The organism is Vreelandella sp. ssv (assembly GCF_059448525.1).
In genome coordinates this window covers 3,052,731-3,109,084 of sequence record NZ_CM182545.1, presented here as the reverse complement: position 1 = coordinate 3,109,084, position 56,354 = coordinate 3,052,731, and the positions used below count along the sequence as shown (strand labels likewise).

52 protein-coding genes, 1 tRNA gene and 1 pseudogene (2 of these 54 cut by a window edge) are annotated in these 56,354 nt (G+C 53.7%); 27 read left to right on the top strand and 27 right to left on the bottom strand.

Features of this window, described 5'->3' with window-relative positions:
• From AC5TBW_RS14155 to AC5TBW_RS14145, 3 genes are all read right to left on the bottom strand, one after another.
• Positions 1-184: the beginning of an OsmC family protein gene (locus tag AC5TBW_RS14155; RefSeq protein ID WP_495509177.1), read on the bottom strand. The gene continues 236 nt to the left of window position 1, outside the view; the window shows 184 of its 420 coding nt (coding positions 1-184); its start codon is at positions 182-184; its stop codon lies off the left edge, out of view.
• Positions 185-319: 135 nt separating this feature from the next.
• On the bottom strand, positions 320-985 hold the full coding sequence (gene murU, locus AC5TBW_RS14150) for an N-acetylmuramate alpha-1-phosphate uridylyltransferase MurU (RefSeq protein WP_495509176.1): 666 nt from the start codon (positions 983-985) through the stop codon (positions 320-322).
• Complete coding sequence (locus AC5TBW_RS14145) at positions 982-1,992, bottom strand: aminoglycoside phosphotransferase family protein (protein WP_495509175.1); 1,011 nt, start codon at positions 1,990-1,992, stop codon at positions 982-984. Before AC5TBW_RS14145 ends, murU begins: the two co-directional genes overlap by 4 nt.
• A 70-nt stretch (positions 1,993-2,062) precedes the next feature.
• Here AC5TBW_RS14145 and AC5TBW_RS14140 point away from each other — a divergent pair, with 70 nt between their 5' ends.
• The 5 genes from AC5TBW_RS14140 to apaG all read left to right on the top strand — a co-directional run bounded on the left by AC5TBW_RS14140 (position 2,063) and on the right by apaG (position 7,945).
• Positions 2,063-4,513 (top strand): LPS-assembly protein LptD, encoded by a 2,451-nt coding sequence (locus AC5TBW_RS14140; protein WP_495509174.1) that lies wholly within the window; start codon positions 2,063-2,065, stop codon positions 4,511-4,513.
• Between the two features lie 39 nt (positions 4,514-4,552).
• Entirely contained in the window at positions 4,553-5,578 is a 1,026-nt protein-coding gene (locus AC5TBW_RS14135; RefSeq protein WP_495509173.1) for a peptidylprolyl isomerase, read from the top strand.
• On the top strand, positions 5,578-6,648 hold the full coding sequence (gene pdxA, locus AC5TBW_RS14130; protein ID WP_495509172.1) for a 4-hydroxythreonine-4-phosphate dehydrogenase PdxA: 1,071 nt from the start codon (positions 5,578-5,580) through the stop codon (positions 6,646-6,648). Before AC5TBW_RS14135 ends, pdxA begins: the two co-directional genes overlap by 1 nt.
• A 95-nt stretch (positions 6,649-6,743) precedes the next feature.
• A complete protein-coding gene (gene rsmA, locus AC5TBW_RS14125) occupies positions 6,744-7,571 on the top strand; it encodes a 16S rRNA (adenine(1518)-N(6)/adenine(1519)-N(6))-dimethyltransferase RsmA (RefSeq protein ID WP_495509171.1) in 828 nt (275 codons plus the stop codon).
• Positions 7,568-7,945: a Co2+/Mg2+ efflux facilitator ApaG/CorD gene (gene apaG / locus AC5TBW_RS14120; protein WP_495509170.1), complete on the top strand. Its 378-nt coding sequence runs from the start codon at positions 7,568-7,570 to the stop codon at positions 7,943-7,945. Before rsmA ends, apaG begins: the two co-directional genes overlap by 4 nt.
• On the opposite strand, the gene AC5TBW_RS14115 is transcribed toward apaG, so the two are convergent.
• Together AC5TBW_RS14115 and AC5TBW_RS14110 are read right to left on the bottom strand one after the other, a co-directional pair.
• A complete protein-coding gene (locus AC5TBW_RS14115) occupies positions 7,942-9,390 on the bottom strand; it encodes an FAD-dependent oxidoreductase (protein WP_495509169.1) in 1,449 nt (482 codons plus the stop codon). The two genes, apaG and AC5TBW_RS14115, sit on opposite strands and share 4 nt — an antisense overlap.
• A complete protein-coding gene (locus tag AC5TBW_RS14110) occupies positions 9,390-9,566 on the bottom strand; it encodes a hypothetical protein (protein WP_495509168.1) in 177 nt (58 codons plus the stop codon). Before AC5TBW_RS14110 ends, AC5TBW_RS14115 begins: the two co-directional genes overlap by 1 nt.
• 220 nt (positions 9,567-9,786) lie before the next feature.
• Here AC5TBW_RS14110 and AC5TBW_RS14105 point away from each other — a divergent pair, with 220 nt between their 5' ends.
• Together AC5TBW_RS14105 and AC5TBW_RS14100 are read left to right on the top strand one after the other, a co-directional pair.
• Positions 9,787-10,605 carry a symmetrical bis(5'-nucleosyl)-tetraphosphatase gene (locus tag AC5TBW_RS14105; RefSeq protein ID WP_495509167.1) on the top strand — a complete coding sequence of 273 codons (819 nt, stop codon included), beginning with the start codon at positions 9,787-9,789 and terminating at the stop codon, positions 10,603-10,605.
• Between the two features lie 19 nt (positions 10,606-10,624).
• Entirely contained in the window at positions 10,625-11,776 is a 1,152-nt protein-coding gene (locus AC5TBW_RS14100; RefSeq protein WP_495509166.1) for a tRNA nucleotidyltransferase/poly(A) polymerase-related protein, read from the top strand.
• Between the two features lie 4 nt (positions 11,777-11,780).
• Here the strand turns inward: AC5TBW_RS14100 and folK are convergent, their stop codons facing one another.
• Together folK and folB are read right to left on the bottom strand one after the other, a co-directional pair.
• Positions 11,781-12,329: a 2-amino-4-hydroxy-6-hydroxymethyldihydropteridine diphosphokinase gene (folK, locus tag AC5TBW_RS14095; RefSeq protein WP_495509165.1), complete on the bottom strand. Its 549-nt coding sequence runs from the start codon at positions 12,327-12,329 to the stop codon at positions 11,781-11,783.
• Positions 12,326-12,706, bottom strand: coding sequence for a dihydroneopterin aldolase (gene folB / locus AC5TBW_RS14090; protein ID WP_495509164.1), 381 nt, complete (start codon positions 12,704-12,706; stop codon positions 12,326-12,328). Before folB ends, folK begins: the two co-directional genes overlap by 4 nt.
• Before the next feature lie 103 nt (positions 12,707-12,809).
• On the opposite strand from folB, the gene plsY reads away from it, so the two are divergent.
• A complete protein-coding gene (gene plsY / locus AC5TBW_RS14085) occupies positions 12,810-13,382 on the top strand; it encodes a glycerol-3-phosphate 1-O-acyltransferase PlsY (RefSeq protein WP_495509163.1) in 573 nt (190 codons plus the stop codon).
• 23 nt (positions 13,383-13,405) lie between these two features.
• Here plsY and tsaD read toward each other — a convergent pair whose 3' ends face one another.
• On the bottom strand, positions 13,406-14,461 hold the full coding sequence (gene tsaD, locus AC5TBW_RS14080; RefSeq protein WP_495509162.1) for a tRNA (adenosine(37)-N6)-threonylcarbamoyltransferase complex transferase subunit TsaD: 1,056 nt from the start codon (positions 14,459-14,461) through the stop codon (positions 13,406-13,408).
• 225 nt (positions 14,462-14,686) lie between these two features.
• On the opposite strand from tsaD, the gene rpsU reads away from it, so the two are divergent.
• From rpsU to rpoD, 3 genes are all read left to right on the top strand, one after another.
• Positions 14,687-14,902 (top strand): 30S ribosomal protein S21, encoded by a 216-nt coding sequence (rpsU, locus tag AC5TBW_RS14075; RefSeq protein WP_008956349.1) that lies wholly within the window; start codon positions 14,687-14,689, stop codon positions 14,900-14,902.
• 265 nt (positions 14,903-15,167) lie between these two features.
• On the top strand, positions 15,168-17,018 hold the full coding sequence (dnaG, locus tag AC5TBW_RS14070; protein WP_495509161.1) for a DNA primase: 1,851 nt from the start codon (positions 15,168-15,170) through the stop codon (positions 17,016-17,018).
• A 224-nt stretch (positions 17,019-17,242) separates the two neighbouring features.
• Positions 17,243-19,090, top strand: coding sequence for an RNA polymerase sigma factor RpoD (rpoD, locus tag AC5TBW_RS14065; RefSeq protein ID WP_495509160.1), 1,848 nt, complete (start codon positions 17,243-17,245; stop codon positions 19,088-19,090).
• Between the two features lie 110 nt (positions 19,091-19,200).
• Here the strand turns inward: rpoD and AC5TBW_RS14060 are convergent, their stop codons facing one another.
• The gene (locus AC5TBW_RS14060; protein WP_495509159.1) at positions 19,201-19,848 is read right to left on the bottom strand and encodes a hypothetical protein; all 648 of its coding nucleotides are present in this window, start codon (positions 19,846-19,848) and stop codon (positions 19,201-19,203) included.
• 188 nt (positions 19,849-20,036) lie between these two features.
• Here AC5TBW_RS14060 and AC5TBW_RS14055 point away from each other — a divergent pair, with 188 nt between their 5' ends.
• Positions 20,037-21,404: an L-serine ammonia-lyase gene (locus AC5TBW_RS14055; RefSeq protein WP_495509158.1), complete on the top strand. Its 1,368-nt coding sequence runs from the start codon at positions 20,037-20,039 to the stop codon at positions 21,402-21,404.
• Between the two features lie 42 nt (positions 21,405-21,446).
• Here AC5TBW_RS14055 and AC5TBW_RS14050 read toward each other — a convergent pair whose 3' ends face one another.
• The gene (locus tag AC5TBW_RS14050; RefSeq protein ID WP_495509157.1) at positions 21,447-22,343 is read right to left on the bottom strand and encodes a LysR family transcriptional regulator; all 897 of its coding nucleotides are present in this window, start codon (positions 22,341-22,343) and stop codon (positions 21,447-21,449) included.
• Positions 22,344-22,472: 129 nt separating this feature from the next.
• Here AC5TBW_RS14050 and AC5TBW_RS14045 point away from each other — a divergent pair, with 129 nt between their 5' ends.
• From AC5TBW_RS14045 to mtgA, 4 genes are all read left to right on the top strand, one after another.
• The gene (locus AC5TBW_RS14045; protein ID WP_495509156.1) at positions 22,473-23,456 is read left to right on the top strand and encodes an MBL fold metallo-hydrolase; all 984 of its coding nucleotides are present in this window, start codon (positions 22,473-22,475) and stop codon (positions 23,454-23,456) included.
• Positions 23,457-23,500: 44 nt separating this feature from the next.
• Complete coding sequence (locus AC5TBW_RS14040) at positions 23,501-24,610, top strand: S-(hydroxymethyl)glutathione dehydrogenase/class III alcohol dehydrogenase (RefSeq protein ID WP_495509155.1); 1,110 nt, start codon at positions 23,501-23,503, stop codon at positions 24,608-24,610.
• Between the two features lie 84 nt (positions 24,611-24,694).
• Positions 24,695-25,549, top strand: coding sequence for an S-formylglutathione hydrolase (fghA, locus tag AC5TBW_RS14035; RefSeq protein ID WP_495509154.1), 855 nt, complete (start codon positions 24,695-24,697; stop codon positions 25,547-25,549).
• Between the two features lie 10 nt (positions 25,550-25,559).
• A complete protein-coding gene (gene mtgA, locus AC5TBW_RS14030; protein WP_495509153.1) occupies positions 25,560-26,276 on the top strand; it encodes a monofunctional biosynthetic peptidoglycan transglycosylase in 717 nt (238 codons plus the stop codon).
• Between the two features lie 56 nt (positions 26,277-26,332).
• On the opposite strand, the gene AC5TBW_RS14025 is transcribed toward mtgA, so the two are convergent.
• Together AC5TBW_RS14025 and AC5TBW_RS14020 are read right to left on the bottom strand one after the other, a co-directional pair.
• A complete protein-coding gene (locus tag AC5TBW_RS14025; protein WP_495509152.1) occupies positions 26,333-27,100 on the bottom strand; it encodes an EAL domain-containing protein in 768 nt (255 codons plus the stop codon).
• 48 nt (positions 27,101-27,148) lie between these two features.
• Positions 27,149-28,087 (bottom strand): DMT family transporter, encoded by a 939-nt coding sequence (locus tag AC5TBW_RS14020; RefSeq protein ID WP_495509151.1) that lies wholly within the window; start codon positions 28,085-28,087, stop codon positions 27,149-27,151.
• Positions 28,088-28,232: 145 nt separating this feature from the next.
• Between AC5TBW_RS14020 and AC5TBW_RS14015 the strand changes: the two genes are divergently transcribed.
• From AC5TBW_RS14015 to AC5TBW_RS14005, 3 genes are all read left to right on the top strand, one after another.
• Positions 28,233-28,625, top strand: coding sequence for a DUF4168 domain-containing protein (locus tag AC5TBW_RS14015; protein ID WP_495509150.1), 393 nt, complete (start codon positions 28,233-28,235; stop codon positions 28,623-28,625).
• 293 nt (positions 28,626-28,918) lie between these two features.
• Positions 28,919-30,829, top strand: a complete 1,911-nt coding sequence (locus AC5TBW_RS14010; RefSeq protein WP_495509149.1) for a DUF294 nucleotidyltransferase-like domain-containing protein — start codon at positions 28,919-28,921, stop codon at positions 30,827-30,829.
• A gap of 1 nt (position 30,830) precedes the next feature.
• Positions 30,831-31,556, top strand: coding sequence for a 3'-5' exonuclease (locus AC5TBW_RS14005; protein ID WP_495509148.1), 726 nt, complete (start codon positions 30,831-30,833; stop codon positions 31,554-31,556).
• 61 nt (positions 31,557-31,617) lie between these two features.
• Here AC5TBW_RS14005 and AC5TBW_RS14000 read toward each other — a convergent pair whose 3' ends face one another.
• The 4 genes from AC5TBW_RS14000 to AC5TBW_RS13985 form a co-directional block, all read right to left on the bottom strand.
• Complete coding sequence (locus tag AC5TBW_RS14000) at positions 31,618-33,258, bottom strand: BCCT family transporter (RefSeq protein WP_495509147.1); 1,641 nt, start codon at positions 33,256-33,258, stop codon at positions 31,618-31,620.
• A 233-nt stretch (positions 33,259-33,491) separates the two neighbouring features.
• Positions 33,492-34,367: a glycine betaine ABC transporter substrate-binding protein gene (locus AC5TBW_RS13995; protein ID WP_495509146.1), complete on the bottom strand. Its 876-nt coding sequence runs from the start codon at positions 34,365-34,367 to the stop codon at positions 33,492-33,494.
• A 120-nt stretch (positions 34,368-34,487) separates the two neighbouring features.
• Positions 34,488-35,318, bottom strand: a complete 831-nt coding sequence (locus tag AC5TBW_RS13990; protein ID WP_495509145.1) for an ABC transporter permease — start codon at positions 35,316-35,318, stop codon at positions 34,488-34,490.
• The gene (locus AC5TBW_RS13985; RefSeq protein WP_495509144.1) at positions 35,318-36,520 is read right to left on the bottom strand and encodes a quaternary amine ABC transporter ATP-binding protein; all 1,203 of its coding nucleotides are present in this window, start codon (positions 36,518-36,520) and stop codon (positions 35,318-35,320) included. The genes AC5TBW_RS13990 and AC5TBW_RS13985 overlap by 1 nt, the downstream gene beginning before the upstream one ends.
• Positions 36,521-36,909: 389 nt before the next feature.
• On the opposite strand from AC5TBW_RS13985, the gene AC5TBW_RS13980 reads away from it, so the two are divergent.
• The gene (locus tag AC5TBW_RS13980; RefSeq protein WP_495509143.1) at positions 36,910-37,365 is read left to right on the top strand and encodes a hypothetical protein; all 456 of its coding nucleotides are present in this window, start codon (positions 36,910-36,912) and stop codon (positions 37,363-37,365) included.
• Positions 37,366-37,555: 190 nt separating this feature from the next.
• Here AC5TBW_RS13980 and AC5TBW_RS13975 read toward each other — a convergent pair whose 3' ends face one another.
• From AC5TBW_RS13975 to AC5TBW_RS13960, 4 genes are all read right to left on the bottom strand, one after another.
• Positions 37,556-38,956: a sigma-54-dependent transcriptional regulator gene (locus tag AC5TBW_RS13975; protein ID WP_495509142.1), complete on the bottom strand. Its 1,401-nt coding sequence runs from the start codon at positions 38,954-38,956 to the stop codon at positions 37,556-37,558.
• 11 nt (positions 38,957-38,967) lie between these two features.
• Positions 38,968-40,413: a sensor histidine kinase gene (locus tag AC5TBW_RS13970; RefSeq protein ID WP_495509141.1), complete on the bottom strand. Its 1,446-nt coding sequence runs from the start codon at positions 40,411-40,413 to the stop codon at positions 38,968-38,970.
• 53 nt (positions 40,414-40,466) lie between these two features.
• A complete protein-coding gene (locus AC5TBW_RS13965) occupies positions 40,467-41,651 on the bottom strand; it encodes a PQQ-dependent sugar dehydrogenase (protein ID WP_495509140.1) in 1,185 nt (394 codons plus the stop codon).
• A gap of 118 nt (positions 41,652-41,769) precedes the next feature.
• Positions 41,770-42,645, bottom strand: coding sequence for an AEC family transporter (locus AC5TBW_RS13960; protein ID WP_495509139.1), 876 nt, complete (start codon positions 42,643-42,645; stop codon positions 41,770-41,772).
• Positions 42,646-42,811: 166 nt separating this feature from the next.
• Here AC5TBW_RS13960 and AC5TBW_RS13955 point away from each other — a divergent pair.
• Positions 42,812-43,171 (top strand): annotated as a pseudogene (locus AC5TBW_RS13955) (ATP-binding cassette domain-containing protein); the annotation flags it as partial.
• Positions 43,172-43,205: 34 nt separating this feature from the next.
• Positions 43,206-45,014, top strand: a complete 1,809-nt coding sequence (locus AC5TBW_RS13950) for an ABC transporter ATP-binding protein (protein ID WP_495509138.1) — start codon at positions 43,206-43,208, stop codon at positions 45,012-45,014.
• Between the two features lie 33 nt (positions 45,015-45,047).
• Here AC5TBW_RS13950 and AC5TBW_RS13945 read toward each other — a convergent pair whose 3' ends face one another.
• Positions 45,048-45,638, bottom strand: a complete 591-nt coding sequence (locus tag AC5TBW_RS13945; protein ID WP_495509137.1) for a hypothetical protein — start codon at positions 45,636-45,638, stop codon at positions 45,048-45,050.
• Between the two features lie 112 nt (positions 45,639-45,750).
• On the opposite strand from AC5TBW_RS13945, the gene AC5TBW_RS13940 reads away from it, so the two are divergent.
• Both AC5TBW_RS13940 and AC5TBW_RS13935 read left to right on the top strand, forming a co-directional pair.
• Positions 45,751-45,827: transfer RNA gene (locus AC5TBW_RS13940), tRNA-Ile, on the top strand.
• Positions 45,828-46,236: 409 nt separating this feature from the next.
• Positions 46,237-48,300 carry a TonB-dependent siderophore receptor gene (locus tag AC5TBW_RS13935; protein WP_495509136.1) on the top strand — a complete coding sequence of 688 codons (2,064 nt, stop codon included), beginning with the start codon at positions 46,237-46,239 and terminating at the stop codon, positions 48,298-48,300.
• Between the two features lie 118 nt (positions 48,301-48,418).
• Here the strand turns inward: AC5TBW_RS13935 and AC5TBW_RS13930 are convergent, their stop codons facing one another.
• Genes AC5TBW_RS13930 through AC5TBW_RS13910 form a run of 5 tightly spaced genes read right to left on the bottom strand, consistent with a single transcriptional unit; the run spans position 48,419 to position 53,319 of the window.
• The gene (locus tag AC5TBW_RS13930; RefSeq protein ID WP_495509135.1) at positions 48,419-49,645 is read right to left on the bottom strand and encodes a metal-dependent hydrolase family protein; all 1,227 of its coding nucleotides are present in this window, start codon (positions 49,643-49,645) and stop codon (positions 48,419-48,421) included.
• A gap of 36 nt (positions 49,646-49,681) precedes the next feature.
• Entirely contained in the window at positions 49,682-50,989 is a 1,308-nt protein-coding gene (locus AC5TBW_RS13925; RefSeq protein ID WP_495509134.1) for a TRAP transporter large permease, read from the bottom strand.
• A gap of 10 nt (positions 50,990-50,999) precedes the next feature.
• Positions 51,000-51,500 carry a TRAP transporter small permease subunit gene (locus AC5TBW_RS13920; RefSeq protein ID WP_495509133.1) on the bottom strand — a complete coding sequence of 167 codons (501 nt, stop codon included), beginning with the start codon at positions 51,498-51,500 and terminating at the stop codon, positions 51,000-51,002.
• Positions 51,497-52,126 carry a TetR/AcrR family transcriptional regulator gene (locus tag AC5TBW_RS13915; protein WP_495509132.1) on the bottom strand — a complete coding sequence of 210 codons (630 nt, stop codon included), beginning with the start codon at positions 52,124-52,126 and terminating at the stop codon, positions 51,497-51,499. The genes AC5TBW_RS13920 and AC5TBW_RS13915 overlap by 4 nt, the downstream gene beginning before the upstream one ends.
• Before the next feature lie 56 nt (positions 52,127-52,182).
• Positions 52,183-53,319 carry a C4-dicarboxylate TRAP transporter substrate-binding protein gene (locus AC5TBW_RS13910; protein ID WP_495509131.1) on the bottom strand — a complete coding sequence of 379 codons (1,137 nt, stop codon included), beginning with the start codon at positions 53,317-53,319 and terminating at the stop codon, positions 52,183-52,185.
• Positions 53,320-53,493: 174 nt separating this feature from the next.
• Between AC5TBW_RS13910 and AC5TBW_RS13905 the strand changes: the two genes are divergently transcribed.
• A complete protein-coding gene (locus AC5TBW_RS13905; RefSeq protein ID WP_495509130.1) occupies positions 53,494-54,216 on the top strand; it encodes an AzlC family ABC transporter permease in 723 nt (240 codons plus the stop codon).
• Positions 54,213-54,524 (top strand): AzlD family protein, encoded by a 312-nt coding sequence (locus tag AC5TBW_RS13900; protein ID WP_280104277.1) that lies wholly within the window; start codon positions 54,213-54,215, stop codon positions 54,522-54,524. The genes AC5TBW_RS13905 and AC5TBW_RS13900 overlap by 4 nt, the downstream gene beginning before the upstream one ends.
• 121 nt (positions 54,525-54,645) lie before the next feature.
• Here the strand turns inward: AC5TBW_RS13900 and AC5TBW_RS13895 are convergent, their stop codons facing one another.
• A complete protein-coding gene (locus AC5TBW_RS13895) occupies positions 54,646-55,485 on the bottom strand; it encodes an ABC transporter ATP-binding protein (protein ID WP_495509129.1) in 840 nt (279 codons plus the stop codon).
• 251 nt (positions 55,486-55,736) lie between these two features.
• On the opposite strand from AC5TBW_RS13895, the gene AC5TBW_RS13890 reads away from it, so the two are divergent.
• On the top strand, positions 55,737-56,354 hold the 5' portion of the coding sequence (locus AC5TBW_RS13890) for a TonB-dependent receptor (RefSeq protein WP_495509128.1). 1,530 nt of this gene lie beyond the right edge of the window; 618 of the gene's 2,148 nt are visible here — the first part of the coding sequence; it begins with the start codon at positions 55,737-55,739; the stop codon falls past the right edge of the window.

Sequence of the window (56,354 nt, the reverse complement as noted above, 5' to 3'; positions counted from 1 at the left end):
TATCAAGAATATTCAAGATATCAAATGCAGTGCAGCTGCCCATGCCCATTAGCAGCATTTCCATTGGGCGGGGGCCCGTGTTCCGGCCACCGTGGTCGGGCGGCCCGTCGATTACAACGCTGTGCCCGCTACCGGATTCCGCCACAAATTGACGGCCTTCTGTCCATTTTACCCGTGCTTTCACGCTGCTCTCCTCATCTAGGCGACGAAAGGTAAGTCGCGCAGCATAACATTTCTTGGCTTGCGCGCCTCTCTTCCCCGTTGCTCTTATCTTCCCCGATTCTCGTAACGCACGCGTTGCTATATCTGAATATCTGGATCAGCCTCTTTGTCGTAACTGACTTTCTAGCTCAGCAAGTCGTTCCGGGGTGCCTACATCGACCCAATGCCCAGTGTAATGTTCACCGCTTACCCGCTGGTCATCCATGGCGGCTCTCAGAAGCGGCGCCAGGGCAAAGGCACCTGGAAGCTGCCCGGCTAGCAGCGCGGGGTGAATAATGCCAATGCCCGCGTAAGTGAATCGCTGGGTATCGGTTTGATTAACACGCCCGTCAGTGAGTCCAAAGTCTCCGCTTGGGTGATGGGTTGGATTGTCCACCAGCATCAGGTGAGCTAAGTCCTTACCTTGCAGTGCATGCTGGTCGGGGAGGGTGTCGCACCAGACGTCGCCGTTGATAAGTAGAAACGGATCTTCACCAAGCAACGACAACGCTTGGTGAATGCCCCCGCCCGTTTCCAAAGGCTCAGTTTCTCGGCTCCAGTGAATGCGCAGCCCGTAGTGATCGCCGTTGCCAAGGGCCTCGATAATCTGCTCGGCACGGTAGCTGACATTGATGACAACTTCATGAACCCCAGCCTCGTTAAGCCGCTCCAAGTGATGGACGATAAGTGGTTTACCCGCTACCGGTAGTAGCGGCTTAGGGCAGTGGTCGGTGAGTGGGCGCATACGCTTACCGAGCCCCGCGGCCAGAATCATTGCTTTCATCGGGGGGTGTCCGTTAGCCGCTTCATAATGGCTGGCCGCAGGGTGAGCTTGACCCACTCTGCGAACTCCGCCTGTTCAGTGAGCACCGAAAGGCTATCTTCCAGATGATCCAAAAAGTGCGGCAATCGCTCAAGGTAGCCATTTTTTTGATCACGCAGCGTTAAACGGCAGAATATTCCCAGTACCTTTAGCGAGCGCTGGGCGGCCATGGCGTGGCATTGAGCCAGGAAGGTGGCTGAGTCCACGCGGCTGGAAAGTCTGCCGTCGCGGCGGGCCTGATCATAAAATTGACCTACGAAGTTAGCAAACTGTTCGCTATCAAACCGGCAGTAGCGGCCGCGTAACAGTGATATAACGTCATAGCTGAGCGGCCCCGCCACCGCGTCTTGGAAGTCGATCATAAACAAACGCTGGTCGTGCACCATTAGATTCATGGCATCAAAATCACGATGCACGCTGACAACCGGCTGCGCTAAGGCTTGTTGAATAAGACTTTCGCGTAGGGCGCGCCAGCTTTCCGGCAGTGGTAATGCTAACCACGCGTTAAGGCACCAGTCGGGGAAAAGATCGAGCTCTCGGCCAAGCAGGGCCGAATCATAAGCGGGCAAGGCGTCAGGGCTAGCGCGGTTTTGTAGCTCGGCAATTAGCGTGAGTGCCTGCGCATGATAAGCCTGTGTGGTAGCGTCGTCAGTGAATAAGCTCTGTAGTGGCGTGCTGCCCAGATCATCGAGCAGCAGGAAGCCATCCGTCAAGTTGGCGGCATGTACCCTGGGCACCGGCAGTCCGGCGCTGAGCCATCGCTGGGCGATGGTCACAAAAGGTTGTGAGTCCTCTTGTTCTGGAGGGGCATCCATAACCACTTGGGTGGTACCGTTGGGTAGCGTTAAACGGAAATAGCGTCGAAAACTCGCATCTCCTACAGCAGATGAAAGTGAAATATCGGCCTCAGAAAGGCCATTTTGTTGGGCAGCCCACGTGGTGAGGGCGTTAATCCGATAAGAGGACATGCAAGCTCCTTGCTGGTCGGGCATCATGCGGACTGTATAATACCGATTCTGGATGCCAAGGATAACGAACATGGGCAAGCGATTTTCGCGCACGTTGCCGGTTGCGCATACGCTGATGGGCAGTTTGCTTGCTGGCGCCTCGTTTACGGCGGTGGCTCAAGGTCAAAGCATGTCTGCGGAAGCGTTGGATTGGCAGGCCTGGGGTAAGCAAGAAGCGTCTAACCAATTGTGCCGGGGGCGCTATGTCATGCCCAGCTACCGCTTGCCAGCGGAAGATAACCCGGAAACTCTCTCCCTTGAGGCCAGTAACGTTGATTACGCCGCTAATGGTGAAGCGTTGCTGCGCGGTGACGTAGTGCTACGCCGTGGCAATGAGGAAGTGGAAGCGGAGCGCGTCTTTTTACCCGCCGACCGGGAGCAGGTCGATGCTGAAGGCAACATCGCAATACGCGATGGACGTGCTCTGGTTCGGGGTGAGCAGGCGATGCTGAGGCTAAACGAAGACCGAGCGACGTTGGGTAATAGCCATTATGTGCTCTACGAACAGCGCCTGCGCGGCCAGGCAGCTCAGTTAGAGCAGACTGCCGAGGGCGAGTATCGTCTGCAAGACGCCAGTTTCACCACCTGTGACCCCGGTGCTAATAGCTGGGAGTTGGTCAGCAGCGATATTCGATTAAACCAAGCCGAAGGCTTTGGCACCGCGCGCCATGCCCGACTGCATGTTAAAGATGTCCCGGTGTTTTACTGGCCCTGGTTGCGTTTTCCCATTGATGATCGTCGTCACACCGGGCTACTTTCACCGTCGATAGGCTTTTCATCAGATGGTTTTGATTACGCCCAGCCCTTTTATTGGAATATCGCCGCTAACCACGATGCGACTATCACGCCACGCTGGATGAGCGACCACGGGTTGCTGATGAACGGTGAGTATCGCTATCTGTTTGAAGAGAGCGCAGGCATCGTTGAAGGCGGCTATTTAAATAGCGATAACGGTGGCTCCGGCGGCGGAGAAAATCGTTTTGAAGGCGATGATCGCTGGTACGTGGATGCCCGTCATGCTGGGCGTGTCAACGAGCGTAGTAATTACAACTTACGCTATGGTGCGGCTAGTGACGGGCGCTATTTCGATGACTTTGGCGGTGAGTTCGGCGAGAGTAAACGCTCCAGCATGGAGCGCTTGGCCCAGGTTGATTACCGCGGCCAGCGCTGGCAGCTAGATGCCCGCGCCCAGGGATTCCAGCGCTTGGAAGACCCGTTAAGCGATAGCGATAAGCCTTTTTATCAACTGCCGAGCCTGAGCGCCAACGCGAACTGGCAGTTCGACAATGGGCTCTATACCCAGTGGCGCTCCAACGCGACCTATTTTTGGCGCGATGTGGATGAGCGTCGTGTTCCCGAGCGTGAGGCGGCGACCGGTAGCCGACTGCATCTGACTCCCGCCATTGGTTGGCGTTTTGAACGACCTTGGGGGTATTTGGAGCCACGCACCGAGCTATGGAACACGGCTTACGAGCTAGATTATGGTGAGCGCTCAACGGAGCGGGGCGACTCCCCCAGCCGTAGCATTGCGTTGACCTCGGTCGACAGCGGGCTGGTCTTCGAGCGTGAACTCGCCCTAGGGGGGCGCGAGTATCGCCAAACCCTGGAGCCGCGACTCAATTATGCCTACGTGCCACGTACTGATCAGAGCGAACTGCCCGACTTTGATAGCCGTGAACGCGCTTTTTCCTGGGATCAGCTCTGGTCAGCCCAACGTTTTTCCGGCGCCGACCGCGTGGGTGATCTCAATCGGCTCTCTTACGGTGTTCTATCGCGTTTACTAGAGGATTCGTCTGGCCGTGACCGTCTTTCGTTTGGGGTCGGACAGAGCGTCTATTTCGATCAGCGCCGCATTGACAGTGAAGGTGATGCCGATACGCTGCCGGATCGGCCAGAAGATAATCCCAACGTTAATCCAGAAAGCTATTATCAGGCCACCCGAGATCGTTCACCGCTGGTTTCCCGTCTTGACTGGCAAATCAATGATCGCTGGAGCAGTGGCTACGAATGGCTCTACGATGATCACCGCGAACGTACCGAACGTTCAAGTGTCGATGTACGTTATCGCCATCCGGAAGGGCACGTAGTGAACCTTGGCTACCGTTGGGAGATCGAAGGGTTCGATCCCGGCGTTCTTCCAGACGATGATGGCTTTCGCGACTACAACCGCGAAGAGTGGGACTTATCTTTTGCATGGAAAGCCAGCACCAGCATTGATTTGATCGGCCGCTACCTTCACGATCAAACCAACGACCGCTCTCTTGAGCAACTGGCAGGCGTGCAGTGGAACAACTGCTGTTATGGCCTGCAATTAGTCTGGCGCGAATGGGTCGACGACGATGATACTGCTCGCATTGATGATGACTTTAATGATCGTGGGTTATTTTTGCGTTTCGTATTCCGTGGCCTAGGTGGCGTCGGCCAGAATGCGGACAGTTATTTTGAACAGACCATTCCTGGCTATCGACCGACTGCCCTGTAATTGACTTCCATAGAATGGCTAATGAAAGAGACGTTTGTTATGAAAATGAGAAAGCCCTTGCTAGGCCGAATGACACAGCTTTCTGCGGGTAGCCTCCTCGCCCTGTGTGTGGGTACTGGCATTGCGTTGGCCCCGCTCACGCTGCAGGCGCAGAACTTCCAATCCACTCAGCGTCAAGCGCTGGATAGCGTCGTGGCCGTGGTCAATAACGATGTGATCATGCGCAGCGAGCTCGATGATCGTATGTTGCAAATCGAGCAGCAGGCGCAAGCACAGGGGGGCAATCTGCCTCCGCGTACTCAGCTTGAGCGGCAGGTGCTTGAGCGCATGGTGATGGAAGAGATCCAACTGCAGATGGCGGAAGATGCCAGCCTGACTATTGATGATACTGAGCTAAATGGACAGGTGCGCTCGATTGCCGAATCCAACGGCATGACGCTGGACGAGTTTGCTGATGCCGTGGAAGCTGACGGTATGACGCTGGCTAGCGTGCGCGAAGATATTCGCCGCGAAATGTTGATGCGTCAGGTGCAGCAGCGACAAATTAGCAACCGCGTCTCAGTCAGCGATCGAGATGTCGAGCGCTTTTTAGGCCAGCAGCAGGGTCAGACCGGCGAGCAGAACTTCATTGAAGAGACGCGTGCCCGTCATGTATTAATCGAGTTGACGCCTAATCGCAATGAAAATCAGGCGCGTGCGCGAGCCGAAGAAGTGCGCCAGCGCTTGTCTCAAGGTGATGATTTTGCCTCTGTGGCGCGCGAATATAGTGATGACAGCGGTACCGCACTCAACGGTGGTGAACTTGGCTGGGTGCGCCCAGGGCAAACCGTGCCCGCATTTGAGGAAGCAATGCGTGGCCTAGGCGTTAACCAGATATCACAACCGGTACGCTCTCAGTTTGGCTACCACGTGATTGAGGTAGAGGAGCGTCGCCGCCAGAATGTTACTCAGGAGAGTCAGCGCGAGCAGGTTCGCCAAGCGATCTTCCAGCGTCGCGCGAACGAAGAGTTAGAGACCTGGCAGCAAGAGATTCGCTCGCAGGCCTTTGTTGATATCCGTCTTTAATGGTGACGGCCTCTTCATCGCCCGATAGCGGTTCGCCAGTGGTAATTACCACCGGCGAACCGGCAGGTATCGGCCCCGACGTTACGCTTATGCTGGCGGCCCAGGGGCGCCTTCCCGTTGCTACGGTCGCCGTGGGCGACCCTGATATGCTTCGCCAGCGCTCAGCAGCGCTGGGGCTTAATGTTACGGTGGTCGAGTGTTCGCCCGGTGAAAAGCCTCAAGGCTCGGGCACTAATGTGTTGCCAGTTTGGCCTGTTGCGCTCAAAGCAACGGCGACGCCTGGCGTTCTCAATCCGGCTAATGCCAGTTATGTGCTCTCCACACTGACGGTCGCAGTTAAGGCTTGCCAATCGGGCCATGCTGCCGCGATGGTGACGGCACCGCTGCATAAGGGCGTGATTATTGAAGGCGGCCATCCAGAGTTTACCGGCCACACCGAGTGGCTGCGTGACGCCTGCGGCGTTGATGAGGTTGTGATGATGCTTGCTACCGATGCGGCGCTGCATGCGGCGTCGCCAAGCTGGCAGGGTAGTGGCGATCTTCGGGTGGCGCTGGTGACTACTCACTTACCGCTGCGTAATGTCGCTGACGCCATCACCTATGAGCGTGTTATTCGAATCAGCCGCTTGCTAGTCGCAGATTTGCAGCGCCAGTTCGGGATTGCCAGACCGCGTATTGCAGTGTGTGGTCTGAATCCTCACGCCGGTGAAGATGGTCATCTGGGGCACGAAGAGCTGGATATCATTATTCCCGCGCTTGATGTGCTGCGCGGGGAGGGAATGGATATCCTTGGGCCGTTGCCCGCCGACACGCTATTTACTCCAAGACACTTGGCAGGTGTCGATGCGGTGCTGGCGATGTACCATGATCAGGGACTGGCGGTGTTAAAATACGCAGGCTTCGGACAGGCTGCTAACATTACGCTGGGCTTGCCACTGGTGCGTACTTCAGTTGACCATGGCACCGCGCTGGATCTGGCTGGCAAAGGCGTGGCAGACCCCGGCAGCTTAAACGTCGCTATCACCCTTGCCCGCCGTTTAGCTGCGCAGCGATTGTCTGCAGAGGTATAGCCTGCTCTGGCACAGATTTGTTCAGACAACCAGTTGTAACAGTACTGGCTACTACACACTCCCGATTGAATCTGCACTCCAAGGAACACCGTTTGATGTCTACTGTGCCCCAACACCGCGCTCGTAAACGCTTTGGTCAGAACTTTTTGCGTGATCTAGGCATTATCTCGCGGATCGTTCGCGCCGTTGGCCCGCGCTCGACGGATCGTCTCGTCGAAATCGGCCCTGGCCAGGGGGCGCTGACCGAACCGCTGCTGGAGGCCGCAGGGCATTTAGAAGTGATCGAGCTCGACCGGGATCTGATTCCAGGTCTGAGGGTGCAGTTTTTTAACTACCCCGACTTTGTGATTCATGAAGGCGACGCGCTGAAGTTTGATTTTGCTGCATTGAGAGGTGATGGGCCCGCGCTACGGGTGGTAGGCAACCTGCCTTATAACATCTCCACGCCGTTGATCATTCATTTGCTGGCCGCAGGAAGTGCGATAGAAGATATGCACTTTATGCTGCAAAAAGAGGTAGTTGAGCGTCTGGCTGCGGAGCCTGGTGGTCCTGATTGGGGGCGATTATCGGTCATGGCGCAGTACTACTGTCAGGTTGAACAGCTGTTTATCGTGCCGCCAGAAGCTTTCGTGCCGCGCCCCAAGGTCGACTCAGCGATCGTGCGCTTAACTCCCCATGAAGCGCTACCCCATACGGCGAATGACCCGGTGCTGTTATTTGAGTTGGTTAAGCTCGCCTTTGGCCAGCGGCGTAAAACCCTGCGCAATAACTTCAAAGGTCGGGTAAGTGCCAATACCTTGGAAGAGCTGGGTATTGATCCCATTCGACGTCCACAAACGCTCACAGTGGCCGAGTATGTGGCGATTGCTAATCGTATCACCGCCGATGAGCAGTTGAGCGTCGAGCGGGGCAGTCAAGCGTGAGCGGTTTAGCCATTGAGGTTAACGTTGCGCCTAGCTACCGTGCCGATGAGTCAAACGATGTTGAGTCGCGCTATGTGTTTAGCTACACGGTGACGGTTCATAATCAAAGCCCCCACAGCGTTCAACTTATGGCGCGCTACTGGAAAATCACCCAAGGCAACGGTGACTGTCAGGAAGTGCGCGGTAAAGGCGTTGTCGGCCAGCAACCGCTGATTGGCCCTGGCCAGAGCTTTCGCTATACCAGCCGCGCTATTTTGCAAACGCCTGTTGGGGTGATGGAAGGCGCCTATACGTTGCTAGACACCTCCACTCAACGCGCATTTGAAGTGGCAATAACACCCTTTAGGTTGGCCGTACCGCTCCAACTTCATTAGATGTTTTGCTGTAGCTTGCTTTCAAGGTGGTCGCAAAGCCGCAGGGCCAGCTGGACTATTGTGAGCGTGGGGTTGGCATGCCCCGCGCTGGCAAAAACGCTGGAACCTGCCACGAAAACGTTGTCTTGGGCAAACAGACGACAATCAGGGTTAACGATGCCGTCCTCGGCATTATGGCTCATCCGCGTCCCCCCCATGTGGTGACGGCCGGCAAGTTCACCCTCGGTAGGTAGTTGCACCGGTGTATCGGCTAACCATTCGGCCATTTGTAGCCTTCCCACCTCGTTATCTCGCAGATACTCCCCAAGCAGCAACATGCTCTCACGAATAGTGCGACGATCCAGCTCAGACTGCTGCCACACCAAGCGGCTGCGCGGTACGCCCAGTTTATCCAGCTCTTCACTGAGTTCGATGCGGTTCTCAAAGCGCGGTTCTTGTTCCCATGCAGCTCTTAGCACCGCGCCGTGGATTACCCTACCCTGTGCTTGCCATACCTGCAGCCGTCCGACTAACGCTGGCGCTTGAACGGCGAGCTCATCAATCAGCTCCTGAGTGGCTTCAGCGTTCATACGGTGTAATCGCAGCCCGCAGTTGAGTATTTGGCGCGAATCGAGGGCGTCAGCAGTGGGAGACAGAAATATATTGTACTCTTCGTCCATGCCCAGAGCTGCAGGTTCAAAAAGCAGCGCTTTGCCCACCGTGGCGTGAGGGTGCTCCATCCAGTAGCGGCCCAGAGTGGCGTGCTGAGGTATCAATTGGCCTTGGGTCTGTTGGTTACACCACAGCAGCAAACGTGAGTTTTCTATACCGCCGCAGGCCAGTACAAAATAGCGTGCGCGTACCAGGCGATAGTCACCTTGGTAATTTTTAAACGTGGCGCTAGTGACCTTGCCATCCTGGGTCTCCAGTGCCGCCAGATTGGCCGTAAGGCAGCATTCAAGCGTGGTGGATTCGCGCAGCGTCGTAGCGTACTTATCTTTCATGCGTGTCGGATTGCCCAATGAAAAATAGATGCGCTTTAATCCCGCTTCGGCGATGGGCTGGTCAGCGGGGGTCGCTGCTAAGTCGAGTAACTTGGCGGCAGCGCGATAGTAGGATGATAGCGCTCCACGCTCAATTGGCCAAGCTGTCTCGCTGGCGGCTGCCTTGGCTAAAAAATCGTAGCGATCCAGCGGTCGGCAAACGCCGCCCCAGTGATTTGTAGATCCCCCTAAATAGCGCAGTCGAGCGCCATAAAGAGGAATGTAGGGGTCGCCGACGACATCGCCTCTATAGCACTGCTGAGAGCGTTCGCTGTAGTCGGCATCGCCACCTTCGCAAAGCAGCACACGGTGCCCCCGCTCCGCTAGCGTAACGGCCATTGAAATGCCCGCCGCTCCAGCGCCAATGATGCATACGTCGATAGCGTCGTTGTGTTCACTGATATCTTTAAAATCAATATACATCAGCGGTCACTAGCGTTAAGTAGCCAGCCTTTCACCATGACGGGCGAGGTAAGCGGAGGTGGTTTAGGAGACGCCCCGGCGATTGGGAGTAGCGTGGTGCCGGGAAGCAGTGCTGCGCTGATGCCTGCAAGGGTAACGACCCGCAGTAATCCGCGTCGGGTAGGGTCCATCGTCATGTGTGTATCGTTTTCCTTAACGGTAGTCGCGAGGTGGTCATGCTTACGAGAGGCGACTTGCTGATTAACGAGTGTCTTAAGTGCCAAAGCACACTTTTATAGTGATCTAGGTTAGCCATTTTCACCAGTATTAATCATAAGATAAGCAGCGGACGGTAAGCAGGGTAGGTAAGTGAGGTGATAGTATTCAGCCCACTCATCTCATTAAAAGGCCACGCGCATGAGTACCTATGCAGTCGGCGATTTACACGGTTGCCACACCGAATTTGTAGCCCTTCTTGAAAAGCTAAGGTTCAACCCCGCGCGGGATACGCTTTGGCTGGTGGGCGATTTGATTAATCGTGGGCCGGGATCTTTAGCCTGCTTGAGAGAAGTGCACGCATTGGGCAGCGCTGCGCGTACCGTGTTGGGTAATCACGATTTTCATTTGCTGGTGGTAGCGCGTGGTGGCGGCAAACTGAAAAAAAACGATACGTTGAGCGAGATTCTTGACGCCCCTGACCGCGAATTGCTGTTGGACTGGTTACAGAGCCAGCCGCTCAGTGTATCTGAAAACGGGACGCTAATGACGCACGCCGGGCTGCTTCCCCAATGGAGCGTAACCCAAGCCGAGTCGTTGGGGCGTGAAGTGCAGGCGGCGCTTGCCAGTGAAGCATCAGGGGCGTTTTTAACCCGTCTATTTGGCAATCAGCCAGATCGCTGGCGCGACGATTTAGTCGGTATGGATCGGTTGCGCCTGATTGTTAATGTATTGACTAGGATGCGCTTTATTGATGCCGAAGGGCGTTTGGATTTTGCCGCGAAAGAGGGCTTGGAAAGCGCCCCAAGTGGCTTTTTGCCTTGGTTTCAATATCCGCGTAACGATGATGCCAAACTGCTATTTGGCCATTGGGCGGCACTAGAGGGTAAAACCCCACAGGCTCGAATGGCTGTGGAAGCGCTGGATACGGGCTGCGTTTGGGGTGGGCGGCTAACCGCGCTAGACCTGAATAGCGGCGAGCGAACCAGTGTGGCCAGCCAGCAGCGTGAAAACCAGTAGGGAAATGATAGAGGACTTAATGGAAAACAGTGTAACGACAAAACGTGCTGACCCTCGCCTAGCTGGCCTTCAGGTTTATCGTGTAGGAGGCGCGGTGCGTGACGCTTTGCTCGGTTGGCCGGTTTACGATAATGATTGGGTCGTGGTGGGTGCGACACCTGAGGCTATGCGCAAGCGCGGGTTTAAGTCTGTCGGCCGCGACTTTCCCGTTTTTTTGCACCCAGATACAGCGGAGGAGTACGCCCTTGCTCGTACTGAACGTAAGTCTGGCCACGGCTATACAGGATTTGAAGTACACGCAAGCCCTGATGTGACGTTGGAGGAGGATCTGCTGCGTCGTGATTTGACGATCAATGCCATTGCCGAAAGCGCCGAGGGTGCCTTAACCGATCCGTTTAATGGGCTGGGTGATATTGAACAGCGTGTACTGCGGCATATCTCATCCGCCTTTAGCGAGGATCCGCTGCGGGTTTTGCGTACGGCTCGCTTTCTGGCCCGCTATGCGTCGTTGGGTTTTAGTATTGCTCCAGAAACCCTGGCATTAATGCGCCAAGTCAGCCAGAGCGGTGAACTTGAGCATTTGGCCGCCGAGCGGGTATGGGTCGAAACCGAAAAAGCGCTGGGCGAGCCCTGTCCAGAGGTCTATTTCACCACCCTTGAACGTTGCGACGCACTCAGCGCGTGGTGGCCAGAGTTGGTGGGCGAAGCGTTAGTGAAGGGCTTAACGGCGATGGCTCAAGTACCTAATAGCAGCACGCTCGCATTGGCACACTGGCGCTACGCGCTGTTGGTGTCGCCGCTAATCCCTGAACAACGTGATGCCTTGTCAGAACGGCTCAAACTGCCCAATGCCGTTGCCCAACTAGCTCGCCATACTGCGCTCACCTCTTCGCTACTAAACCATGCGCCGCTTGCCACCACATTAGATGGGGCCAGCGTGATGCGTTGGCTGGAGCGTTTGGATGGTTGGCGTAAGCCTGAGCAGGTCGAGGAGCAGCTGGCGTTAGTCAAGGTGCTGGCGCCTGAGCGGGTTAGTCAGCTCGAAAGTGCCTGGCAAGCGGCTCGGAAGGTTAGCCCTCAGGCACTGATAGCTGAAGGGTTTCAAGGGGCAGCGTTGGGAGAGGCGCTGCGTGAGCGGCGCAGGCAAGCCGTGGTGTCTGCGCTACAATAGCGATTTATCGGCGTGCCGTCGCCAGCAGAAGCGGTTCATCAGTCTGAGATATCCAGCGGCCGCGCCAGTTGAAATCCACCGCCCAGAGACGCTGGCTGCCTAGCTCGAAGGCGCTCCATAGTATGGCATAGGGCGTGTCACAGCAGGGATGGCGCTGGTCGGGAAGTAGTTCAGCCAGCGGCTGCAATACAAAGGCATTATGGGTTATTTCGCTGCGTGGCAAGGTCACATCGTCTACGGTTCCGCAGACGCTGCCCACGGTAAGCAAGTCGATATCCAGGGCGCGAGGACTAAATTTGGCAGTCTCGGGAAGTCGGCCATACGCTATTTCCAGCTGCTTACTCCACGCTTGAAGCTCGCCAGGTGTCTTGTCGCTGTGAAAGGCCACCACTAAGTTATAGAAATTGCGGCTATCGGTGAAGCCGACCGGCTCGCTTTCAAACACGCGAGATATTTGCAGGTGGCCGAAAGTGTCGGCGAGCGCATCGAGACCGCAGCGGATATGCTGGGCTGGATGAATGTTGCTGCCTAAGCTAACCGTTACCAAATTCATGCGCTGGGCTCCTGCATTGCCTCCGGTAGGGTACCGCGGGTGATTTCTAGGCCCACGCTTGCAGCCTTGGGTACCGCACCCGGTTTGCGCACTGTCAGGCGCATCCAGCTAATGGGGAATTCTAAGCGCAGACACTCGGCTAGCCGCTCAGCGAAGGTTTCAACCAGGGCAAATTGATGTTCATCGGCAAACTGCTGAATGCGCTGGCAGATAGCGGCGTAATCCAGCGTGAGGCGTAAATCATCGGTGGCTGCCGCTGAGCGAATATCGGTCGCTAGCGCCAAGTCTAAGCTCAGAGATTGTTGAATCGAACGCTCCCAATCGTAGACACCTATCACGGTGTCGACGCTTAACGCTTCAATCAAAATGCGGTCCATTTGCCGTCCCCCTGCTGCAACAAGCGGGCGATTGTACGTTAGGATGGAGTTAAACGACAGCGAGCCGGGCTATTGAGACGGTCTACAAAGCGAGCATACAGCCATGGTATGGATAGTGGTGGGGTATTTTAGCGGCAGTTGGCTGGCAGCGTTGACCGTATGCCGTTTGGCTGGCCTGGGGGATCCACGCAGGTATGGTTCGTTTAATCCAGGTTTCTCCAACGTGCTGCGCCTTTATGGCGCCCGCTTGGCGACATTTACCCTGTTGCTGGACGCCTTAAAAGGAATGCCCGCCGTCATGGGTGCCAAGCTGATGAGCTGCCCTGTGTGGCTGCAGGGCCTGGTTGGGTTGGCGGTGCTGTTTGGTCACAGCTTCCCACTATGGCATGGCTTTCGTGGCGGCAAGGCAGTCGCCAGTGCGTTTGGGGTGCTGCTAATATTGGTGCCCAACGTAGCGCTATTGAGTGCTGTGATTTGGGCGCTGCTGGCGTGGCGCTTAAAGACGGCGGCAATGGCTTCGCTTGTGAGTGCCTTGGCCGCGCCGTTGTTATGCGCTTGGTTAGCGCCTGAATATTTTATGGTAGTAGCCGTGTTTAGCCTGCTGGTGCTGACTCGCCATGGGCTCAATATTCGCCGCCTTCGCCGCGGAGAAGAGCCGCCGTTTCGCGGCTCATAAGGCGCACTAGGTTAAGAGTGCTATTAGCTTTCAGAGGCAGTTGGAGGTGTCAGTCTATCCAGCGGCCAGCGGGGCGTTGCCTGCATCATGCCAGGGGTATCGCACTCGCCCGCTGCCAGGCGTTGAGCGCCTACATAGGCAATCATGGCGCCATTGTCGGTACAGAAACGCCCGCGTGGGTAGTAGGCGCGAGCTTGGCGTTTTTCACACTCAGTGTGCAGTCGTTCACGCAGGCGATGATTGGCGCTAACCCCACCCGCCACCACTAAACGCTTCAAACCGGTTTGATCCAGAGCTCGACGGCACTTAATCACCAGCGTATCGACGACGGCTTCTTCAAAGGCGCGGGCTACATCGGCGCGAGCCTGTGCATTGAGGTCACCTGCTGCGTCTAGCTGACGAATAGCCGTCATTGTGTGGGTTTTTAAGCCTGAAAAGCTGAAGTCGAGCCCGGGCCGGTCGGTCATGGGGCGCGGGAAACGAAAACGCTTGGGATTACCCAGTTCCGCTAGTTTGGCGACCTCAGGCCCGCCTGGGTAGGCCAGTCCTAGCATCTTGGCGGCTTTATCAAACGCTTCACCAGCGGCGTCATCCACTGATTCGCCGAGCAGTTGATAGCGCCCTAGCCCCTGTACTTCGACGAGCTGGGTATGGCCGCCGGATACCAGCAGCGCCACGAAAGGGAACTCGGGGGGCTCGTCTTCCAGCATCGGTGCCAGCAAATGGCCTTCCATATGATGCACGCCGAGCACGGGGATGTTGAGTGCACGGGCCATGCCATGGGCCGTGCTGGCACCTACCATCAGGGCTCCCACTAATCCAGGTCCCGCTGTGTAGGTAATGCCGTCCAGGTCGCGACGCGTCAGCTTGGCGTCGCTTAGCACTTGCTCAATCAGCGGCAGCAATTTGCGAGTGTGGTCGCGGGAAGCGAGTTCGGGCACCACGCCGCCAAATTCGGCATGCATGGCGATTTGGCTGTAGAGCGCGTCTGCAAGCAGACCCTTGCCGCCGGTTAGCGCCGTGTCGTAAAGCGCGACGCCCGTTTCATCGCAGGATGTTTCAATGCCCAAAACACGCATAAAAAAGGGACTCTCAAAAAATATTCAAAGGACTTAAAAGCGAAAAATATAGGGCCAACAGTCTAGCATTGTCGCTGCAGCTGCGCGTAAGCATTTGCAAAGATGGCCAGCGACGACTAGACTACTGTGCGCTGTAAAACTGGGTCGTACACCGCACTCTAAACTGCAATATCGCGATGTACGTACTATCCGAACTCAAGACTCCTTAAGGTAGGTGAGTGCTTAATGCCTTCTGTAAAAGTACGTGATAACGAGCCGTTTGACGTCGCCCTGCGTCGCTTCAAGCGTTCTTGCGAAAAAGCCGGTGTTCTTTCCGAAGTACGCCGCCGCGAGCACTATGAGAAGCCGACTGCTGAGCGTAAACGCAAAGCGGCAGCTGCCGTAAAACGCCACGCTAAGAAAGTTCAGCGTGAGCAAAAGCGTTTCGAACGGCTCTATTGATCCGTACCCGAGAGGGCCGGAGCAGTTAGCTGGTCGTCTCAAGAGGGATATCAAGCGGCCGCCACTAGGTGGCCGTTTGTTTTTGACTGTCGTTTTTCATGGCTGTCGTTTTTCAAGACCATCGCTGCTTATGATGATCTGATCTGGCAACGGATCTGATGATCTTAATCAGTGTTGTAAAACTGGTTTTGAAGACAGGTTTTAAAAACAAGGCTTTAAAAACAGTCTCGAAAGTTAGCGCTTTGCGCGAGGATGCCCGTAGTTCATGGCAGGCCAAATTCCCCAGCGTTTTATTGATGACCTGTTAGGCCGCGTTGACGTGGTCGAGGTGGTCGGTGAGCGTGTGCAGCTTAAGAAGGCCGGTCGCAACTATTCCGGGCTATGTCCCTTCCATCAAGAGAAAACCCCATCGTTTACCGTCAGTGCGGATAAGCAGTTTTATCACTGCTTTGGCTGCGGAGCTAATGGTAATGCACTACGCTTCTTGATGGAGTACGACAAACTGCCGTTTCCTGAAGCGGTAGAGCAGTTGGCTGGCCGCTTGGGTATTGAAGTGCCGCGTGAAGGTGCTGATGACCCACGTGCCCAACAGCGTGAGAAAAAGCGCAAAGAGGGCGTTAATCTGCTTGAGCTGGCGGCGAGTTTTTACCGCGAACGCTTAAAAATACAGGAAGGCCAGTCCGCCCAGCGCTATCTTTCGGGTCGTGGGCTCTCCGATGAAGTGATTAAGACATATGGCATTGGCTATGCCCCGGCGGGTTGGGAAGCGCTTAAGCAGCATCTCAGCGAGCGCGGTATTGGTGAGCCGGTGCAGGTGGAGTATGGCCTGCTAATTCATCGTGAGGATACCGGGCGTACCTACGACCGCTTTCGTGATCGGGTAATGTTCCCCATTCGCGATTTGCGTGGGCGTACGATTGCTTTTGGTGGTCGAGTGATGGGCGATGACCAGCCCAAATATCTCAACTCGCCGGAAACGCCCGTGTTTCATAAAGGCCGCGAGCTTTATGGTCTGTATGAGGCGCGTCAGGTCTCTAGCAAGCTTGAGCAGCTTGTTATGGTCGAAGGTTATATGGATGTGGTGGCGTTGGCGCAATACGGTATTCATAACGCCGTTGCGACGCTGGGGACTGCTACCACGGAAGATCATTTGACCCGCCTGTTTCGACTCGTGAGCCGAGTGGTGTTCTGTTTTGACGGCGATCGTGCAGGAAGGCAGGCGGCCAGCCGGGCGTTGGAAACCGCATTGCCGCAGATGATAGATGGCCGTGAAGCGCGCTTTCTATTTCTACCGGAAGGTGAAGACCCGGACACACTGGTGCGCCGCGAAGGCACTCAGGCATTTCAGGATCGCGTAACCTGTGCCATGCCGCTGTCGGAGTTTCTATTCGAACAAGCGGCCCAGGGGCGCGATCTAAATACGGTGGAAGGGCGTGAGCGGTTTGCCAGTCAGGTGCTCGAAGCATTGAACAAAGTACCTGAAGGCATGCTCAAATCGTTACTTTTGGAGTCATTGGCGCAACGTAGTGGGTTGGCGCAAGAGCAGTTGAAAGTGCTGCTTGAGAAGCGTGCTCAAATTTCCCAGCGGCAATTAGTGCAGGGGCAGGTGGAGCAAGTTGAGGATCCAGCATCCTCCGCGATAGCCAGTGCAGTTCAGCCTGTAAAGGCACAGGGTGGGCGTTCTCGTTCAATGGTGCTTTCACCCGTCGGACGGATAGTTCAACTGTTGCTGCATGAGCCCAACTTGGTGTCCGTACTGCCAGAGCATTTGGACTGGCTGCCAGAAGATGATGATGCACCGCTTTGCCAAGAGTTAATCGCTTTACTCAAGGCGGGGCGTTATCGCAGTCCGCAAGTAATCTTGGCGCACTTTCAAGGCAGTCAGCAGGGGCAGGCATTGGCGGCGTTTGCCAAGCGCGAATTGTTAATTCCGAAAGCGGATAGAGAAGCTGAGCTTAATGGCTGGGTAGAACATCTGCAGCACGTTCAACGCCAGCGCTCTCCTCAAGAGGAGTACGCAGCGTTGCTGGCGCAGGAGCGCGCCGGACAAAAGCTAGATAAGGAGCAACGCCGGCGTTTAGCAAGCTTGGTTATGGAACTTGCGCAGCGTCAATAAGGCGGTGTTTTGAGCGATGGGGTTGAATTCCTAGCGTTCAGCACCAGATATAGGGTCAGCCACCGAGCGTTGGCCTAACCAAACAACCTAACACACCTGAATGACCGCGCAAATACGTCAAGCTGGAAAATTTCCGGTGAATTACGCTATACTGTACGGCTTGTTGAGTTTAATCGATTCAGCGCTCCAGGTGTTTCATTCTTCTTCGTCGAGATAGGGTTTCTATGGCTGGAAATGCGCAGCAGCAGTCACGTCTGAAGGAGTTGATCGCTCGAGGCAAGGAACAGGGCTACCTGACCTATGCCGAGGTCAACGACCATCTACCCGAGGATATCGCCGACCCGGATCAAGTGGAAGACATCATTGGCATGATCAACGACATGGGTATAAGTGTCGCTGAAGAAGCGCCAGATGAAGACACTTTGATGATGTCGGATCAATCCACGGACGAGTCCGCTGCGGAAGAGGCCGTAGCGGCTCTTGCCGCCGTGGAAAGTGATGTAGGCCGCACCACTGACCCCGTCCGCATGTACATGCGTGAAATGGGCACGGTTGAGCTTTTGACCCGTGAAGGCGAAATTGAAATCGCCAAGCGGATCGAAGAGGGCACCCGTGAAGTGATGTCGTCACTGGCTTACCTGCCAGGTGCCGTCGCGTCTATTTTGGATGCCTATGATGCTACTCAGGATGAGGAAGCACCGGGGCGTCTGTCAGATCTGTTTTCTGGTTTCATCGATCCCGATGAGGGCATTCCTGGTGTAGCAGAGGCCGAAGTGCCCGAGCCCGAACCTGAGCCCGAGATTGACGACGACGTTGATAGTGATGATGAAGAAGACGAGGACTCTACTGCTAGCGAAGGCGGTCCGGATCCCGAGGAAGCGCGTGCGCGTTTTGAGCAGATTCGTGAACAAAACGCCCTTGTGGAAGCTGCGTTTGCCAAACATGGTCGCGGCAGTCCTGAACTAAAAGCCGAGCAGACTCGTCTAGCCGTGCTTTTTTCGCCCATCAAGCTGGTCCCTAAGCACTTTGAACGTCTAGTGGGTCAGGTACGAATCAGTGTTGAGCAAGTGCGCGCCCAAGAAAAAGCGGTGATGCAGTTGTGCGTGAAGAAAGCCAAGGTGCCGCGTAAAACGTTTATTAAGTCGTTTCCGGGCAATGAGTCACGTAAAACCTGGCTGGATGATTTCCAGGCGGCGCAGAGCAAATACGCCGACCGGCTTGAGCCGTTACGCGCTGATATTGCCCGCGCTCAGCGTAAGATCGCCTTTGAAGAGGACATGGTGCAACTCTCGGTTGCTGATCTCAAAGAGGTGAATCGCAAACTTTCTATCGGTGAAGCGAAAGCTCGTCGCGCTAAGAAAGAGATGGTTGAGGCTAACCTGCGTCTGGTTATCTCGATTGCCAAGAAGTACACCAACCGTGGCCTGCAGTTCTTGGATCTGATCCAAGAGGGCAACATTGGTTTGATGAAAGCGGTCGATAAGTTCGAATATCGCCGTGGCTATAAGTTCTCTACTTATGCCACATGGTGGATTCGTCAGGCAATTACCCGCTCGATTGCGGATCAGGCGCGCACTATCCGTATTCCGGTGCATATGATTGAGACGATCAACAAGCTCAATCGCGTATCGCGCCAGATGTTGCAGGAAATGGGCCGTGAGCCGACGCCGGAAGAGCTCGGCGAGCGTTTGGAAATGCCTGAAGATAAAGTACGCAAGGTGCTCAAAATCGCCAAAGAGCCGATCTCCATGGAGACGCCGATTGGTGACGACGATGATTCACACCTGGGCGACTTTATTGAAGACGGCACCATGCTGCTGCCGATCGATATGGCCACCGGTGAAGGACTTATCGAAGCCACGCGTAACGTGTTAGGTGGCTTGACTGCCCGTGAAGCAAAAGTACTGCGCATGCGTTTCGGTATTGATATGAATACCGACCATACGCTGGAAGAGGTGGGCAAGCAGTTTGACGTTACGCGTGAGCGAATTCGTCAGATTGAAGCCAAAGCGCTGCGTAAGCTACGCCACCCAAGCCGCTCCGAGCCGCTGCGCTCGTTCCTCGACGAGTGAATGCCGTAAGTAATGAATCGTGAGTGGTAGATAAAACTAAAAAGCCCGTCGCTCTGAGAGCGATGGGCTTTTTGCTGTCGGCAATCACTTGAAGGTGATTGCTGCTGCGCTTAAGTGGATATCTGTCGGGCTAGATAAACGCGTCTGGCCAGTAGCAGTAGCTCCAACGTGGCGATCAAAATTAAGCTATAGCCAAGCAGTTCAACAACTTCTTCGGCGACACTTTTAAAGGCCCCTGAGTAGTTATCCTCTAAAATGACTTGCCAAAACTCTTGCCGCCCATAAAGACGAGAGAAAATGTAGGTAGTCAGCACGCCAGCCGTAAACAAACCAAAGGCAAAGGTGTTGCTGTAATGAGCGAACTCCACAAGAAAGCGTTGGCGCTGCTTCACCACCCAAAAGAGCGATGGAAAAATAATCAGCGCAACCAGCACCTTCCAAGTGTTTTCAGCGACATAGTTATCTAAAAAGTGATCCTGTTCACGCACTAGAGAAGCGGCTACGAACGCCAGTAGAAGCAGTGTAACGGTGGGCCATACTTTAAGTACCTGACGAATGTAAATCAGCATGGCACAGCAAGCGGCCAGCAATAACGTTTGGGTAAGCTCAGTAAAGCCCAGCTCAGAAAAGCGAACTGAGGGAAAATAGAGCGCTTCTAGGTAAGCGCCTTGGACAATCGCACCGATAAATAACACGTACAGCACCGCACGCACTAAGAGGGTTTGAAACCCTATTGGCCAGGGTGGGGGAGAAGACATACCAACGTCCTTTGTAGGTAGGCAGCGTCGCAATTTGTAGATACAAACATGCATGGGTGAATGTTCATTATATCGTCACACTTATTTGCTTGCACGCCGATATTGCGGTTTATCACTCGACGTTTGGTCGTCGGCGCTGCAAAGTGTCTAATAGACAGGTAATAACTACGTGGTGAGGCTTAATTGGCATGGCTATTAGTGTGTTTGATCTTTTCCGGATTGGCATTGGGCCTTCAAGTTCCCATACCGTGGGCCCAATGCGCGCAGCCCGCGATTTTGCCCTGGCGCTTGGCGACACTCGCGTTAGCAGGATAGTGGTTAGGCTGCATGGTTCGCTGGCGGCTACAGGTATCGGGCACGGTACTGACCAAGCGGTGATTATGGGGCTGATGGGAGAGGCGCCAGAAAGTATCGATCCGGACACGATTGCAGCGCGATTAAGACAACTGCAAGAGGGTGAGCTACTGATGCTTGCCAATGGTCAGAAGATCGCTTTTGAGGCCGGTAATGATGTGGAGTGGGACGAGACCTGTTTGCCATTTCACCCCAACGCCATGGTGCTAAGTGCCTACTGTGATGATGCGCTTGTGGCAACCAATACGTTTTACTCCCTTGGCGGCGGTTTTTACGTGGATCAAGCCAAGGCGGATCAAGGTGATGTTGGCGAAGACAGCACCCCATTGGCATATCCCTTCAATACAGCGGCTGAGCTGCTAGAACTCTGCCAGCAGCATCAACTGCGTATTAGCCAGCTCATGTTAGAAAACGAGAAGGCCTGGCGTAGCGAAGCGGCCATCCGTGAAGAGCTAATGACCATTTGGCACGCGATGAGCGACAGTATTGAAAATGGCCTGCGTGCGACTGGCCATTTGCCCGGCGGGTTGAATGTACGCCGCCGTGCGCAACTGCTCCATCAACAGTTGCTTCACCCACCGGCTAATCAACGTCTGATCGTATCGAGTTTTACCGTCATGGATTGGGTCAACGTATTCGCACTGGCGGTGAATGAAGAGAACGCCGCGGGGCGGCGGATGGTCACTGCGCCGACCAACGGCGCGGCGGGTATCGTCCCCGCCGTATTGGCGTATTACTTGAAGTTTGAGCCCGACGCTAGCGAAGCCGATGTGGTGGACTTTCTACTGACCGCCGGGGCAGTAGGCATTTTATGCAAAAAGAACGCCTCCATTTCCGGCGCGGAGGTGGGTTGTCAGGGTGAAGTGGGCTCCGCTTGCGCCATGGCGGCTGCCGGGCTTGCCGAAGTGCTAGGCGGCTCACCCGGTCAGGTGGAAAACGCCGCTGAAATCGGGTTGGAGCATAACCTAGGGTTGACCTGTGACCCGGTCGGCGGGCTTGTTCAAGTGCCTTGTATTGAGCGCAATGCAATTGCCTCCGTCAAAGCGATCAACGCGGCAAGAATGGCACTGCATGGGGATGGGGAGCACTTTATATCGCTGGATAAAGTGATTCGCACCATGCGCGATACTGGCCGCGATATGCAGGATAAGTACAAAGAGACATCCAAAGGCGGACTCGCCGTCAATGCTATTGAGTGCTAGTTCATCAAATGCTGAGCCATCAATTGCTGAGTTATCTATGTGTTAGACCAGCGGGTTTTTGGGCAATAAGCTGTCAATATGCGCGACCAAGTAGTCAACCAACTGACGGATTTTAGGCGATAGATGACGGTGGCGAGGGTAAACCGCCCAAACAGCGGTATCGTGGTGCTGAAAAGGCTCAAGCACGGCCACCAGCTCACCGCTTGCCAAATAGGGGGCCACGTAATAATCAGGCAACTGCGCCAAGCCCAGCCCTTTGCGAGCGGCATCTAACAGCGCTGGGCCGGAGTTGCCTGTCCAACACCCCTCTACTCGCACTTCGCGGCGTTGACCGTTGACTTCAAACAGCCAGTTGGGTCGTGAGCCAATCAAACAGCGGTGCTGGCTAAGCTCGGCCAAGGTGTGGGGACGCGGCGCTTGGCGAAAATAGCTTTGAGAGCCGACGATATACTCGCGGCGGTCGCATAGGCGCCTAGCGATCAAGCTGGAATCTTTCAAGACTCCCATTCGAATGGCGATATCGTAGCCCTCTTCAATCAGTCCCACCGGTCGATTAGTGAAGTGCATATGTACATCCAATTGCGGATGCAAACACTGAAAGTCGTTAACCAGCGGGGCGATAAAGCGCTCGCCGAAGGTAGTGGCCGAGGTGAGTTTAAGCAGTCCATTAGGTTTGGCCTGGAGTTCGCTCAGTGCCTGCTCAGCATCGCGCAGACCATCAAATAGGTGACGGCAGTGCTCTACGTAGGTAGCGCCCGCGTCGGTTAAGCGGATCTGGCGGGTGGTGCGATAGAGCAACTGTACGCCCAACTGGTTTTCAAGCTGGCTGACTAATCGGCTGATATGCGATGTGGATACTTTCAGGTGACGAGCGGCGGCAGAAAAGGTGCCTAAGCGCACTACCTCGACAAACGCTTCGATACGGCTCCAGTGCTGCATGGTAATCCCTAGCGCGATGGTGATTGTTGCTGAGTGACAATAATCTTATGAGTGTATCCCGCTTTATCAACAGCGCCTAGCTGACCTACACTGCTAGCATCGTTAGTTTATCCATGGAGTGTATAGCTTATGTCTAAATCCTTATCTCATTGGTCGCGCGGTGCGCTGGCAGTCGCGATTGGTGCAGGCTGGGCTGCTAGTGCCCAGGCAGAGCTGCCTACCCAACAGCAAGAGCAGGCGCCGGGCTGGTTTCGTATGATGGTCGGGCAGTATGAGGTGACTGCTCTGTACGATGGCCATACGGCTATTGATACCTCCTTGCTAAAAGGCATGGAGAAAGAAGAGATTCTTCGCCACCTGGATGCGCTATTTATTGATGCGGAAAGTGGCATGCAAACTGCGGTCAATGCCTTTCTTATTCACACAGGGGAGAACTTAGTACTGGTCGATGCCGGTTCAGCTGCCTGCTTTGGGCCCTCATTAGGGCAGGTAGAGAGCAATCTGCGCGCATCGGGCTACTCACCCGAGGATGTTGACACGGTATTGATGACCCACCTGCATCCTGATCATGTGTGTGGTTTGGCCAATGAGGATGGCGAAGCGGTTTACCCCAATGCTGAGCTGCGGGCTAGTCAAGCCGATGCTGATTTTTGGCTGGATGAGGAGCGGGCGGCTGCAGCTCCTGAGGCTAATCAACCCTTCTTCACCATGGCTCAAGACGCGGTAGCGCCATATCGGGAAGCTGATCGCTTCAATCCCTTCATGGCAGGGGATGAGGTGCTGATGGGTATCATCGCACAAGACACTCATGGCCATACCGTTGGTCACTCAAGCTTTATGCTCAACAGCGATGATGACGCCATGCTGGTATGGGGTGACGTGGTGCACAGCTACGGTGTGCAGTTTGCCGACCCTACTGTGGCTATTGAGTTTGATTCTGACCCTGAACAGGCCATTCGCACTCGAGAAGAAGTGCTCGAAAGTGCCGTTGAAGATAAACACTGGATCGCCGGTGCCCATATGCCTTTCCCCGGCATTGGTCATATCGTGGAAGATGAAGAAGGCTATCGCTGGCTACCGGTTGAGTTTGGCCCGGTGGCAACTGACGAGTAACGGCTAAGTTAATTTTTTGAAGTAATGAGTAATTAGGAGTCAAAATGAAGTCACGCGCAGCTGTTGCACTGGAAGCGGGTAAACCGCTTGAACTGGTTGAGATTGATGTTGAAGGCCCGAAAGCTGGCGAAGTGCTGGTGAAAATGGCCGCTACGAGCGTTTGCCATACTGATGCCTATACGCTTTCTGGTGCTGATCCGGAAGGTAATTTCCCCGCCGTCTTGGGTCACGAAGGTGCAGGCGTTGTTCAGGAGGTTGGTGAGGGCGTTACCAGTCTTAAGCCGGGTGACCATGTCATTCCGCTCTATACCGCCGAGTGCGGCAAGTGTAAATTCTGCTTATCGGGTAAAACCAACCTGTGTAGCAGCGTTCGCGCTACCCAAGGCAAAGGGGTTATGCCTGACGGTACCTCGCGTTTCTCACTAGACGGCAAGATGCTGCATCATTACATGGGCACCTCCACATTTAGCGAGTACACGGTGCTGCCCGAAGTCTCCCTGGCGGTGGTGTCAAAAGAAGCGCCTATGGATAAAATCTGCCTGTTAGGGTGCGGCGTTACTACGGGCATCGGTGCAGTACTGAATACCGCAAAAGTAGAGCCTGGCGCCACGGTGGCGGTGTTTGGACTTGGTGCAATCGGTTTGGCCGTCATTCAAGGCGCGGTAATGGCTAAAGCAGGGCGTATTATTGCCATCGACGTTAACGCCGATAAATTCGAGCTGGCCAAGCAGTTTGGCGCCACCGACTTTGTGAACCCAAAAGATTACTCAGACCCCATCCAGCAGGTCATCGTGGATCTGACCGATGGTGGCGTCGACTACTCCTTTGAGTGCATCGGCAACGTCAATGTGATGCGTTCGGCGCTAGAGTGCTGCCATAAAGGTTGGGGCGAATCGATTGTGATTGGTGTCGCCGGGGCCGGTGAAGAGATATCAACACGGCCGTTTCAACTGGTGACCGGGCGCGTCTGGAAGGGCTCGGCGTTTGGCGGCGTAAAAGGGCGCAGTGAACTACCGGGATACGTTGATCGTTATATGAAGGGTGAGATCAATATCGACGACTTCATTACCCACGATATGCCATTCGAGAAGATCAACGAAGCGTTTGATTTACTGCATGCGGGTAAGAGCATTCGTACCGTGCTGCATTACTGAGTATCATTACTGAGATTATAGTAAGCACGTTTAAAACGCGGTGGGGAGACCTGCCGCGTTTGCTGCATTTAAAGGAACCTGCCCATGAGCATGAGTGAAACTTTAGAACTGGTGTCCGCTAACCGTAGTTTCGGTGGTTGGCATAAGCGCTACCGCCACTACTCCCGTGCGCTGGACTGCGACATGATCTTTGCCGTTTACTTGCCACCCCAGGCAGAAAACGAACGTGTGCCGCTGCTTTGGTGGCTCTCTGGGCTGACCTGTAATGATGAAAATTTCATGCAGAAAGCGGGCGCTCACCGTTTGGCGGCTGAACTGGGTATTGCGATTGTCTGCCCAGACACTAGCCCACGGGGTACCGACTTACCTGGTGAGCATGAAAGCTTTGATCTGGGGTCGGGGGCCGGTTTTTATGTCAATGCTACCGAATCACCCTGGAAGTCTCATTACCGCATGTATGATTATGTGGTTGAGGAGTTGCCTTCCGTGGTACGACAGCACTTTCCGGTGAATGGGCGTGAATCTATTAGCGGTCACTCGATGGGTGGGCATGGTGCGCTTATCCTCGCGCTACGTCATCCGGGGCGCTTTAGTTCAGTGTCAGCTTTTTCACCGGTAGTGAATCCGATGAACTGCCCCTGGGGCCAACAAGCCTTTACTGCTTATCTAGGTGAAGATCAGTCACGCTGGCGCCAGTATGACGCCTGTGAATTGGTCGCCAATGGGGCGTCACGTCAGCGCTTGTTTATCGACCAGGGTGAAGCGGATCAATTCCTGGAGGAACAGCTTCAGCCAGAGCGTTTAGAAGCCGTTTGTGAAGAGCACGACCATCCGTTAACGTTACGCCGCCAACCGGGCTACGATCACAGTTACTTCTTTATTGCCTCGTTCATTGAGGATCATCTGCGCTATCATGCAGACCACCTCATGAAGCGTTAAGGATAACGGGATGCTCAATCGCTCGCTGCGCCGTTTTATGCGTCTACTATGGCGGATCGTTTGGCGCGGCGTTTTAGCGTTTGCACTGCTGTCAGTCGCGCTAGTACTGCTGTTCCGCGTTGTTCCTCCACCGGGCTCAATGGTTATGGTTGAGCGCAAAATACAGAGCTGGATCCATAGCGATCCGATTCGCATACAGCGCGAGTGGCGCGGTTGGGGGGCGCTCTCTGACAACGCTAAACTGGCTGTGATTGCCGCAGAGGATCAGCGCTTTCCACACCATAGCGGGTTTGATCTTGTCGAGTTGCGCCGTGCGTTGCAGGCCAGCCAAGAGGGTGGGCGATTGCGTGGCGCCAGCACGTTGAGTCAGCAAACGGCTAAAAACGTTTTTCTATGGACAGGCCGCAGCTGGACGCGGAAGGGATTAGAGGCGTGGTTTACGCTACTGATCGAGATACTCTGGAGTAAGCAGCGTATTTTGGAAGTCTATCTCAATGTGGCCGAGTGGGATCGGGGTGTGTTCGGGCTAGAAGCAGCGGCTCAGCACTATTTCGGCGCCTCTGCCAGCTCGCTGACTGAGCGTCAGGCCAGCCTGCTTGCGGCTATCTTGCCCAGCCCCTTAACCCGTAGCGCCGCGCGACCTGATGCCCAGGTAGAACGGCGTAGTCAGTGGATTCGACAGCAAATGCGCAATTTAGGCGGCGCGGACTATTTAGAGCATCTATAGCTAGGTGTGGCTGGCTAAGCGGGAAGCGTTTATAGCGGCCCGCTGCCAGCTCTTATCTAGTCGTATTTCGCGTCGTCAATTGTTGCCAGTGCTTCCAAGTTCGGATAAGAAAAGTAGTAGCCTTGCTGCATAGGAATTCCCAGTGCCAGCAGGCAGCGCGACTCCTCGCGGGTTTCAACGCCTTCGGCAATTAACTGGGTTCCTAATGTTTTGGCTAATGCTACCAAGCTACGGAGTATGGCTTGACGGCGCTGACTGCTATCGCACTCCATTACTAAGTCGCGGTCGATTTTCAGCGTATCTGGGCGTAAGTCGGTAAGTAGATCAAGATTAGCGTAGCCGTTACCAAAATCATCCAGTGAGGTGGTAAACCCCATCTCACGGTAGCTCTCAATAATAGTGCGCATATGCAGGCGGTCATTGACCCGCTCGGTTTCAGTAATTTCGAAATTGAGCCGCTCGGTGGGCCAACCTACGCGGTTTGCTGTTTCAAGCGTGGCTTGAATACAGGCTTCCGGTTCGTAGACCGCGTTGGGTAGGAAGTTAATCGAAAGCCGTTCCTCCATCCCCAGTTCGCTGGCAAGTTCAATCGCTTTAATGCGGCACGCCTGATCAAAGCGGTAGAGTAAATCATCGGTGACTTGATCAAGAATTGAAAAAGCAGACTCCCCATTCGGGCCTCGCACCAATGCCTCGTAATAGATTATTTTGCGCTGACTAACGTCGACAATCGGTTGAAACGCCATCGTAAACGTAAAAGGTACCGGAGAATCGCAACGGTTACAGTGTCCATTTACCCTGGCACAGTGGTGTTGTGCTGACATGTTTATCCAAGCCCTGGAATAAAATTATCGATAATTATAAAAATAGCGTTAGCGTCTGATCGCCTTATTGGCGGAGTTTCGAATAACCATCACAACCCCGGTAATGGCGACCAGCATCCCGATAAGACCCAGTAATGGGAGGCGTTCGTCAAACAGCCACCACGCCTGAAGCGCGGTAACGGGCGGCACAAGATAAAAAAGACTCGCAACACGCGAGGCTTCCCCTTTTTTAATCAAGGCCATGAGTAACAAGATAGCGGCAATCGAGAGAATCAACACTAGCCAAGCGAGTGTCAGTATAAAGGTACTGCTCCACTCCACCTCGCGGGTCTCAAATAGCAATGCACCGCTCCCCAGTAGTGCACCTGCTGCCAAGTACTGAATAACCGCTCCAGAAAGCAGCGGCATACTGGTGCAATATCGTTTCTGATACAGCGTACCGAAGGAAATGCCGATTAAAGCCGCGGTGACGCAAAGTAATGCACTAATGCCGAAGCCGTCGAAAAGGGATTCACCAATCTCCAACTTGCTACCGAGCACTAAGCTGATGCCAATCAGTCCGAGCCCTAGCCCTACCCACTGTCGCCAAGTGAGATGCTCACCTAATAAAGACCCGGCAAAGGCGGCCGTCAGAAGTGGCTGTAGCCCTACCAATAATGCCGCTAACCCGGCGGGCATGCCTAAATAAATACCGTAGAAAACGCCACCCAAGTAAGCGCCATGAACTAGCAAACCTGATATAGCAATATGTGTCCATAACCTGGGCGATGAAGGCCAAGGAATGCGCATTAACATGACCAATGGGATTAACAGCATTAGCGTTAGCACAAAGCGTATAAACAAAAACGTAAACGGTTCTGCGTAGGGCAAACCGAATTTGGCGCCAATAAAGCCCGTGCTCCAGAGTAGAACGAAAATAGCGGGCATGGCAGCCAATCCTGCCGAGGGTAAATCGTTGGGACGTAACTTGTTGAATAAGCTTGGCATGTCGTTTCCGTAGTAGGGTGTTTTACCTAGATGTCTGATACATTTTGTTCTTTATGTTACTAACTTTTACATAATAAATTGAACCTGCTCGAAATAGGCGCGTCACAGTGGGCACATACATAACGCAATATTGAGGTTTCTTACTATGCAACGTATGACTGCTCTGTTCTCTGCTGCTCTGCTCGCGACTGGTTTAATGACGGCTACTGCCCACGCCCAGCAAGACCAGGAGCCGGCACAAGATCCGACGGCAACCCAGCAAGCTGCCCCTGCCCAGGATTTTTCTGACGATCAGCTCCAGCAGTTCGCCGATGCTTCTCAAGAAATTGCGGTAATTTCTCAAGAATATACCCAGCGTCTGCAGGAAGCGGAAGATGAATCAGCGCAACAGGAAGTGCGCACTGAAGCTAATGACCGCATGATCGAAGTCGTGGAAGATAGCGGCCTAGATGTTGATACCTTCAACGCTATCGGTCAATCCATTCAGCAAGATCCAGAGATGATGCAGCGCGTTCAGGAAATGGCTAGCCAATCCTAAACCTTGCTGTTGATATCGGCTGATACGGTTTTTTATTTAGCTAGCTTATTAAATTAACCAGTAACATTTCTATCAGCTTGGCTTCGGCCACCAAAGCCCGGTGCTCACTGCACCGGGTTTTTTATTGTTTGTCTCTTTATTACTGGTTTTTTGCGCACCCTTTTTCTTGACCCTTTTCGTCTCGGTCGTCTTTATTGTGCCCCTCGGGGGTTTACCTAACCTAACCTTCCCGCCACACTTTAGATTATATGTTGATTACCCAGACTATTAACCGGCAAGCCCAAGGAGTCCGTATGGATGTCGAGCTGTTAGAAATACGCCAGCATATGGGACGGTTTCCCCCTTTTGATGGGCTGTCGGACGATCTTCTTGATGCTATTGCTGAACAAGTGGAAGTGAGCTACTTCAAAACCGGTAGTAATATTTTAGAACTCAATGAGACGCTAAATGATCTTTGTTATATCCGCAGTGGCGCAGTAGAGGTCTATCGTAGCCAGGGCGAGCTTTATAATCGTCTAGGGGAAGGCGATATTTTTGGTCATTTTAGTCTGCTGCGTAACCATAAAGTGCGCTTCCCCGCCCAGGCTATCGAAGATACCTTAATCTACTTTATTCCTATTGCAGTCTTCCAGCGGCTGTGTGAAGAAGACGACCATTTTGCGGATTTTGTCGAGCTGGAGCGGCCGCGGCTGGAGACGGCTGCAGAACAGCAAAAGAAATCCAACGACATGATGGTCACGCGGATTCGTAAGTTACTGACCCGTTATCCAGTGATGGTCGAAGTCTCTACCAGTGTCCAGCAAGCAGCTCAGCAAATGAGCGAAGCTCAAGCCTCTGCACTGCTAGTAATAAAAGAAGGTAGCGATAACCCACGCTACAGCTTTAAAGATAGCGAAGGCCAAACCTGGCAGATGTGCGGGATTTTAACCGACAGTGATTTTCGCACCCGCATTGTAGCTGAGGGGCTATCGCCACAAACCTCGGTGGGCGAGGTAGTATCTTCGCGGCTCATTACGGTTCAATCCGATGCCTCTGTCTATGAAGCCATGCTGACGATGTTACGCAGTAATGTGCATCACCTGCCGGTGCTCTATCGTCAGCGTCCGGTGGGCGTCGTTCATCTTTCCGATATCATTCGTTATGAAACCCATAGCGGCCTCTATTTAGTTAGCAATATTTTTAACCAGTCCAGCGCCCAAGGGTTGGCGCGCTTAGCGCCCGATGTAAGAGCCGCTTTTGTGCGCATGGTGCAAGAGGGTGCCAACTCTCAGATGGTGGGCAGCGCGCTCTCCACCATCGGACGTAGCTTTACCCGTCGATTGCTGGAAATGGCTGAAGCAGAACTTGGCCCTCCACCTGTGCCTTACTGCTTTATGGTCAATGGTTCCATGGCGCGTAATGAGCAGAGCATCGTCACCGACCAGGACAATGCACTAATCCTCTCCGATGACTTTGACCCTGAACAGCATGACGCTTACTTTCACGCCCTGGCGAGCAGGGTTAGCGATGGTTTAGACGCCTGCGGCTACACCTACTGTAAAGGCGATGTTATGGCCACCAACACGCAGTGGCGTCAGCCGCTTCGTGTTTGGAAGCACTATTTTCAAGATTGGATGGCCAACCCTACGCCAGAGCGACTACTGCATAGCTCGATTTTTTTCGATTTAGACAGCTGTTATGGCGAAGATCACTATGTAGAAACACTCCAAGATTTGATTGCCGAAACGGCTCAAAAGTCACCGCTATTTTTAGCCGCCATGGCCCGAAACGCACTTAATCGTACGCCACCGTTAGGGTTTTTCCGCACTTTTGTGATGGAGCAGGATGGTAAGCACAATAACTCTATCAATCTAAAGCGCCGCGGTACGGCCCCCATGGTGGACTTAGTGCGTATTCACGCCTTGGCATGTGGTTCCAAAGCACAGAACTCTTTCCAGCGTTTGAATGACATTAGTAAGACGCAGCTTTTGGCAACCGGGATGCCCGACAAGCTGAGCTATGCCTTTGAATTTTTATGCATGTCGCGGCTGCGCCATCAGATGATCGACCTGCAAGAGGATCGGCTGCCGGATAACAATATCGAGCCTGAAAATGTAGAAGACAGCGAACGCCACACCCTAAAGGATGCATTTCAGGTGCTCAGTAACGCGCAGAAGTTCTTGAAGTTCCGCTATCCAATGCCCGCTCAGCGGCAGGGGCGCTAAAATGCTCGGTATACGCCCACGTCACAAAATTACTCGGGCAGACTGGGCAGGGTATATGGGCCAGCGGGCAGAACGGGCGGGTAATCCGGCGATTCAACAGTTTTTCAGTACCCCGCTGCCCGACCCTGAAACGCCCATTTCTGAGGTGCCCATGGTGGCGCTGGACATGGAAACAACCGGGCTGGATGAGCGTCGACATGCGATCGTTAGCATTGGAATAGTGCCGTTCACGTTACGTCGTATTAAATTGGCCGAACGTCGCTATTGGGTAGTAAAACCGCCAAGGCCACTGGATGAAGCTTCCATTGCCTACCACCACATTACCCACTCAGAAATTGCCCAGGCGCCGGACTTAGAGGCTATTCTGGACGAACTGCTAACCCAGTTAGCGGGTCGCTTAGTGGTCGTTCATTTTCGTAATATCGAACGCCCTTTTTTGGATGCAGCCGTCAAAGCCAGGCGTGGGGAAGGGGTGCTGTTTCCGATGATCGATACCATGTCGCTGGAAGCGCGGTTACACCGCCAAACCCTATGGGCGCGTTTTCGTCGCTGGTTGGGCCGCCCACCGGTTTCTATAAGATTGCACGCAAGCCGCGAACGCTATGGCTTGCCCGTCTATCAAGGCCACCATGCCCTGGTCGATGCGCTGGCAACCGCAGAGCTATTACAAGCGCAAATTGCCACCCACTATCGGCCCGACACGCCGTTAAAAGATATCTGGTGTTAAAAAAACGGGCAACCCACTGGGTTGCCCGTTTGCTTACTGGCTAGTTAAGCGAAAAGACGCTTTAGACCGCTTTTGGCTCGCTCATCAGCCCTTTGATAATGGCATAACACGCCACTAGCAAAATGATGGTGAACGGGAAGCCGGTAGAAACGGCCATGGTCTGTAGTGCCGTTAGACCACCGCCTAATAGCAGGGCAATCGCAATTGCGCCTTCAATGATTGCCCAGAACACGCGTTGAGGCTTAGGTGCATCGACCTTGCCACCAGCGGTAATCGAGTCGATGACCAACGAGCCGGAATCAGAGGAAGTCACGAAGAAGATAATCACCAGAATGATGGCGATGAACGAGGTGATTTGTGACAGCGGCAACTGCTCCAGCATGATGAAGAGCTGTAGATCGACACCAGCGTCACGTACGGCTTCAATACCCTCGCTGACATACTGATCAATGGCGGTGCCGCCGAAGGTGGTCATCCACAGTACTGACACCACAGAAGGCACGATCAAGACAGAAATCAGGAACTCGCGTACGGTACGACCACGGGATACCCTGGCGATAAACATACCGACGTACGGGGACCAGGAGATCCACCATGCCCAGTAGAAGGCCGTCCAGCCTTGGCTGAAGTTGGCGTCTTCACGTCCAAAAGGATTCGACAGCGCAGGTAGGTGAACGAAATAATTGAGCAAGTTTTCAAAGAAACCGGTCGCAATGAGCATGGTCGGGCCAACCGCAATCACAAAGAACAGCAGCAGCGCCGCCATAGCGATGTTGATCTTGGAGAGCAACTGCACGCCCTTATCAACGCCCGCCAGAATCGACCCAATAGCGATAATCGTGATACCCATGATCAGTAGGATCATGGTGATGTCGCTTTCTGGCGCGCCAAATAGGTAAGTCAAACCGGCAGCGGCTTGAGTAGCCCCTAGCCCTAATGACGTTGCTAGACCAAACAGCGTGGCAAATACGGCCAGAATATCAATTAAGTGTCCCGGCCAGCCCCAAACGCGCTCACCCAAGATCGGGTAGAACACTGAACGCATCGACAGCGGCAGACCCTTATTGAACGAGAATAGTGCCAACGATAGTGCGACGACCGCGTAAATTGCCCATGGGTGTAGACCCCAATGGAAAATAGTGGCTGCCATGCCCAGCGCTGCTGCACCGGCGGTATCACCCTCGGCGCCACCCAGTGGTGCCCAACTGCCACCGTCAAGCGAAGTGCCAAAGTGAGTTAGAGGCTCATTGACGCCAAAGAACATCAGGCCAATGCCCATGCCTGCGGCAAACAACATCGAGAACCAACCCATATAGGTAAAATCGGGCTTGGCATCGGCGCCACCAATGCGGATTTTACCTAATGGGGAAAAAATCAGGCCTACACATAAAATAACGAAAACATTGGCGGCTGAGATAAAGAACCAGGCTAGGTTGCCGGTCAAAAAGCCGAAAATGGCGTCATAAATAGGCGCAATGGTGTCTTGCAATGCTAGCGTAAGAATTACAAACAACAGCACCAAAATAGCCGAAATCGTAAATACCTTGCCGTGTAGGTCTAAATTTAAACCCATGGCATTCGTGGTGATATTGTCTTGGCCGATCACATAATCGGTATCAATCAGATTCGCCGGGCCATCGGGAGCAGGAATGCCCTCAGAGACCGGCTCTTCAGGGGGGCGTTTATCGTCGTGGTTATCCACTGGAGCCTCTCTAGTTCGATCAAGAATCGTCGATCAAAAAATGTTGAACAGAAACCAAAATGTGGTCATCAACCAGCATTACATGGTGCGCGTTAAGGCGCACACAATAGCAAATCTACTGGATCAGTGTTCAACGCATTGTGAACCATCGCGCTTAAAGCTGTGCTTAAAAGCGGCGCTTATAACGACAACAGAGGGCCGAAGCCCCCTGTTGTCGTATCTGCACCAGTGGCTTAGCTATCGAGCCACTCTTCTACCAAGTCTTGGTTATCTTCTACCCACTGCTTAGCGTTTTCGTAGGGATCGCTGCCGTCTTCCTGGTTCATGAGCATGACTTCACCCATTTGCTCAGGCGTCCATTCAAAAGCGTCGAGAATCGCATAGGCTTCCGGCATGTCATCTTCCAGGCCTTCACGAACCGCGGTATGGATCTGTTCAGCACCACCGTAAACATTTTCGGGATCGTCTAGATATTTGAGGTCAAAGCGGGCGAACATCCAGTGCGGCGTCCAGCCGGTAACAACGATGTTTTCTTCGTTATTAATTGCACTCGACAGTGCCGCCGTCATCGTGGCACCGCTACCGCTACGCAGATCAAGCTCAAGGTCATAGGTATCCACGACCTCTTCGGACAGCGCCATCAAGCCTGCACCAGGGTCAATACCGATGATCTCGCCATTAAAGCTGTCGGCGTTATCGTTAAGGTCAGCAATGGAGTCGACGTCGGTGTACGCAGGAACAACGAGGCCCAGCTTGGTGCCGTCCAGGTTGGGTCCCAGGTCTTCTACACTATCACCCAGGCGTTCCATGTAATCAGCGTGAGTTGTCGGCAGCCACGCAGCAACGATGGCGTCCGCATCACCGCTAGACAGCGCTTGGAACATGGCAGCAGCCGAAAGCGAGGTGAGATCAACCTCATAGCCTGCTTGTTCCAGCACTGCGGCAATTACGTTAGTGGACGCGACTTCAGATGACCACTCCACGTAGGCCAGGTTAATCGTGCCTTTCTCTTCTTCGGCGTGTGCTGCGCTGCTAACAGCGACGCCTGCACCGGCTAATAGCGCCAGTGAAGCAATACGGATACGGAGGTTCAATGTACGATGTTTCATTCACGTTCTCCCTTGGGTATAGATTTATTAATGTGACGATCTGCTGCCAAACACAGCATGGTTAGCCAGAAGCGACTTAGCAAGCCGTTGACTCAACGCAGCCGTTTCCGACATTTTGCTTTATTGACGCGTTTTTCTAAGCGACTGGGTTAAGCGGTCGAGCAGCATGGCTAGGATAACCACCGCAATGCCCGCTTCAAAACCATCGCCAGGGCGCAGACGCTGAATAGCACGCCATACTTCGCTGCCCAAGCCATCCGCACCAATCATGGCGGCGATCACCACCATTGAGAGGGCGAGCATAATGGTCTGGTTGATACCTGCCATGACAGTGGGCAGCGATAGCGGCAGCTGCACCTTAAACAGTTTCTGACCTCGCGTGGCGCCATAAGCATCGGCGGCCTCGATGAGTTCCACTGGAACCTGACGGATGCCCAGGGTGGTAAAGCGAATCGCCGGTGGCATCGAGAAAATCACCGTGGCAAAAATCGCTGAAACAGAGCCAATGCCGAAAAATGGAATAGCCGGAATCAAATAAACGAATGCCGGCATGGTCTGCATGAAGTCCAAAATCGGCATAATGACCCGATAAAGCCGATTGGATAGCGCTGCGGCAATACCGACGGGCAGAGCGATGACCACCGCCACCATGGTGGCAAACACCACCAGCGTGAGCGTCTCAATCATCGGGTTCCATAGACCCAGGTTCCAGATCAACGCGAGGCCAGCCACCGCGCCTATTGCCAAGCGAACGCCCGCTAGCTTCCAGCAGAGCAGTGCGATCAAGCCGAGCAGCGCCCACTCAGGCAGCCACATCAAGCTGTCGTTGAGTACATCAATGCCAGTTTGAGTGAAACGAGAGATGCCTCGGGTCACCGATGAGTATTCACTGGTCAACCAAGTCAGGCCGCTTTCAATCCAATCACCTAGCGGGATGCGTGGGATATCCATTATTGCTCTCCTGCCCGTGCCAGTTCATCGAGTACTGCGCCTTTAACCACCACGCCCAGCAATTGCTCCTGCTTATCAGTCACGGCGATGGGGAAGCTCTTTTCACTAAACATGGCAAAGAGGTTATGCAACGGCTCATCCATAGGGACTTTACGAAAATCCTGGGTTAAGTAGGGGATAATCGAATCGGCGCCTTCTTCAATCGCCCGGCTTGCAGCGTCGGCCTCAAGTAGGCCGAGCAGGCTGCGTTCACGGTCAACCACATAGATAGAGTCGATACTGTGGTCACGCATGCGGTGTAGCGCCGTGCGCGGCCCATCGCTTTCGCGGGCGGTGGAGCGCAGTGGTCGCATAGCACTTTCAGCGGTCAAAATACGCGCCCGGTCAACGCCTTCGATAAAGCGCCGCACGTAGTCATCTGCAGGCTTAGTCAGAATTTCTTCTGGCGTGCCGATCTGAACCACTTCGCCATCTTTCAACAGCACGATGCGGTCGCCAATATTGAGCGCCTCATCCAGATCATGAGTGATGAAGACTGTGGTCTTTTGCATTTTGGATTGCAGTTGCAAAAGCTCTTGCTGCATGTCCTTGCGAATCAGCGGATCAAGCGCCGAGAAGGCTTCATCCATTAACAGGACAGTGGCATCATTGGCCAATGCGCGGGCTAGGCCAACGCGCTGCTGCATACCGCCGGAAAGTTGATTCGGGTAGGCGTCTTCCCAACCCTCTAAGCCAACCTGCTTCAGCGCATCATGGGCAATTTTGTGACGTTCTGTTTTCTCTACGCCGCGAATTTCCAGACCGAACTCGGCATTCTGCTGCACAGTGCGGTGGGGAAATAGCGCGAAATTTTGGAATACCATAGAGAAGTGGCGGCGACGGCACTCCAGTAACGCTTTCTCTTTCAGCGTCGGAATGTTTTCGCCATCAATGATGATCTCACCTTCGGTGGTCTCAATCAGACGATTAAGACAGCGGATCAGCGTCGATTTTCCCGACCCCGAAAGGCCCATTATGACCAGCAGTTCGCCTTCATAAACGTCAAACGAAATATTCGATAGCCCCAGCGTCTGACCTGATTTCTCGAGAATTTCGGGTCGCTTCATTCCCTGGTTGCGCAGCTCAATGGCTTTTTGTGGTTGCTTACCAAAGACTTTACTTAAGCCGCGCACTTTAATTTTGACGGGTCGTGTTTCGTCCATCGGCGATGCCTTTTGTTGAGGAGAATGGCACGGGTCGTACTTAAGCCATTCATAAAGAAATAAGAGCTTGAGTTGGGTAATTTATTAAAAATTATTATACATAGGTAGGGGCTATGTGTCACAACGGCTCGTTAAACGGAACGATTGACGCCACATGTGCCATTTTTTACCCACCCATTTTTAGGTAAGCGAGAACTTGTGGACATGATCGTTGTTTTTTAAGTAATTGATTTAAAATAGTTTTTTATTTATTTTTTATAATTGGCACATTAAGTGTATGTACAGTAAAGAAGGTTAACGGTTAAAAAGAGCAGCTTTTTGTTTAGCTAGTTAGATATTTAGCCTAGTAGACGTAGATATTAACGGTGCCAGTCATGGAGGTGGGTATTATGGATAGTCATAACCACATTGAACATCAGCAAATCCCCAAGCGCCCACGTTGGTTAACGCTGTGTATGATGGCGACAGCAGCGAGTGTCATTGTCTTAGCGGGTTGCGGCGACAATGAAGAAGCTGCGCCACCCGTTGAGGAGACTACGCCCCTAGAACAGGACGCGACGACTCAGCCTGAAACGACCATGAGTCAAGAGCCAGAAATAGAGCAAGATCCAGGCTTGCCGGAAGAGTCAAGTTCACAAGGTTCCATGGATCAAGGTTCAACTCTGCAAGATAGTAATGATTCAGAAGCGTCAATGACTGGTCAGAATTTGCCTGAAAATACAATGGATGAGCCCGCAGACGGCACCGTTAATCCTAATGACGAGGAAGTTGGTTTTGGTGAAGGTACTGATCCTATGCCTGGCACCGACACAGAAGATGGTGAAGATGCGACCTCTACTCAGTAATTAGATTATCGAGTCGTGAAACGTTTTTTTTGAAATTGTGAGTAAAGTTACCGATCCCTACGATGGTAAATCGCATCAGCTGTCTGTTCCCTGCGGCTGCTCCACACGGTTTACCATCCTTTTCACCCCCGCGCCTGCGGGGGTTTTTTTTGACTCGCGTTTAGCTGACAGCCAGCTAAGGCTGTATCAATTACTCATCATTATCTTCTAAGCGGCGATAGAGCGTCCGTCGAGCAATTCCCAATACCTCAGCTGTACGCCGTTTGTTGCCGCCAGTTGCCTCTAAAACTTTGTTAATATAGCGTTTTTCAACTTCTTCCAAGCTAGGCCAGCGAATCGGAGGCGGGGCTGGTAGTTGGCCTCCAGCAAGAACTTCACCACTGACGGCAGGCACCAAAGGTGTACCCGTTTCCACCGTTGATTGCTCCCGCAGGCGCTCGGGTAAATCCTTGTGGCTAAGGGAGCCATCTTCGCTCAGGGTAACGCCACGCATAATGGCGTTCTCCAATTCGCGCACATTTCCGGGGTAGGCGTAATTAAGCAAGCTATTGAGTGCGGCGGGTTCGATTTGCTCAATCTGCTTGCCCTGTGCCTCAGAATGCTTATCGATAAGGGCAAAAACAAGGTGCTCGATATCGTTGCCTCGCTCGCGTAGCGGTGGAATGCGCAGCGAGAAAGTTTCCAATCGGTAGAAAAGATCGCTACGGAAGTTACCGTCCTCTATCTCTTTTTCTAGGTGGCGGTGGGTCGCCGCGATGATGCGTACATCGACAGGTTCTTCGCGCTCGCCACCCACCGGGCGGACGGTCTTTTCCTGCAGCGCCCGCAGTAACTTAGCCTGCAGATTAATTGGCATTTCACCTATTTCATCCAAAAACAGGCTGCCGCCCTGTGCACTGTGAAATAAGCCACGGCGCGCTTCATTCGCGCCGGTAAAGGCGCCTTTAACATGGCCAAAGAACTCACTTTCCATCAAGTCTGCTGGAATGCTGGCGCAGTTGACCGGCACGAATGGCTGGTCATTACGCGGGCTTTCCTGATGAATGGCTCGGGCGAGCAGCTCTTTACCGGTACCACTTTCACCCAAGATCAGAATCGGCGCATCGCTTTTGGCAAGACGAGAGGCGTCATGAAACAGCGCCTGCATGGCATGGCTTTTACCCACGATGCCGTGGAAATGGCTGATTTCCGCATCGTGTGACACCGCCAAACGCTGGCGCTCCAGTACCCGAAAGACGGCATCGCGAATAGCATCAAGATCAAGCGGCTTGGTTAGAAAGTCATCTGCGCCAAGCTTTAGTGCCTCAACGGCCTGATCAATGGTGCCAAAAGCGGTAATCACAATAATCCCCAGCTCGCTGCCCGCTTGGCGCAGCTGCTGAAGTAACTGGATACCTGTCATTCCCGGCAGGCGTACGTCGGTAATAACCAGTGAGACGGTGGTGTGGCTCAGTAAGGCAATAGCCTCTTCAGCGCTAGGGACGCCCAGCGTGGTATAGCCTGCATCCTGCAGCTCTTCCTCTAATAACTCACGTATAGCGGCGTCATCTTCCACCACCAATAAAGGTAAAAGGTGTTCCTGATGGGTCACAAACGTTTTCCTCACGCGGATGCGGTTTCACTAAGGGGAAGCGTAATCTCAAATCCAGCGCCGCCTAGGACGCTGTCAAACACGCCGATCGTGCCGCCGTGGTCGTTAATAATACGGTGTACCATTGAGAGCCCCAAACCACTGCCTTGTCCGACAGGTTTGGTGGTGAAAAATGGGTCGAATACTTTTTGGTGATGGGAGTCGGGAATGCCCGGACCATCATCTTCAACCCATAGTACTAATTCGTGGACTTGCTGCTGTGCTCGCACCCGAATACGGCTGACCTCAGGTGCTTGCGCGGCATTTCTCAGCAAATTGGTTAACACCTGAACAATTTGTTGCCCGTTGGCGAGTAAATTGGGTGTCGGTGTCGGTAATTCAATGTCTAGGCGAATATTGCGGGGCTCTAGTTCTTCTTCCACTAAATCACTGGCGCTCATAATAAGCTGATCAAGCGCAAGTTCGCCTTTCTCAACATTATGTTGTCGGCCTAACTCCATCAATTGACGCACAATTTCGACAATCCGTTCTACTTCACCGCGGATCCGCCCTAAGCGTGCGCGTTCGTCATCGCCAATAATGTCGCGGCGGGCCAAGCGCTGAGCCTGACCATTAATCACCGTGAGCGGCGCGCCTATCTCGTGGGCTACGCCTGCGGCCAGTACGCCCAGCTCAGCCAGTTTTTTCGATTTGCGCAGGCGTTTTTCAAGCTCTATCTCACGCCGCTGGCGGTCTTCGATCTCGTGGTCTTTCTCCGCCATTGCGTCCAGCATGCCATTTAACCCAGACGCGAGGCGACGGTATTCAGTCGGGCCGTCTTCGGCGGCGCGTTGACTGCGATCACCATCCTCTACCAATAACATTACGTGGAGTAAGCGGTTAAGCGGGCGCTCAATATGTCGACGGAAGCCCCACCAAATACTAAATACAATCCCGGCGGCGCCAATCACAAATACCAACACGGCCACGATACTGATAAAACCAGTGTAGTTCTCAATGCCCGTATTGAGTCGATTAACCTGCAGTACGCCATACACAGTGCCATCTTGTGAGCGCAAAGGTGTCAACGCAGAGTAGTAATTCCATCCATCGTGCTGTCGATAGTTACTATATAAGTCATCACGCTCAATGACTTGCTGAATCTCTTCCTGGCTGAAAATATCTTTACCCAGACCTAGTCCGTATATATCGCGCCCGTCGGTATCAAATACGTAGGCGCCATAAATGCGATGGAAGGAGAATGCCGATTGTAGCGCTTCCTCAAGTGGGGTATTGCTGTCGGGAGTGACCGCGTAGCTGAGCGAAGAGCTCAGCGTACGGGTAATGATTTCGACCTCCGTTTGCAGCTTCGAACGGACGTTATCCTCAAGCGACTTAATCGCCACTAAGCTAAATACCACTAGGATGACAAACAGCGGAACGATCACTGTTAAAATAATCAAATTGCGTAGTCGCATGCGGCATCCATGGTGGTATTAATACGATTTAGTATCAGCGAGTGAATGGAGCTCTACGGATTCGCTGGCGCAAGACGGTATAAGCCGCCCTGGGGGTCGTCGGTAAGCAAATAGATGCCATCCGGCCCTTGGCGAACATCTCGGATGCGGCCAATTTCACCATTTAAAATTAGTTCTTCTTCGGCCACGCTGCCGTCCTCTAAGCGCAAGCGCAGAAGTTTCTCACTGCCTAGCCCGCCGGCCAATAAGTTTCCTTGCCACTCGCCGAAGGCGTCGCTGGTCACTTCTGCAAGCCCGGCGGGCGCAAAACGACCGTCAAAGACGTAAACCGGATCAACCATGCCTGGCAATGAGTGTTCACCAATCGGTTCATTCGTGGCGTAATCATTGCCCTGAGTAGCCTCTGGCCAACCATAATTATTGCCTGCTTCAATATGGTTCAGTTCGTCACCGGTACGTGGACCGTGCTCTGACGCCCAGGCTTCACCGTTACTCATCACGGTCATACCCTGGATATTGCGGTTACCCATGGAGTAGATTTCATCCAACGTTGCGTCATCATTCACGAAAGGGTTGTCATTCGGCACGCCGCCGGTGGCGGTAAGGCGCAACGTTGAGCCAGCATGGTCATCGCTAGCCTGAGCGCGGGGCGGCTCGCTACCACGGTCGCCGATGCTCATCAGTAGCGTGCCATCGGGCAGCCATGCTAGCCGCGAACCATAGTGGCGGCCAGGCCCGGAGGCCCGATCCTGTTCAAATAGGTGTTCCACCTCGCCCAACTTATTGCCCTGCCATTTTACCCGCGATAGCGCTGAGCGGCTGTTATCGCCCTCAGGCTTGCTCCAGGTGAAATAGATCCAGTCGTTTTCACCATTGTCGCCCTTAAAGTCAGGGTGCAAAACCACATCTAACAGGCCTCCCTGGCCGCGAGAACTCACTTCTGGCATTCCTTCCAGCGTAGTGGTCTCACCACTTTCGGGGTCGATAAGATTCAACTGCCCGCTGCGTTCGCTCACTAAGTATCGGCCATCGGGTAAAAACGCCACCGCCCATGGGTGCTCCAGCCCATCCGCAATGCGCTCGATGGAAAGGGTGAGGTGATCGGTTTCCAACGATTCCTGCACGACGTCTGCATGGGCTGTATTAATAGCGCCCGCCAGCATGAGTCCACTGATGCCTGCCCAAACCCCAGGGGTGAAGTGGCGGGAAGTGTGATTGCTCTGGTTGGTATTATGCATCGTCTGCCCCCTGATCGTGTGATTACCCGTTATCGTTGGAAATAGTCTAGCAGTGACTCTAGGCCACCGTCTGCGTTCCACCAAGAGTGCTTAAACGGCGCTATTGAAACAAACGGGCTTACATGAGTATGGCGAGCAGCACCGGCAGGTAAATCAGCGCTAGTAGCGTTGAACAGAATACCAAACTGGCTACATAGGCAGGTTCGCGTTGAGCGCGTTGGGCAAATAGGTAGTTGAATACCGCCACTGGCATACACATCTGCACCACTAAAATGCTTTGTGCCAACGGAGGAAGGCCCACCCAACCAGCAATAAACCAAGCCGCTGCGGCGGCGAGAGGGATGCGCACCAGGCTAAACCCCAGCCCCGAACGCAGGTTTTTAACCTGAATGCTGGCCAGTGACACGCCGAGAGTTATCAGCATTAGCGGTACCGTGAACCCGGACATTAAATCCACCGTATTTGCTAACCAAGGTGGCAGCGAGGTGCCGGTTAGCAGCAGTAGCATGGAAATAATAATGGCGTACACCGTGGGCGTTTTGAGCAGGGTTTTGAAGGGATTGCCTTGGCTGTTAAGCGCCGCGCCTAAGGTAAACTGAAATAGCGATACGGTGACCATCACCGTAATGCCGTAGGCAAACCCCGCGCTCCCAAACGCGTAAAGCACCACGGGTAAGCCCATATTGCCGGTATTGGGATACATCATCGGTGCCAGCAATACCCGCCAACTGCGGCGTAACAGTTTTGCCACCAAAAAGGTCGCGGCGCCCATGGTAAGGATCACCAGCGCGGCGGCAAGCATCGTTTGGCCAAAGGTGGCTGCATCAATGTCGGCGCCCGCCAGTGAGGCCAATACCAGCGAGGGAGTGCCGATGTTAAATACTAGTCGGGTGATGAAGTCGACTGGGTAGGGGTGTCCTAAGCGAATCCATAAAAAGCCAAGTCCTGCCCCGGCAAGCACGGGCGCCATAACGGCAAAAAGTTCGGCAAGCATTACTGTCCTTGGCAATCAGCTGTTTGTTAGCAGCCTATTGTCGTTAATGAGCGGGCTAACTGGCAAGGTAAACACTCGAATTACCCTAAACAGTAGCGGTTAAGGTGCGCCACTGTGCGGGCACTTGGCTACGTAAAAACTCCAATAGCGCCAGCTGTGTCGCTAGCTGGCGCTATCGCCTCAAGAGGCCGTTGCGGCGGAAGGCTTAACCGTCTCCGAGCTGATGTGCTTTGGCCGCCAGCCCTATCAAGGGTGGTTGCGCCAGTGGTCAGCAGAAGACCAGCGGGTAGACCAGCACGGCCTTACCGTCGTGATGGTACTGCACGACCTCGCCAGTGCCCGCCGCTATACTGATCACTTAATCGCTATGCAGGAAGGGTAAGTTGTGGCGGAAGGGCCGCCTGCCACCGTGTTCACCCAAGATTTAGTACGCACGCTTTATCAAGTAGAGTGCACACTATTAATCGATCCTGAGATCGGTAGCCCGCTGCTTGCTAATGTGCGGCGCTCATCGGTGAGTGGCTAGCTTAGGCCTACAACAATTTTAGAAAGGAATACTTGTGTCCTCTCCTGCGCACAGTTTTCAAGCTTTGGTGCGGCTACTGCGCTACGCCAAGGGCTATCGGCGGCGCATTATTGCCGCCACTACCTGTTCCGTTATCAACAAGCTGTTTGATATTGCCCCCGAGATATTGATTGGTGTCGCCATTGATGTGGTGGTGAATCAAGAGCAGAGCTTTGTGGCAAGTTTGGGATTTGATACTCCTCAACAGCAGATCACGATGCTGGCGGTACTGACGTTCTTTATCTGGGCAGGGGAGTCGCTGTTTGAGTACTTATTCCAGATTCTATGGCGCAACTTGGCGCAACGTTTACAGGCGGATATGCGGCAGGATACTTACGAGCACGCTCAGCGGCTGGATATGGCGTTCTTTGAATCAAAAAGCTCCGGCCAGCTAGTGGCCACCATGAACGATGACGTCAATCAGCTTGAGCGCTTTCTGGATGGCGGTGCCAATGCGCTGATTCAGGTAGTGGTCACCGTGGTGGCGGTAGGCGCAGTATTCTTTGTGCTTTCGCCGCTGATCGCGCTGTTGGCGTTTACCCCGATTCCGCTGATTATCTGGGGCGCGTTCTTCTTTCAGCGCAAAGCCGGGCCGCTTTACAGCGATGTGCGTGAAAAGGTCGGTGATTTAGCCAGCAGGTTAACCAATAACCTCAGTGGCATTGCCACGATTAAAAGCTTTACCAGCGAAGACCGCGAAGCCGAACGCATGCGCGATGCCAGTGAAGCCTATGTAGAAGCGAACCGCCGAGCGATTAAGGTTAGCTCCGCGTTTATTCCGGTTATCCGCATGGCGATTTTGGCGGGCTTTCTCGCCACCTTTACCGTTGGCGGCATGATGGCGCTCAACGGCACCTTAAACGTAGGTGCTTACGGCGTGCTGGTGTTTTTAACCCAGCGACTGCTCTGGCCGCTCACCGGGCTGGCCCAGGTGATTGATTTGTTTGAGCGTGCCATGGCGAGCACGCGGCGCATTCTTGACCTGCTTGAAGTGCCGATTACGGTTAAAGATGACAGCACTACACCGCTCATCCAGCCAGTACGCGGCGAAGTGACGATTGATAATGTGAGTTTTCACTACGCTACTAGCCTTGTCGGAGTCGATGGCATTCACCTGCACGTGCCTGCGGGAAATACCTTAGCGCTGGTGGGGGCGACCGGCTCGGGCAAATCAACCCTCATCAAACTGCTACTGCGCTTTTACGACCCTGAAAGCGGGCGCGTACTGATCGACGGACAACTGATTACCGACGTCAGCCTGAACTCGCTACGCCAGTCGGTTGGCCTGGTCAGTCAGGACGTGTATCTATTTGAAGGTAGCATTCGCGACAATATCGCTTACGGCAAACCTGACGCGGACGATGCGGCGATTATCGATGCCGCCAAAACGTCGGAAGCGTGGAGCTTTATTGAAACGTTGCCCCAAGGGCTGGATACGCCAGTGGGGGAGCGGGGCGTGCGGCTTTCCGGCGGCCAACGCCAGCGGCTCTCTTTAGCGCGGGCGCTACTTAAAGACCCACCGATACTAGTGCTGGACGAAGCCACCAGCGCAGTCGATAACGAAACCGAAGCGGCCATTCAGCGCTCGCTTAAGCGCATCGCCTATGGTCGCACGGTGATTATGATTGCTCACCGGCTCTCCACCATCGTACATGCCGATGAAATCGTGGTGATTGAGAAAGGCCAAGTGGCCGAGCGAGGCACCCATTCCAGCTTATTGACAGTGGACGGTCACTACGCCGCCCAGTGGCGGGTTCAAACCGGCGAAGCCCAAGCGGGGGATGTGGAGGTGCTAAGTCACTAAATATCGCAGCGTTTAACAGTTATCTGTTAAACGCTATCGATTAACCAAGAGCGCGTTCAGAGTGACGGGTACATGATCGTCAATCTCTTGATAGCCCAACAGCGACATTACGGTACGCACCGTGCTGTTGGCCATTAGCGCTTTGCCATCTATCACCATGGGCTCGGCGTGGGTCACGCGTATCTCGTTCAAACCTTCACGAGTAAAGCGCAGCGGCACGGCTTCCTGCTGGTTTATCATGTCGGACTGAACGCGAAACTCCAGCGTCTCAACAAGTGACTCACCAATATCTAAGCTGTCCAACCGCTCGGGTGGCATCTGCGCCACCAGTGTTACTAAGGTGGTGTTTGCCAACAAACCTATCCACGGCGGAAGTTCGCCAAACCGCTCAAGTACATCTGTTTGGCTAAGTTTTAACGGCAGGCGCAGCGTACCATCGCTGGAGATATCACCCTGCAGATCACGCACTTGATGGTGATGGGTTTGCGGTGCTTCGCCGTTCAACTGGGTAATCGACGCCTGCACCCGCGACTGGCCGGGATCAAGCTGCCAGTCAGCGTGCACGGGCAACGCCAACAATAAGGGAAATAGAGCAATCAATGCTTTCACAACGCGTCTCCGCATAAAGAACTACTCACCAGACTGCCCAATCCTCATAAAGTGCCGTAATGACATCAAGATAGCGCAAAGGGGGTAGCCTCACTCTGCCACATTCGCTATGATATGCACACTTTTCGGGCCTATAGCTCAGTTGGTTAGAGCAGGGGACTCATAATCCCTTGGTCGTAGGTTCAAGTCCTACTGGGCCCACCATTTCTATATTTGCCTATTTTAAAAGCAAGGGATGATGAGTCTCTTGCCCAAAGGCTCCCACCATTAGTTTGGCCCTCTCTTGTTTATCTCCGTCTTTATAGCGCTCCACGGCTTGCGGCACGCAACAGGGAGTAGCTAGTCCATACGTGAATAAATTCCTACGCCTTTGCGGAAAGTTAGTCTCTGTTTTATACCAGATAGCAGCAGGCTAAGGCCGCTAGTTGAGCTAACTAGAAATTTCTGGGCTGCTCTCAGCCATAAACAGGCATTTGCTCTCTGACTGCGTTGAAAATCCCCGCACTAAGCAATTGAAAGCAACTATTCAAAAGCGCTATCATGAATGCTAATAACAACGATTATCATGATGTTTATTGTATTTCTTGTTCCTAATTCCAACTGAGTCCTGATCATGCCTTGTCTGCCGTTTGCTCGTCGCCCCTTGGCGCGCTCAATTTCCGCGTTGATTCCCGTTACTGCAGTGCTCTTTTGTGCAACTGCCTATGCGCAGGAAGAGACTACTTCCAACGACACCGTGGTAGTGACTGCCACTGCGCTAAAGGTGGACACGCCGTTGGTAGAAACGCCGCGTCCCGTTTCTAGCGTTGACCGTGAAGAGTTGGAAACCCGCAACGTTCAGCAGTTAGATGAAACGTTCCGCTACCGGGCAGGCGTGCTTTCAGGCCATTACGGAAGCGATAACAACACCGACTGGTTCAAGGTTCGCGGGTTTGACCAATCAACGTATCAAGATGGTCTGCGCATCTATCGCGAAGGGTTTTATCAGTGGTTACCCGAGCCCTATGGTCTTGAGCGGGTCGATGTTTTTAAGGGACCATCGTCTATTTTGTATGGTGAAGCGCCTCCTGGCGGTTTGATTAATGCGGTGAGCAAGCGCCCGACAGAGACGCCTCAAGGTGAAGTTAATTTGCAACTTGGCAACCGCAACCATCGCCAAGTAGGGATTGATACCAGTGGGCCGGTGGGGGAGTCAGATGATGTACGCTATCGCCTAGTGGGTCTCTATAAAGAGCGTGATGGTGATTTAGACGCCACTGATAACGAGCGCTACTACTTCGCGCCCAGCCTAGCGGTTGATTTCAGCGACGATACGACCGTTACCTTTTTAGCCAGTGTGCAAAAGGATGACGGCGTACCCGTTAATTCCTTCAAATTGCCCTACGGCACTGTGGAAAATACTCCCTTTGGCCGCGTTGATCCGCAAACCAATCTCAGTGAGCCGGGTTACGATAAAGATGAGCGCACCCAGTGGGCGTTAGGTTACGAATTGCGTCACAGCCTCAACGATACCTGGCGCTTCGAGCAGGATTTACGCTACAGCGAATTGGATTTAGAACTTCGCAGCACTTACGCCTTCTTTATGGCTAATGAGCGTGAGGCAGCCCGGGGCCATGTTTATCGCGATGGCTCGATCGATAGCTGGACTGTTGATAACCGCATGGTGGGTACTTGGTACACTGACCGTACCGAAAATACGCTGCTGCTTGGGGCAGATTATCAGAACCTCGGTGTGAGTGGTCAGGAAGCGGATCCTTTCCCGTTTGGCGATCCTATCGATATCTTTGACCCCACTTATGGCAACTTTACGCCAGTGGGCGTGGATGATCTGCTCAAACGCGAAATCGATAAGGAACAAACCGGCCTCTATGCCCAAAATCAGTTGCGCATTGATGACCGTTGGGTGCTGCTAGGCGGTGTGCGCTACGATCAAGCAGAAACCGAAAACAGTAATCTAACGGCGGGAACGACCCAGCGTTCGGATGACGATCAAGTATCTTGGTCGGGTGGTGCTATGTATCTAGGTGAAAACGGTGTTAACCCCTATATAAGCTACACCGAATCCTTTGACCCGCTTGGCAGGGTGGATAGCGATGGTGAGCTTTATGATCCCCGCGAAGGGCGTCAATGGGAAGCCGGTGTCAAGGTGGCTCCCTTTGGCTGGGATGGCTATGTAACGGCTGCCGTTTTTGATTTGCAAGAGAGCAATACGCTAGTGAACTCCCCAGCAGGCTTTCAGGTACAAGAGGGGGAGCGCACTTCGCAGGGCTTTGAGTTGGAAGGCGTTGGCTATCTTACCGATAACCTAAAAGTCACTGCGGCTTACACCTATACCGATTCTCGTCTGGAGAATGATGACCGCGCGCCGCTGATACCGCGTCACCAAGCTTCTACGTGGTTGGATTACGCCTTCACCGGCGGTGCGCTAAATGGCGTCACACTTGGCGGTGGCGTGCGTTACGTGGGCAGCACGGTTGATACCAGTGTCGCTGATAATACGGAAGTGGATAGCTACACGCTGGTTGATGCCATGGTGGGTTACGAATTTGCCGATGGGTGGGAAGCTCAGGTCAACGTTAATAACCTCACCGATAAAGAATACGTAGCGAGCTGTGAATACTGGTGCTACTACGGCGAATCCCGCAGTGTGATTGGCAGCGTTAAATATAGCTGGTAAGCGTAATCTAAAGGCTAAGCCCAGTACTGAGGGCTTAGCTTAAAACACTCAGGCCTGGGCTATATGTTTATAGAGTCCAGGCTTTTGAGCTGTAATGAAGAACCAAACTGTGGGCTTTCTAGAGAGTGTTTTTGTAAGAAACGCCTCCCTTCATAATCAACATGAGCTGCTCATCAGGCTGAGTAAGCACGGTGATATCATCCAAAGGGTTGTCTTTTAGTACGATAATATCCCCTCTTGCGCCTGGAATAATTTCGCCAAAATCTCCTGTGTGCCCATAAGCGTCGGCGGCGTGGCTTGTTGCCGCACGAATCAGCTCGTCGGTCGGTACCACATCTTTACGTAAATGGAATTCGTTGAGTTGATGGCGCTGCATCCGACCAAGCAGGTCAGAGCCATAGAGCATTTTAACGCCATGCCGTTGCGCCATTTCCAGCGCCTTACCGCCAGCATCCAGAACATCATACACCTTGCGCTGTAAGTGCTCGGCCATCCCCGCCTCGACACCTTCCTTCGCTAGGGCATCGTAGGTGCAGAGTGTAGGCGTAAGATAAGCGTCGTACTCAAGGAATAGCCGACAGCTCTCCTCGTCCATGAGGTTGCCGTGCTCAATGGTCTTGACGCCTCTTGGGATAAGCCGATTGATAGCGCGTGCCGTATAAGCATGTGCCATGGTGTGAATATTGGCGGCAGTGGCTTCCTCCACAATGGCGTCAATTTCCTCAAGCGAAAACTGGGTGCTATCGATACGGTCGGTCGGTGAAGAGACACCGCCTGAGGCCATAATTTTGATCTGGGTAGCCCCCTTTCTGATCTCATCCCGGGCGGCCCGGCGTACTTCACTAACACCGTCGCAAACACGGCCGAGACCCGCGCAGCAGAAACAACCTTCAAAGGTTTGCTGCCCAGGGCCACGCATGTCGGCGTGACCGCCTGTCTGAGAAAGAGCATTTCCTGCGTACATGATGCGCGGGCCGATCAAAGCGCCTTCGTCTACGGCTTTGGCCAGGCCATAATCTGCACCGCCAGCGTCGCGCACGGTGGTGAATCCACGCATCAACATGGCTTCCATCAACTCGCTCGATTTGGCACCGACATAGAAAGGCGAAAGCGTCTCCAGCAGGGCAAAATTGGGTGTGATTGCCGTGACGTGGACATGCGAATCAACCAGACCGGGCATCAGGAAGCGGCCCTGAATATCGATGACGTGATCATCACTGCCTTCAAGGGGCGAATCGCTCACATCGACGATCCGGCCATCCTGAATGCGCACCTGCTGGTTGGCGAGCACCTTTCCGTTGCGAGTATCAATGACGTTGGCATTAATAAAACGTGTTGTTGTCATGAGTGTTCCTTGTGGGTATTCCATGTGAGAGTGGCGTTAAAACATTTTTTGCGGTAGATAGAGCGAAAGCGCTGGAATCAGCACGATTAACAAAAGGGCAACAATATCCATGACAATGAACCAGGTAACGCCCTTGAACACTTCAGACAGTGTGACGCTATTGCCCAGGGCGCCTTTGATGACATAAACATTGAGTCCGATAGGCGGGGTAACCAGCCCCACTTCCAGCAGCTTGACGACGATGATGCCGAACCAGATCAAGTTGAGATCAGCGCCCTCTACTAAGGGCAGGATTAACGGCAGAGTGAGCAGCAGTAAGCCTATGGAGTCGATAAACATACCCAGTACGAGATAGATCACAGCGACAGCAAGAATGATCCACCACGTCTCAGTACTAACACCGAGAATCAACTCGGAAAAAGCGGCGGGTACGCCACTCATGGCTAGAAAACGAGTGAAAAACAGTGACCCGATGAGAATAATGAAGATGCTTGCCGTGCTCACCGCCGTGCGAACCAGTGCTTCCTGAATGGCTGAAAAGGTGAGCGTGCGACGTGCCAAGGCGATCAGGGCTGCAATGGTTGTACCCACGGCCCCTGCTTCCGTAGGTGAGAAGATACCCAGGAAAATCCCACCAAGCACTGACCCGATCAGCAGCGGCAACGGCCAAATATGCTTAAAGGCATCCCATTTTTCTTCCCAGCTAGAGCGTACATCGGTGTTGCCCGCCAAGCTGGGATTCAGCTTGGTTCTCACCATGATCATGGCGATGTAAAGCAGCGCTGAAAGCACACCGGGAATGAACCCCGCCATAAATAGCTGGCCGACCGACACTTGAGCATAAACGCCATAGAGCACCAGCAACACGCTTGGCGGAATCAGCGAGCCGAGTGTGCCAGATGCTGCGACGGTACCCGTAGCCAACCCCTTGTCATAGTTATGCTTGAGCATTTCGGGCACGGCAATACGCGACATGGCCGCCGAGGTTGCTACGCTAGAGCCCGACGCGGCGGCAAAGAAAGCAGAAGCCATGACACTGGAAACCGCTAGACCACCGGGCAGGCGCGCCAGATAAAGACGCATGGCGTGAAACAGGCCCTGGGTCATATTGGTGCTGGTACACAAATAGCCCATGAACAGGAACATAGGTGCAGCGGTCAGTTCCCAGGTACCTGCAAAGTCAAACGGCGTGGCAGAAATCATCCCCCAGGCCACGCGCATGCTGGTCATTTCACCAATGCCGATGATCGACACCAAGCCCAGTGCGACGCCGATTGGCACGCGCAGGGCGATCAGGGCCAAGGCGATGGCAATGCCTGCCACGCCTATCTCGATATTACTCATTAGGAAACTCCTAGAGGGCTTGGCGTTGTTGCAGCGCCTTAATCATGTTGGCGAGGATGGCCAGGCACATAGCTGCAAAGCCAACCGGTAACGCCCAGCGACTGGGCCATAGATAGAAGGTAAAGTTGGCCATGGCAGTTTCCATTCGAACCGTGGCGCGAACCGCATCAAGATAGCTCTGGTAGCAGAGCATGCCGAAATAGACGAGCCCAAGAGTGCTGGCAAACAGGTAAAGCACCAGTTGGGCCCTAGGCGGAAGCCTTCCCACCAACACATCCACGCTGATGTGTTCCCGCTGAAGCTCCACATAAGCGAGTGGCAGAAAGACAACGGCGACCATGTAGTAGAAAGAGACAAACTCCAGGGTGCCGGTAAATGACTTTCCGAATAAGTAGCGCAGGCCTACATCCAGTGAGACATGCAGCGCCATCAGTACCAGAAACAATGAGGCCAGCACCATGGCGCTTTTGGCAATCCACTGGCTCAACGACTCCACGTGTCTGGCGATCATGCGGGCTCACTCCCTTTTGTATCTGAGGCAGAAAAACCCAGTTCCAGCAGCGTCTCTTTCCAGAACAGCAGCATATCGCGGTAGAGCTCGGGGTCATCACGCCAGATGCTTTGCGCCCCCATACCCCGCATCATGCACAAGGTGGCGTTCAGAGCGACGCGGTTCTGATGCGACGTGTGGTTGGCGCTGGCGACCAGTTGCTCCCAAATTTGCTCCAAAGAGTCATTGAAATTGGCGGCCAGCGGCACTAACACTTTCATGATGTCAGGATCGGTTCGCGCATTAGTGAGGTACTCAAGAGTGACCATGTAAAGGTCGCCCTTGAAGTGCTCATGCAATGCTTTAAGCAGGTTGTCAAAGTTAAGCTCGCCTGCTTTAACTTTCACGGCCATCTCTCTTACGCTTTCGACTTCGCGACTCAGCAAGTCCTCAAGCGCTGCCTGCATCAATAATGTTTTAGAAGGATAGTGGTGAACTAAAGCGCCCCGGGAAACGCCCGCCTGACGTGCCACATCCACCGTTGAAGTGGCACGAATGCCCTTCTCGAGAATGCATTCGATAGTCGCTTGCGTCACCCGGGCCTGGGTTTGGCGTGAGCGTTCTTCTTGATTTTGTCGCTTCGTCATAACGAACCCTTATTTGGCCTAGGCCGCCTCACTGCGACGGCCTAAGTGTTACAGCGTTAATAAATTCCGTAGTCTGCAGGAAGCTTATTGTAGATTTCTTGCATGGCCAGTTCGGCCAGTGCCTCTTCGTCCTCGCGATCAACCTCGCTGATTAAGGCCTCCCACTTTTCATAGGTCGCGATGAAATCATCAATCAGCGCTTCTGGGTCTTCAACACCGTACTCATCACGGGCCTTATCGTAGACATTGGCCAAGGCATCAGCGCGGAAAGTCTCCACAGACGCCATCAGATCCTCTTCAGGCTGGTAGATGTTGTTACCATGGGCAGCGGCTTCTTCCAGTGCGGTTTCAGAAGCGTTGAGGAATTGGACGATCATGCGTGTCATTGCGTTGGCCGTCGCTTCTTTAAAGACATCGCGCTCCTCATCGCTGAGGCTAGCCCAAAAGCCCGAGTTGAAGCCCCACTGAGGGCCGGACCAATACATACCGGTGGGCAGCAGCGTCGTGTACTCGGCGACTTCCCAAAGAGACCGATCGATCAAGTCATTAGGCGCATTCGTTGCACAATCTAATGACCCCCGATCGAGGCCGCTATACATTTCACTGGAAGGCACATTAACCGGTGTTCCACCCGCTTGTTCGACCCAGGCAGAAACAGTCGAGCCTGCGGTACGAATACGCTTACCGCGTAGCTCGTCAAGATTGCGGACGGGCTCGCGGCAAAACAGCACATAGGAAGGCGTGCTATAGGCACCCAGGTAGACAATACCCAGCTCTTCCCACTCGGCCAACTGAGTGGGATTATTCAGGCTGAAGTCGGTCACCGCCAGAATGGCGACCAATGGGTCATCATAGTTAAAGCCTAACTCCTGCACGGCATTCGCGACCGGCATTTCAGAAGGCGTGTAAATAGCCGCATGGTGAGCCACTTGAACCACGTTATCCTGGATACCCTGAAGGTTAGCGCGTGGTGCCAGTAGTACGGTGCCGGTATAAACCTCGGGTTGCAGTTCACCATTCGAGAGCTCCTTGACCATTTCTGCCCACTCGATATAGCCGTAACGGGAGTGAGGATGTTGTTGGTCGTAGAACGAATTGGCAATAAAGGAGGTTGCGGCATGGGCCGAAGAAGCAACGACAGGTAAGACCAGCGCTCCAACGGCGAGTGTCAGCGTATTACGAGTGAAGTTCATGTAGTTTCCTGGGCCGATTTAATCGGCTGTTTTTTTCTGTTGTATTGTTTCGTCTTATTGACACATCACCAGCTATGGCGCGTGTTCATAATTCAATCTAGACTTCAAAGAATAAAAAAACAAGCAGGTCTGTTTGTTTTTGTTGCAGCCCGGTTCGTGGAGAATGGTTAAGCAATGAAAGTAAAAGAAAATTCTACTCGGCTTGATATCACGGGCACCTGGAGAGGGATTCGCATGATGCTGCCTTTGGCGATTTTTACAATCGCGTTTGGCTTGGCGTTTGGCGTCGCCGCTGTGCACCAGGGTCTGGCTGGCTGGGAGGCGATGCTGATGAGCTTGTTTGTCTTCGCGGCGCCATCGCAGTTTGCTGCTCTAGAGATGTGGCATTCCCCTCTGCCACTGCTTGCTCTGGCAGCGGTCACACTGGCGATTCATACCCGGCATATGCTGATGAGTGCGGCGCTTTATCCATGGCTTAAGGCGTTACCTCAACGCCAGCAATTCGCGATGGTGATTCTGCTAACTGACTCCAATTGGGCAATGGCGCTGGGAGAGTATCAGCGCGGCGAGCGAAACCTGGGTATTTTGCTGGGTGGCGGCATCGCACTGTGGGGCGCCTGGGTCGGGGGCACTGCGATAGGGTTAACCTTTGGGGGAGGTATTACCGAGCCTGAACGCTTCGGCCTTGATGTGATCATGCTGTGTTTTCTGCTGATGATCGTTGTCGGTGGCAACCCAAGAGCGGCGATGGCCCTACCCTGGCTGGCAGCAGCGGCGAGTGCATTAATGGCGTACTGGTGGTTGCCGCCTTACCTACACGTGATGGTGGGCGCCCTGACCGGTGGCGTGGTGGCCGTATTGTTGCCAGGACACTGGTTAAGGGAAAGCGCCTCATGAGTTCATCCCCCGTGTGGCAGTCGTTGATAGCCATCATGCTAATGGTGGCAATTGCTTATGGTTCCAGAGTACTGGGACTGCTAATCATGTCACGTGTGCCGCTAGGCCCACGTGTACGGCTATTCGTCGATGCCATGTCTAGCTCAGTTCTGATTGCCGTTATTACGCCTATCATCGTGCATGGTGACGGCGGCGTTCGGCTTGCGGCCATTGCGGCGGGAACAGTGGCGGTAGTCATGAGAAACCCATTAGTGTCGATTGCAATGGGCATGCTTAGTGCGGCGGGTTGGCGCTGGTGGTTCACATGAGTAACACCATCATCCATATGCGCTTTGTCGTAGAGGGTAGGCTGGAATTGATATTACTAAGCGTTAAGCGCTCTAACTCTCCGCTCTTATGAGCTCGCCACCCGAAACTATTTATTCACGGTTATAACGCTGCCGAAGCTTCTGTTTCCCTAGCATGCTGGCACCGTTTACGCGGCACACAAATAGGGCTACCACTTTCAGGGTCGTGGATCACATGGGCATCCAGATCAAAAACGCGCTTAAGGTTAGCCGCGGTGAACACCTCCGTGGGCGCACCGCTGGTGACTATGCGGCCGTCACTCATCATTACTAAATGGTCAGCGTAGGCGGCGGCCAGGTTGAGGTCGTGGAGTACTAATAGAAGCGTACGGCCATGCTCGTGGGCGAGGCGTGAAAGGAGTTCCAGTAGGTCAACCTGTACCTTTAGATCCAGAAAAGTAGTCGGTTCATCAAGCAAAATCAGGTCGGTTTGTTGCGCCAGCACCATCGCAATCCAGCAGCGTTGGCGCTGCCCACCGGAAAGCGCATCCACGCTGCGCTCGGCAAACTCAGTGACATTGGTAAACGCCATCGCGTCACGAATGGCATTGGCGTCCTGCTGCGCATTTTTTTGCCACAAACCCTGATGTGGAAAGCGGCCCATTCCCACTAACTGCCTAACGCTCAGCCCCTCAGGTGCCACTGGCCCTTGGGGGAGAATGCCCAGGCGTTTTGCGACCTCCCGCGTATTGCTGCGATGAATATCTTTGCCATCCAGATATACATGCCCACTGCTTGGCGAAAGCGTACGGGCTAGGGTTTTCAGTAAGGTTGACTTACCACTTCCGTTGGCCCCCAAGAGAACCGTGAGCTTGCCTTCCGCAATAGCGATATCCACACCGTTCAATACTTGCCGAGCGTCGTAACCAGCATGCAGTGCTTCGCCCGTTAGACCGGGCGGCGGGGTTGGTGGGTATGGCATGAGGCGCTCATTGGGGTTATCGAAACAGCCAGAACCCTAAGACAAAATATTCTCATTTTCAATAATTACTGCTCGCTAATTGATAACCGTTCACTGCTTGAAAGTGGTCTAGAGAATTTCGTTATAGCGAACGGTTTGTTCCGCACCAATAGACCTCACTGTTTTTTATGTGCATAATATAATCATTATCATTTAGATCTGCATTACGTTTTGAAGGGAACACCCACTTGAACGCAGGGGATAAAAAGAAGATGCACATTAAGAAACGCCCGGTATTTTGGCCCACGTTGACGCTTGCCGGTTTAGTGGCTGCCAGCCAAGCCTATGGGCAGGCATCAGCAACCACAGACCAAGAGACGCAGAATAGCCGTGGGGACGCTAACCAAACCATGGTTGTCACTGCCTCACGCACCAATGCCACTAAAGAAGATTCGCCTCAAACGGTGCGCATTATCAGCGAGGAGGAGATCAATCAACAGCTGCAAATTTCCAGTGACTCCTCGCAGATATTAAGCAACTTGTTGCCTTCCTATTCACCCAGCCGCCAAAAGATGAGCGGTAGCGGTGAAACCTTGAGGGGGCGAACACCGCTGATTCTTATCGACGGTATTCCGCAATCAAATCCTTTGCGGCCCACTGGCCGTGAAGCGCACGCTATCGATTTTTCGATGGTCGAGCAGATTGAAGTCATTCAGGGGGCGAACGCCACCAACGGGGTAGGGGCTGCGGGCGGCGTCATCAATTTGATTACCAAACGCCCAGAGCCTGGTTCGCTCAATCAGTATGCTGAGGTTAAGGTGACGACCCCTACCAGCGAGCTGGATGGCGATACATTAAGCTACGAAACCAATTATGGGGTGAGTGGTAAC

Bases quoted from the DNA above. Each gene is read 5' to 3' on its own strand.
- AC5TBW_RS14020 (WP_495509151.1), bottom strand. From the start codon at position 28,087: ATGCCAAGCTTATTCAACAAGTTACGTCCCAACGATTTACCCTCGGCA.
- rpsU (WP_008956349.1), top strand. From the start codon at position 14,687: ATGCCTTCTGTAAAAGTACGTGATAACGAGCCGTTTGACGTCGCCCTG.
- AC5TBW_RS14025 (WP_495509152.1), bottom strand. From the start codon at position 27,100: ATGTCAGCACAACACCACTGTGCCAGGGTAAATGGACACTGTAACCGT.
- AC5TBW_RS13985 (WP_495509144.1), bottom strand. From the start codon at position 36,520: ATGGACGAAACACGACCCGTCAAAATTAAAGTGCGCGGCTTAAGTAAA.
- AC5TBW_RS13900 (WP_280104277.1), top strand. From the start codon at position 54,213: ATGAGTTCATCCCCCGTGTGGCAGTCGTTGATAGCCATCATGCTAATG.
- AC5TBW_RS13990 (WP_495509145.1), bottom strand. From the start codon at position 35,318: ATGGATATCCCACGCATCCCGCTAGGTGATTGGATTGAAAGCGGCCTG.
- AC5TBW_RS13935 (WP_495509136.1), top strand. From the start codon at position 46,237: ATGCCTTGTCTGCCGTTTGCTCGTCGCCCCTTGGCGCGCTCAATTTCC.
- AC5TBW_RS14115 (WP_495509169.1), bottom strand. From the start codon at position 9,390: ATGTATATTGATTTTAAAGATATCAGTGAACACAACGACGCTATCGAC.
- rsmA (WP_495509171.1), top strand. From the start codon at position 6,744: ATGTCTACTGTGCCCCAACACCGCGCTCGTAAACGCTTTGGTCAGAAC.
- AC5TBW_RS14060 (WP_495509159.1), bottom strand. From the start codon at position 19,848: ATGTCTTCTCCCCCACCCTGGCCAATAGGGTTTCAAACCCTCTTAGTG.
- AC5TBW_RS14050 (WP_495509157.1), bottom strand. From the start codon at position 22,343: ATGCAGCACTGGAGCCGTATCGAAGCGTTTGTCGAGGTAGTGCGCTTA.
- AC5TBW_RS13970 (WP_495509141.1), bottom strand. From the start codon at position 40,413: ATGCGACTACGCAATTTGATTATTTTAACAGTGATCGTTCCGCTGTTT.
- AC5TBW_RS13930 (WP_495509135.1), bottom strand. From the start codon at position 49,645: ATGACAACAACACGTTTTATTAATGCCAACGTCATTGATACTCGCAAC.
- AC5TBW_RS14015 (WP_495509150.1), top strand. From the start codon at position 28,233: ATGCAACGTATGACTGCTCTGTTCTCTGCTGCTCTGCTCGCGACTGGT.
- AC5TBW_RS14010 (WP_495509149.1), top strand. From the start codon at position 28,919: ATGGATGTCGAGCTGTTAGAAATACGCCAGCATATGGGACGGTTTCCC.
- AC5TBW_RS14100 (WP_495509166.1), top strand. From the start codon at position 10,625: ATGGAAAACAGTGTAACGACAAAACGTGCTGACCCTCGCCTAGCTGGC.
- AC5TBW_RS13995 (WP_495509146.1), bottom strand. From the start codon at position 34,367: ATGAAACATCGTACATTGAACCTCCGTATCCGTATTGCTTCACTGGCG.
- mtgA (WP_495509153.1), top strand. From the start codon at position 25,560: ATGCTCAATCGCTCGCTGCGCCGTTTTATGCGTCTACTATGGCGGATC.
- tsaD (WP_495509162.1), bottom strand. From the start codon at position 14,461: ATGCGTGTTTTGGGCATTGAAACATCCTGCGATGAAACGGGCGTCGCG.
- AC5TBW_RS14005 (WP_495509148.1), top strand. From the start codon at position 30,831: ATGCTCGGTATACGCCCACGTCACAAAATTACTCGGGCAGACTGGGCA.
- AC5TBW_RS13905 (WP_495509130.1), top strand. From the start codon at position 53,494: ATGAAAGTAAAAGAAAATTCTACTCGGCTTGATATCACGGGCACCTGG.
- AC5TBW_RS14140 (WP_495509174.1), top strand. From the start codon at position 2,063: ATGGGCAAGCGATTTTCGCGCACGTTGCCGGTTGCGCATACGCTGATG.
- AC5TBW_RS13925 (WP_495509134.1), bottom strand. From the start codon at position 50,989: ATGAGTAATATCGAGATAGGCGTGGCAGGCATTGCCATCGCCTTGGCC.
- folK (WP_495509165.1), bottom strand. From the start codon at position 12,329: ATGAATTTGGTAACGGTTAGCTTAGGCAGCAACATTCATCCAGCCCAG.
- fghA (WP_495509154.1), top strand. From the start codon at position 24,695: ATGAGCATGAGTGAAACTTTAGAACTGGTGTCCGCTAACCGTAGTTTC.
- AC5TBW_RS13920 (WP_495509133.1), bottom strand. From the start codon at position 51,500: ATGATCGCCAGACACGTGGAGTCGTTGAGCCAGTGGATTGCCAAAAGC.
- folB (WP_495509164.1), bottom strand. From the start codon at position 12,706: ATGGACCGCATTTTGATTGAAGCGTTAAGCGTCGACACCGTGATAGGT.
- plsY (WP_495509163.1), top strand. From the start codon at position 12,810: ATGGTATGGATAGTGGTGGGGTATTTTAGCGGCAGTTGGCTGGCAGCG.
- AC5TBW_RS14105 (WP_495509167.1), top strand. From the start codon at position 9,787: ATGAGTACCTATGCAGTCGGCGATTTACACGGTTGCCACACCGAATTT.
- AC5TBW_RS14040 (WP_495509155.1), top strand. From the start codon at position 23,501: ATGAAGTCACGCGCAGCTGTTGCACTGGAAGCGGGTAAACCGCTTGAA.
- AC5TBW_RS13945 (WP_495509137.1), bottom strand. From the start codon at position 45,638: ATGCGGAGACGCGTTGTGAAAGCATTGATTGCTCTATTTCCCTTATTG.
- dnaG (WP_495509161.1), top strand. From the start codon at position 15,168: ATGGCAGGCCAAATTCCCCAGCGTTTTATTGATGACCTGTTAGGCCGC.
- pdxA (WP_495509172.1), top strand. From the start codon at position 5,578: ATGGTGACGGCCTCTTCATCGCCCGATAGCGGTTCGCCAGTGGTAATT.
- AC5TBW_RS13910 (WP_495509131.1), bottom strand. From the start codon at position 53,319: ATGAACTTCACTCGTAATACGCTGACACTCGCCGTTGGAGCGCTGGTC.
- AC5TBW_RS14135 (WP_495509173.1), top strand. From the start codon at position 4,553: ATGAAAATGAGAAAGCCCTTGCTAGGCCGAATGACACAGCTTTCTGCG.
- AC5TBW_RS14055 (WP_495509158.1), top strand. From the start codon at position 20,037: ATGGCTATTAGTGTGTTTGATCTTTTCCGGATTGGCATTGGGCCTTCA.
- AC5TBW_RS13980 (WP_495509143.1), top strand. From the start codon at position 36,910: ATGGATAGTCATAACCACATTGAACATCAGCAAATCCCCAAGCGCCCA.
- rpoD (WP_495509160.1), top strand. From the start codon at position 17,243: ATGGCTGGAAATGCGCAGCAGCAGTCACGTCTGAAGGAGTTGATCGCT.
- murU (WP_495509176.1), bottom strand. From the start codon at position 985: ATGAAAGCAATGATTCTGGCCGCGGGGCTCGGTAAGCGTATGCGCCCA.
- AC5TBW_RS13895 (WP_495509129.1), bottom strand. From the start codon at position 55,485: ATGCCATACCCACCAACCCCGCCGCCCGGTCTAACGGGCGAAGCACTG.
- AC5TBW_RS13965 (WP_495509140.1), bottom strand. From the start codon at position 41,651: ATGCATAATACCAACCAGAGCAATCACACTTCCCGCCACTTCACCCCT.
- AC5TBW_RS13960 (WP_495509139.1), bottom strand. From the start codon at position 42,645: ATGCTTGCCGAACTTTTTGCCGTTATGGCGCCCGTGCTTGCCGGGGCA.
- AC5TBW_RS14145 (WP_495509175.1), bottom strand. From the start codon at position 1,992: ATGTCCTCTTATCGGATTAACGCCCTCACCACGTGGGCTGCCCAACAA.
- AC5TBW_RS14045 (WP_495509156.1), top strand. From the start codon at position 22,473: ATGTCTAAATCCTTATCTCATTGGTCGCGCGGTGCGCTGGCAGTCGCG.
- AC5TBW_RS13915 (WP_495509132.1), bottom strand. From the start codon at position 52,126: ATGACGAAGCGACAAAATCAAGAAGAACGCTCACGCCAAACCCAGGCC.
- AC5TBW_RS14110 (WP_495509168.1), bottom strand. From the start codon at position 9,566: ATGACGATGGACCCTACCCGACGCGGATTACTGCGGGTCGTTACCCTT.